Source organism: Diaminobutyricimonas sp. LJ205 (assembly GCF_009755725.1).
GTDB lineage: Bacteria > Actinomycetota > Actinomycetes > Actinomycetales > Microbacteriaceae > Ruicaihuangia.
In genome coordinates, this window is sequence record NZ_CP046619.1 from 1,086,215 (window position 1) to 1,141,702 (window position 55,488).

The window sequence follows — 55,488 nt, forward strand, 5'->3', positions numbered from 1 at the left end:
TGCTGATGGACTGCATCCCGTCCGGCCCGCAGTCGGACATGCCTGCCGCGTTCGAGCCGTTCTACGGGTCGGTGACGCCCGAGCAGATCGCCGCCGGCGAAGCTCAGATGTCGGATGCCGTCGCCGAATGGATGTCGCCGTCCCGCGGCGATCGCCACGACCTGCTGATCACCCATAACTTCGTCATCGCCTGGTTCGTGCGCGAGGCGCTCGGCGCCCCGGCCTGGCGCTGGATGGGGCTCAATCAAGCCCACTGCGGGCTCACGATCATCCGGGTGCGCAGCGCGAAGCCGCCCGTGCTGGTCACCTACAACGACCTCGGGCACCTGCCAGCCGAACTGCGCACCGGACTGCCCGAGAGCCAGCCCTTCTAGCCACACCGCTGGTCGAGCCACACTGCTGGTCGAGCCACACTGCTCAGTCCAGCTGGTCGAGGTACCGCAGGATGACACCCTCCCGCATCGCCCAGGGCGACACCTCGAGAGCATCCACATCGAACGCGCGCATCATCTCGTCCAGCACGATCCCGCCGGCGACGATCTGGAAGGCCCGGTCCTCGGTGACGCCGGGCAGCGCCGGCCGGGCATCCGCGGGCAGCTTCGCGAGCCGGGGCACCCAGTCGGCGAGCTCCTTGCGGCGCAGGATGCTGCGGTCGCCGGCCCCGAATCCGGGCTGCGTCGATCCGGCCAGCCGGGCCAGCGAGCGGATGGTCTTCGACGAGCCGATCACATGGTCGACGGGCGGCATCGAGTCGAATTGGGGCAGCACCTCTCGAATCACCATTCGGGCATGCGTGCGCAGGGCGTCGAGCTGATCAGCGGTCGGTGGGTCGCTGCGGAGGAAACCCACGGTGGTGCGACCGGCTCCGAGCGGCAGTGACAGCGCGACATCCGGGATTTCATCCGAGCCGACGCTGACCTCGAACGATCCGCCACCGATGTCGAACAGCAGGATTCGCCCAGACGACCAGCCGTACCAGCGACGCACGGCCAGGAAGGTGAGCCGTGCCTCGTCTTCGCCGGAGAGCACGCGAAGCTCGACTCCGGTCTCCCGGGTGATGCGATCGAGCACCTCAGGGCCGTTGCGGGCTTCCCGTACGGCGGAGGTCGCCATCGGCAGGAACTCGTCGACCTTGGCCTTTTTCGCGAGTTCGGCCGAGGTGCCGACCGCGGTGATGATCGCCTGCACTCCCTCCTCACGGATCGAGCCGTCCGGGGCGAGGTACCGCATCAGCCGCAGCACCGACTTCTTCGAACTCTCCGGGATCGGGCGGGCGCCCGGGTGGGCGTCGACAACGAGCAGGTGGACAGTGTTCGAGCCGACGTCCAGCACTCCGAGGCGCACGTCAAAGCCTCTTCAAGTACCAGTTGGTGGCGTTGGGATTGTTGTTGTAGGGCGGCGTCTCGTCATACCCGCTCGACCGGTACAACCCGCCGGCAGCCTCCAGGCTGGCGTTGGTGTCGAGCACCACTTCGACGGCGCCCAGGGCGCGCGCCCGCTGTTCCAGTTCGGCCAGCAGCAGGCGGCCGATGCCGAGGCCACGCGTATGCGGCTGCAGGAACAGGTGCTTGATCTCGAAGCGGGCCGGGTCACCGGGTGCTGACGCGAGCTTCCGGATGCCGCCACAGCCGACGTCGGCGGCTTCACCAGCGAGGTCTTCACCCTCGACGATCAGAAACACCCCGTGCGGCACGCGAAACTGCTCAGGGTCCGGAAAGTGGACCTCGTAGTGCCCCATCTCCTTCGGGAAACTCTGTTCCCGACCTTCGAAGTATTCGGTGAGCAACGCCTGCGCGGCAGGCTCCATCACGTCGATCTCACGAAAACTCACCATGGAGCAAGGCTAGCTAGCATTGCAGGCATGACGGAAAAGGTCGCCGTGGTCGGCGCAACGGGCAGAATGGGCACCCTCGCAAGCCGGATCATCGACGACACCGACGGTTTCGAGCTCGTCGCGCAGCTCGGCAGTTCTGATGACCTCGATGGCATCCTCGGCGCCGACATCGTCATCGACTTCACCGTGCCGCACGTCTCGCCACGCGTCGTCGAGCACGCGGTCAGCAACAACATCCCGGCCGTGGTGGGCACGAGCGGTTGGTCAGCCGAGCGGATCGCCGACCTCGAGCGCACCGTCGCGGCCCACCCGGAGCTGGGCGTCATCATCGTCCCCAACTTCTCGTTGGGCTCGGTGCTCGCCACCGCGTTCGCCGCCAAGGCGGCACGCTTCTATGAGTCGATTGAGATCATCGAAGCCCACCACGAGTCCAAGATCGACTCACCGTCCGGCACCGCGGTGCGCACCGCGGAGCTGATCGGCCAGGCCCGCGCCGACGCCGGACCGGTGATCGCGCCACACGCCGACCAACGCGCCCGTGGCCAGCAGGTCTCCAGCGTGCCGATCCACAGCCTGCGCATGCAGGGCGTCGTCGCCAAGCAGCAGGTGCTGCTCGGAGGCACCGGCGAACTGCTCACCATCACCCACGACACCCTCTCGCAGTCGGCCTACGAGGCCGGCATCAAGCTCGCCCTGGCTCGGGTGAAGGACCTCCGCGGCGTCGTTGTCGGCCTTGACGCACTGATGGATCTCGACGCGTGAACCGCATCGGAGTGGTCGTGATGGCCGCCCTGCTGGTGCTGTACCTGGCCTTCACCGTGCAGTACGCGATCATCCTGATCACGGACGGCCAGCCCGTCACCGTCGCGCTGGGCGTGGCCCTGGTCCTGTTGCCGTTGCTCGGCGCCTGGGGTCTGGTGGTCGAGATCCTGTTCATGCTGCGCGCCCAGCGGCTCGCGAAACGGCTGGAGGCCGAGGGCGGGCTCCCCGCCGAGGAAGTGGCCCTGCTGCCAAGCGGCCGCCCCGACCGGGAAGCGGCCGACGCGTTGTTCCCCGCCTACCAGGCCGAGGTGGAAGCAGATCCCGACTCCTGGCAGGCCTGGTTCCGACTCGGCATCGCCTACGACGCCAGCGGCGACCGCAAACGGGCCAGGTGGGCGACGCGCAAGGCGATCGAACTCTCGCGCGGCTGACTCAGCGAAACGCCGCGGCGATCGCATCCTCGACACGCGGATGACGGAACTCGAAGCCGTCCTCCTGCAACCGCACCGGCACCGCCTTCTGGCTGACCAGCAGCAGTTCCCGCGCCGCCTCACCCATCAGGGCGCTGACCAAACCTTCCGGCAGGGCGAGCTTGTGCCAGCGGTGCATGGCCCGGGCAAGCTCCGTGGTGATCCGGTGGCTGGTCGCCGGCGTCGGGCCGACCAGGTTCACCGGGCCGCGAATCTCTGACGTGAGCAGGTGCCGGATCGCCGCGGCCTCGTCGTACAGGCTGATCCATGGCCAGTGCTGACCGCCGGTGCCGAAGCGGGCGCCGAGCCCGAAGCGCGTCGTCAGCATCAGCGGGGCGAGCGCACCGCCGCCGCGGCCGATGACGATGCCGCTGCGGGTGTTGACGACGCGGGTCTTCTCCGGAGCGAGGGCCGCCGCCTGTTCCCAATCGTTTACGAGGTCGGCGAAGAACCCGACACCCTTCGACGAGTTCTCGGTAAGCCGTTCACCGGGTCGGTTGCCGTAGTAGCCGACGGCGGATGCCGAGATGAACACCCGGGGCGGAGTCGACGCCATGTTCATCGCCTCGGCCAGGGCCCGCGTGGATTGCACGCGGGACTCCCGCAGCTGCTTCTTGTAGCCACGGGTCCACGGGATCCGGCCGGTGGACGCCCCGGACAGGTTCACCACGGCGTCGACATTGTCGAGCACCCGGAAATCGATGACCTTCGCCGCGGGCGCCCAGTTGATCTCGGTGGCGTCGCGCGGCTGGCGGCGCACCAACTTGAGCACGTCGTGGTTTTCGCGCGCCAGTTGTCGCTGCAGTTCGGCGCCGATGAAGCCGCTGGCGCCGGAGATCAGTATTCGCAAATTGCGACCGCCGCTAAGCGAGGCTCGCTTCGATGGTGATCGGCACGCCCTTCAGCGCCTGCGAGACGGGGCAGTTGGTCTTGGCTTCCTCGGCGAGGCGCTCGAAGTCCTCGTCGCTCAGCCCGGCGATCTTCGCGCTCACCAGCAGGTGGCTGCCGGTGATGCCCTCGCCCGGCTGGAAGGTGACCGCAGCGGTGACCTGCAGGCTCTCCGGCGGCGTGCCGTTCTTGGCGAGAATCCCCGAGAACGCCATCGAGTAGCACGCGCTGTGCGCGGCGCCGATGAGCTCCTCGGGGTTCGTCATGCCGGTGACGCCCTCCGAGCGTGCCGCCCAGGTGACTGGGAATTCCGCCGCATCCGAGGTGTCAAGCGAAGTGGTGCCCTTGCCGCTTGTCAGATCGCCGAACCACAGGGTCGTTGCTTCACTGGTCACTGCCATGGTGTCCTCCTTCGTTGGGACTCCCAGCCTATGGGTGTTGCGCGGCGAAGCGGCATGCACGCGATCCGCAGCCCTCGCCGGTTAGGGTGAGATTGTGGCCGCTGACTCCGATGCTCTGACCCCGATCCGCACCCCGTACGAGGACCTGCTCCGCGACGTGCTCGAGAACGGCACCCACAAGTCGGATCGCACCGGTACCGGCACTCGCAGCGTATTCGGCCGGCAGATCCGGTTCGATCTCGCCGAGGGTTTCCCGCTGATCACCACCAAGCGCGTGCACTTCAAGTCGATCGCGTATGAACTGCTCTGGTTCCTGCGGGGCGACAGCAACGTGGGCTGGTTGCGCGAGAACGGCGTCACCATCTGGGACGAATGGGCGGACGCCGAAGGCGAACTCGGCCCGGTCTACGGCGTGCAGTGGCGGTCGTGGCCGACCCCGAGCGGGGAGCAGATCGACCAGATCTCCGACGTGATCGAGGCCATCAAGACCACTCCGGATTCGCGGCGCCTGATCGTGTCGGCGTGGAACCCTGCCGACATCCCCAACATGGCCCTGGCGCCCTGCCACGCGCTGTTCCAGTTCTACGTCGCCGACGGCAAATTGTCGTGCCAGCTGTACCAGCGCAGCGCCGACATGTTCCTCGGAGTGCCGTTCAACATCGCCAGCTACGCGCTGCTGACTCATCTCGTAGCCGACCAGGTCGGCCTCGAGGTCGGCGAGTTCGTCTGGACCGGCGGCGACTGCCACATCTACGACAACCACCTCGACCAGGTCACCGAGCAGCTCAGCCGGGACCCGTTCCCGTACCCGCAGCTGCAAGTCACACATCGCGACAGCATCTTCGACTACGAATACGCCGACCTCGCCATCGAGAACTACCAGCACCACCCGTCGATCCGCGCCGCCGTCGCGGTCTGAGCGGGCATGAGCACCGGCGACACGAACCCAAACGACGTGAGCGACACCACCGCCCCCCGCATCGGGCTGATCTGGGCGCAAGCCCGGGGTGGCGTCATCGGCAAGGACGGGCAGATGCCCTGGCACCTGCCCGAGGACCTCGCACACTTCAAGGCGATCACGATCGGCAGCACCGTGATCATGGGCAGGCGCACCTGGGATTCCCTGCCACCGCGGTTCCGTCCGCTCAGTGACCGGCGCAACGTGGTCGTCACCCGGCAGGACGACTGGCAGGCGGATGGCGCGGAGGTCATGCACTCGGTTGCTGCGGCGCTTCAGACGGCGACTCCGGGAGCGGACGGGTTCATCTGGGTGATCGGCGGCGGCCAGATCTTCGATGAGGTGATCGGCGACGCTGACCGGCTCGAAGTCACCGAGATCGACGCCGACGTCGACGGGGATGTCACCGCACCCGCCATCGATGACAACTGGACGGCTGTCGCGGTCGACCCGAACGCCGACTGGCTCGTATCGCGCACCGGGCTGCGCTACAGGTTCCTGAGCTACGTGCCGGGTCGGCGCTAGCTGTACTGACCGGGGAGGCTGATTGGGTGACTCACTCGCCCCGACCATGCACCGGTCTGGCGTTCGCTGGGGGTTCTCCGACCTCGTGCATGGTATGGCCGCCGCAAGCCGTCTTGGTGACGCTGGCTCGCTCGATGCGCGACACGGTGAACCATCGGATTGCGTTGCGCAGTCGGCACCACCCAACTAGGTACCACTGGCCGTTCGTGGAGGCGAACAGCACGGGTTCGACGTCGCGGGTGGTCGTGGTCCCATCTCTCGATGTGTAGCGAATGCGGACTACTCGCTGCTCGGCCATCGCCTCCTCTAATGCCGACCTGATTGTGCGCGAAGAGGAGGAGGGAATCGGGTTGACCCAGACGCGGCCGGCCAGCTCGTCGGCTCTTGCTCGGGTTCTGGGATCGAGGACGTCCAGGATCTTCTGGATCCCGGCTGCTGCCAGATCGGCGTAGGGGGCATCGGGTGCAGCGGACACGGCCGCCATGAGCGCCACGGCCTGCGCTGGGGACAGGCTGACAGGCGGCAGGGACGCGCCTACCGCCAATCCGTAGCCACCGCCCGGACCTGGGCGCGACCATACGGGCGCGCCGCTGTTCTCGAGCGCAGCGAGGTCTCTCTTGACTGTGCGCACGGACACGTCGAACTCTCTCGCCAGCCGCTCGGCGGAGCAACCCCGTGATCCGTTCCGGCGCAGCATCTCGGACAGGGCATGAAGTCGTTCTGCTCGCTTCACCGTTCAGCCCGCATCAAATTCATGACACAAATAGTGACATACACCTGCCCGTAGCGCCTACGAAGCTAGTGACATGACAACTACTACGAGCAGTCCGACCATCATTCTCATCGCCGGCCACTGGCTGGGCGCTTGGGCGTGGGATGAAGTCCTTGAACACCTGAAAACCGACCACTCTCGCGCAATCGCGATGACGCTGCCTGGTCTCGATGGGGACGATCCTGAGCGTGCGGCGAAGACTCTCGACGATCAAGCCGCAGCGGTCCTGGACGTCGTCGCTCGACTCGGGGTCTCCGAGGACCAGCCCGCGACTATCGTCGCCCACAGTGGGGCGAACGCCCCCGTCAGCCTGGTCCTTGACCGGCACCCTGAGCTTGTTCATCGGGTGGTGTGGGTCGACTCCGGCCCTGTGGCGCCGGGAAGCGTCTTCGCCCCAGACCTCCCGGAGGGGGTGGAGGAGCTTCCGCTGCCGTCCTTCGACGTCCTCGCACAGCAGGCGAGCCTCGAGGGCCTGAGCGCAGAGGTCCTCGAGCGTTTTCGGGCCCGGGCCGTCCCTGAGCCCGGCCCCGTGCTTCGTCAGCCCGTCGAGCTCACGAACGATGCCCGCCGCAAGGTCCGGACCACCCTGGTGTGCTGCTCGATCCCGAGCGCACAGGTGCTGGAGCTGACCCGCGCAGGCCATGCCATGTTCGCCGAAGTCGCGAACCTCGAGCACCTCGACGTCATTGACCTCCCGACGGGGCATTGGCCTATGTGGAGCCGTCCCCGCGACCTCGCCGAGGCCATTCAGTCAGCGGCTTCTCGAACCAACTGAACTGCACGTACAACCTGAAGGGGTCAGCCGGATCCGGCTGACCCCTTTCCGTCTCCGAGGGGATTCATGACCTGCTCGCCGCCGATTCGGACCCGGTTTTCAGCCGAGTTCCTCTAGCATCGTCCGGGTATGAATTCCGTAAACGCCGCCTCCGTCGACCTTGACAACCTGTCGGGCCTGGTTGGCATTGCCGCCCGCGTCATCGACGCCCTCGGCGAGATCGGCGTCGGACTGCTCAGCCTGATCGAGACACTGTTCCCGCCGATCCCGAGCGAGATCGTCCTGCCGCTGGCCGGATTCCTCGCCCAACTGGGCGCGATGAACGTCTGGCTCGTGCTTGCCGCAGCAACCCTCGGCGCCTACCTCGGCGCGGTGATCTTCTACTACCTGGGCTATTGGGTGGGCGAGGAACGCACCATCCGGGTGCTGTCCAGGCTGCCGCTGGTCGACCGTGACGACTTCGAGAAGGCCGCCGGCTGGTTCCACAAGCACGGCGCTGGCGCGATCTTCTTCGGCCGGTTCATCCCCGCGGTGCGCAGCCTGATCTCGCTGCCTGCCGGGGCGGCGCGCATGCATTTCGGCACCTTCACCGTGTACACCCTGGCGGGCAGCTTCCTGTGGAATGCGGCGCTGGTCGGCGGCGGCTACGCCCTCGGCACCCAGTACGAGCTGATCGACGAGTACGCGAAGTACCTCGACTACGCCGTGTATGCGGTCGTCGCCGGCATCCTGATCTGGCTGGTGGCGCGCGCAATCCTGCGTCAGCGACGCGCCAGGCGGCTGCTCGCGCACGCCGATGATCTCGAGCAGGACGAGGCGCGCAGCGCCCATCACCTCTCCCGCTGACCGCGAGCGGTGCTCGCGCGCGGGTGCGAGCACCTGATCGTGACCGATACCCTGTAACTCGTGGCTACTCCAGATAATCCCTTCGGCCAGGTGCTCGTCGCACTTGTCACTCCGTTCACAGCAGACGGTGAAGTCGACTGGCCAGGCGTGGAGAAGCACATCGACGACGTCATCCGCGGCGGCGCCGACGGCATCGTCGTCACCGGCACAACGGGGGAGACCTCGACCCTGACCGACCCGGAGAAGATCCGCCTGGTCGAGGTCGGCAAGGATGTCGCGGCCGGCCGAGCCAAGATCATCACCGGCGGCGGCTCGAACGAGACCGCGCACGCCATTCAACTGGCCAAGAAGAGCGAGAAGGCCGGCGCCGACGGCAACATGATCGTCACGCCGTACTACAACAAGCCCACCCAGGCGGGCGTGCTCACCCACTTCCGTATGATCGCGGATGCCACCGACCTGCCGGTCCTGCTGTATGACATCCCAGGCCGCACCGGCATCCCGATCATGTACGAGACGATCCTGCGTGCCGCCAAGCATCCGAACATCCTGGCCGTCAAGGACGCCAAGGGCGACCTCAGCGAGGTCAGCCGGGTGCTGAACCAGACCAACCTGCTGTACTTTGCGGGTGACGACGCCAACGCGCTGCCGACGCTCGCAATCGGCGGCACCGGACTGGTCGGCGTGACCGCGAACATCGCCCCCACGCCCTACCGGCACATGGTCGACGCCGTCAATGCGGGGGACCTGCCGACCGCGACCGCCGCGCACAAAGCACTCGAACCGCTCGTGCGGGCGACGATGACCCACGTGCCCGGCACGGTCGCGACCAAGTACATCCTGCACGGCCTCGGTCGCATCCAGACGCCGCGCGTGCGGCTGCCGCTGGTTGGTCCCGAGGAATCAGAGGCAGCCCTCATCGAGGACGAGATCGCCCTCGTCAGAGACATCCCCGGAGTGGACTTCAGCAACTTCCGCCCCGACCGTAATGCCGCTGCCGGCGGCGCCCTTCCCAAGGTGGCCGGCACCACCCGATAGCTTCGACAGGGGGCTTGCGGCCCCACCCACTAGTGACACCAGGTGCACATGCCAGTTACAGTTTTCGATCCACCACCACTTGAGCAGGGCACCCTCCGGGTGATCCCGGTCGGCGGTCTCGGCGAGATCGGTCGCAACATGACCGTCTACGAGATGGACGGCAAAATCCTCATCGTCGACGCCGGCGTGCTGTTCCCCGAGGAACACCAGCCCGGCGTCGACCTGATCCTGCCCGATCTCAGCCCCATCCGGGACCGGCTCGATCAGGTCGTCGGCATCGTGCTCACCCACGGTCACGAGGACCACATCGGCGCCGTGCCGTACATCCTGCGGATCAAGAACGACATTCCGCTGATCGGCTCGACGCTGACCCTCGCGCTCGTGGAGGCGAAGCTCAAGGAACACCGGATCAAGCCGTTCACCCTGACCGTCGAAGAGGACCAGCGCGAACAGCTCGGCCCGTTCGACCTCGAATTCATCGCGGTCAACCACTCCATCCCGGATGCGCTGGCGGTCGCCATCCGCACCAGCGCCGGCCTCGTGCTGCACACCGGCGACTTCAAGATGGACCAGCTGCCGCTGGATGACCGGATCACCGACCTGCGCGCCTTCGCCCGGCTCGGTGAAGAGGGCGTCGACCTGTTCCTGCCGGACTCCACGAACGCCGACGTGCCCGGCTTCACGCCGGCCGAGCGCGACATCGGGGCGGTGCTCGAGAACGTCATCGCCCGCGCCCCGCGCCGGGTGATCGTCGCCAGCTTCTCCAGCCACGTGCACCGGGTGCAGCAGGTGCTCGACGCGGCCGCGGCGAACGGCCGCAAGGTCGCGCTGATGGGCCGCTCGATGGTGCGCAACATGGGCATCGCCGCCGACCTCGGCTACCTTGACGTTCCCGAGGGTGTGCTCATCGACTACAAGAAGTCGACGAACCTGCCCGATGACCAGCTCGTCTACATGAGCACCGGATCACAGGGCGAGCCGATGGCTGTGCTCGCGCGCATGGCCAACCTGGAGCACCAGATCGAGGTCGGCGAGGGCGACACCGTCATCCTCGCGTCGAGCCTGATCCCAGGCAACGAGAACGCCGTCTACCGGGTGATCAACGGGCTGATGAAGCTGGGCGCCAACGTCGTGCACAAGGGCAACGCCAAGGTGCACGTCTCCGGCCACGCCGCCGCCGGCGAGCTGCTCTACTGCTACAACATCCTGCAGCCGCGCTACGTGCTGCCGGTGCACGGTGAGGAACGCCACCTGCGCGCAAGCGCCGCGCTGGCGATCGACACCGGTGTGCCGAAGGAGAACACCATCATCGGCGAGGACGGCACGGTCGTCGACCTCAAGGATGGCGTCGCCCGGGTGGTCGGCCAGCTCGACCTCGGCTACGTGTACGTCGACGGCTCCAGTGTCGGCGAGATCACCGACGCCGACCTCAAGGACCGCCGCATCCTCGCCGAAGAGGGCTTCATCTCCATCTTCATTGCCGTCGACCCGCAGACCGGCCGGGCGATCGTCGGCCCGGAGATCCAGTCCCGCGGCTTCGCCGAGGACGAGTCGGTGTTCGACACGGTCAAGCCGCAGATCATCAAGGCGCTTGCGGATGCCGCCGCCAACGGCACCCGCGACCAGCACCAGTTCCAGCAGGTGGTCCGGCGCACCGTCGGCCGCTGGGTGAACACCCAGCACCGTCGTCGCCCGATGATCGTCCCGGTCGTGATCGAGGCGTAGTACCCGTCTCGTTTGAACCGCGGCGCTAGTGTTTCGGCCGCGCGCTGGCGGAGTTTCGCTAGCGCCAAGCCGATCGGCTAGCGCCGCTGTTGCGCCGCGGCGAACTCCTTGGATTGAGTGCTGACGGAGCGCAGCGACGCCACGCTCAATGTCATCCCTCCGACTGATAGCCGAAAATGTCTCGCTCCCGATAGTGTGCTCGAAGACAACGGCTAGGGGGATCGTGTGAGTGTTGCGCGCAGGTGGGTATTTCCGATCATCTGGATGGTGATCTTCGCGGTGATCGCGGTCGCCCTGGTGAAGGTGGCGTTCTTCGCTGATCCCGCCGCGGCGACCAGGGATTCCATACTTCCGACCGGGTCGATCGAGGAACCTCAGGTTCCGGTCGTCACCGACACGATCCGCAACGACGTGACACTCACCGGCACGGTGAACGCTGACGATGCCGTCCTGGTCAAGGCGACCCTTGCTGGCGAGGTGCGCAAGGTCAGCGGAAGCGTCGGGCAGTGGGTTGACGCGGGCGCGGAACTGTTCACCATCCGCTCCGAAACCCCCGGCGACATGCTTCCGGATGGCACCATGGGCAAGCCCAAGGTGAAGACCGAGACCGTGAAGGCGCCCATCTCGGGAACGCTGACGAGTCTCACGGTGATTGTCGGTCAGGCCGTCAGCGTCGGTGAAGAAGCGGGCAAGGTCGCCCCGGCGAGCTTCAACGTCACCGCGTCGATGCCGCCCGAGCAGCAGTACCGTCTGCTGAACAAGCCGACCGAGGCGACCGTGACCATCACCGGCGGACCGGCGCCGTTCACGTGCACCGGCCTGTCGATCACGACCGCTCTCGCCGGGCAGGGGGAGGGTGAGGGTGCGACATCCGGCACCACCGTCCGCTGTGCCGTGCCCGCCGAGGTCACCGTGTTCGCCGGCCTCGCCGCGCAGCTCACCATCGCCGGCGGGCTGGCCGAGAACGTGCTGGTCATACCGACCACCGCGGTCGAGGGCGGGGCGCAGACCGGGGTTGTGCATCTCATCGGCGCAGACGGTGCCACCGAGGAGCGCCCGGTCACGCTGGGCCTCAACGACGGCGTGTCAGTAGAGGTCATCGAGGGCCTCGCCGAGGGCGATATGGTGCTCCAGTTCGTGCCCGGTGCGCCCGCTGTGGAGATGGTGCCGGAAGGTTGTTCCACGGATCAGTTCGGCAACACCATCTGCATGGGCGGCTGATCATGAGCATGCTCCGGCTCGAAGCGGTCACCCGATCGGTGACGCTTCCGGATGAGTCGATCCTCGACATCCTGAAGGGCATCGACCTCGAGGTCGAGGTCGGCGACCACATCAGCATCGTCGGCCGATCCGGCAGCGGAAAATCCACGCTGCTCAATCTGCTCGGACTGCTCGACGAACCCACTTCGGGCGCGCTGTACTTCGACGAGGTGCCGGTCGGACGTCTCAGCTCCGCCGCACGCGATCGCCGCCGCGGCCGTGATGTGGGATTCATCTTCCAGCAGTTCAACCTGCTGCCCGGGCGCACCGCCCTGGAGAACGCCATGATGCCGCTGATGTACGCGAAGGGCCGGCAGTTCTGGCGACGCGAGCGGATCGCCACCGAGATGCTCGAACGAGTCGGGCTCGGGCATCGCCTCGACTCGAAGCCCGACCGGCTGTCCGGCGGTGAGCAGCAGCGCGTCGCGATCGCCCGCGCCCTGGTGCGTGGGCCGCGGCTGATCCTCGCCGACGAACCAACCGGTGCACTCGATGTCGAGACCGGCGCCACGGTCATGGCCCTGCTCGATGACATTGCCGAGCAGTCCGGAGCGGCGCTCATCACGATCACGCACGATGTCAACGTCGCCGCCCTGGCGCGGCGACACTACCGGCTCGATCAGGGCGTCCTCGTCCGGATTGACGACCTGGCCCGAACCCCTGACGACCTGATCCGAACCGCTGGTCCGGCCTCGCCTTACCGCCCGATATCCGCGGCTCCGCAGAGCCCGGTCGGCGCGGAACCGTCGCCCACCTACGGCACGGCGGAGGTGACCGCGTGAGCGGCTTGGTCAGCTCAATCCTCGAGGCATGGTCCGAGCTCAAGATCAACCGCACACGAGTGCTGCTGAGCCTGATCGGCGTAGCCGTCGCGGTCGCCGCGCTCACCTCGGTCACCGGGGTCGGCGGTATGGCCAGACAGGCGATGGTGGAGCAGTACGAGCGCGGATCCGGCAGGCCGGCGATGCTCATGGTCAGCGCCTGGAGCGACCAAGGCAATCCGATCGACAGCACGCAGGTCGAAGAGGCTTTTCTGGCTGCCGTTGACCGGTACAACGTGGAGTATCACTCCCGCATGTTCTGGGGTTCGACCAACGTGCAGTTCTCGGATGGCACCCGCATGGTTCAATCGATCGCCGTGGACGCTGACTACGGCGTGATGCACCGCATGGAGGTGGCCGACGGACGTTGGCTCGCTGACACGGATGTCGGCAAGCTCGCCCCGTCGATCGTCGTCAACGAGCGGTTCCACGAGAGTCTCGGCTCGCCGGATCTGGGGACCCATCCAACGGTGATGCTCCGCGGGCAGGACGAACTGGTGACCGCCGTTGTTGTCGGCATCACGCCTTCGCAGCAGTGGGAGACCGAGCCGATGATGCACCTGCTCGTCGACGATTACGAGCGGTTCGCGAACCCGGTCGACCTGGCCATGGGACCGCCACAGTATGAGATGTGGGTTCCGCCGGAACTCGGTGACCAGTTGCAGCAGCTGGTCGAGCGCGACATCGCGGCGGCCCTCGGCGAAGATGCGCAGGCCAGTGTCTCGCGCAACGACTACCTCGTCTGGGGCGGCGGTTCCGACCCGCTGCTGCCATTCACGCTGACCATCGGCGGGGTCGCCGTGCTCGTGTTGCTGCTCGGCGCGCTCGGGCTCGTGAACATCACCATGGTGACCGTGAAGTACCGCATTCGTGAGATCGGCATCCGCCGCAGTTTCGGAGCCAGCGCCGGCCGGGTGTTCTTCTCCGTGATGATGGAAAGCGTTGTCGCCACAGCAGTCGCAGGATTCATCGGAGTACTGATTGCCGTGGCCGTCGTGTCGAACCCATCGATCCAGCAACTCGTAGCCAATGGGATCGAGGACCTGCCTTCATTCCCGATGGATGCCGCGATCACCGGCATGCTGGTCTCCGTCGTCGTCGGCGCCATCGCCGGCCTGCTGCCCGCGATCGTCGCCGTCCGAGTGAAGGTGATCGACGCCATCCGCTACTAAAGTCCAGCCTGCCGAGACCCCCGCACGGGGACACACTCGCCCCTGCTACCGGCCAGTGACGGATGCTGCCAGTACCGTTGAATCCATGGCTAGCAACTCCCGGTCGACACCGCCGCGCGCGCGCACGACGTCGACCCGTGGCGGCGGCAAGCAGACCAGCACCACCCGCACCCAGGCCACCAAGAAGCTGCCCGTGCAGCCCACCCAGCAGCCGGGTCTGCTGACCCGCGCCTGGATGGGCCTCGCGCACCTGGCAGGCGGGGCGTTCCGCGTGTTCGGCAACGAGAGCCTCGCCAAGGAAGAACGGCGCGACGGCGTCCCGTTCCTGATCCTCGTGCTCGCGGTGGTCGGTGTCGTCGTCGAGTGGTTCAACCCGACCGACTCGGTCGCGCTCGCGCTCGACGCCTACACCTTCGGTGGCCTGTTCGGCCGGGTCGCGTTCGCGCTGCCGGTGATCATGCTGCTGTTCGCGGCGTGGCTGTTCCGGCATCCGGCCAGCGTCCACGACAACACCCGGATCGGCATCGGCCTTGGGCTGCTGCTTATTTCGGTGAGCGCCATCTGCCACGTCTTCGGCGGACAGCCGCAGCCCGCCGACGGCATGCTGACTCTCGCCACGGCCGGTGGCCTGTTCGGCTGGGTGCTGGCCGCGCCGCTGCTCTTCGTTGGTACGGCCTGGCTCGCGGTCCCCGTCGTGATCATCATCGCGGTGCTCTCGATCTTCATCATCACCAAGACGCCACCGAACCGGGTCGGCGACCGGCTGCGCGAGCTTTACAACTACCTGTTCGGCGCAGAGCTCGCCACCGGCGAGGAACGTGCCGCGCAGAAGGCGGCAACGGGCACCGTCGAGTTCGGATCGCTCGAGGATCTCGGTATCGAGGACGAGGCGCAACTGCCATGGTGGCGCCGCAACAAGTCGCGCCGCGAAGAGGAACCCGCCTTCGACAGCCCGGTGGTCACGAACCAGACCGAGGTGATTGAAAAGACCCCTGTCGAGGAGCCGTTCGGCATCGAACTGCTTGAGGACCTGGCCAAGGCCGAAGACGCCGTGCAGCGGTTCACCGGCGAGATCGACAGCGGCGCCACCGGCATCCGCGACGACGGCGCACAGGAAGCCGCCGCGCACGAAACCAGCGCAGGGCTGCTGCCCGGATTCGCTGACACTGCGAGCGACAAGGGCGCGGCGGGGGAGTTCGACCCCGCAACCGACGAGCCCGAGGCATCCGTCACCGAACCCAGCCAACCGCAGTCGACCACGCCCTACCGGCTGCCCCCGGCGTCAGCGCTGTCGGCAGGCACACCGCCGAAGGCGCGCAGTGCGGCGAACGACACCGTGATCGCAGCGCTCACCGAGGTGCTCACCCAGTTCAACGTCGACGCCAAGGTAACCGGTTTCAGCCGCGGTCCCTCCATCACGCGCTACGAACTCGAGCTCGGCCCCGGCGTCAAGGTCGAACGCGTCACCGCCCTGACCAAGAACATCGCCTACGCGGTGGCCAGCAATGAGGTCAACATCCTCTCGCCGATCCCCGGCAAGAGCGCGATCGGTGTGGAGATCCCGAACACCGACCGCGAGATCGTCTCGCTCGGTGACGTGCTGCGCTCGAACGCTGCAGCGAAGAGCACCCACCCGATGACGATCGGCATGGGCAAGGACGTCGAGGGCGGCTTCGTGGTCGCGAACCTCGCCAAGATGCCGCACCTGCTGGTGGCCGGTTCCACCGGCTCCGGTAAGTCGAGCTTCGTCAACTCGATGATCACGTCGCTGCTGATGCGGGCGAAGCCCTCCGAGGTGCGGATGGTGCTGGTCGACCCGAAGCGCGTCGAACTGTCGATCTACGCCGGTGTTCCGCACCTGATCACGCCCATCATCACGAACCCGAAGAAGGCCGCCGAGGCGCTGCAGTGGGTCGTCAAAGAGATGGACATGCGCTACGACGACCTGGCGAGCTTCGGCTTCCGCCACATCGACGACTTCAACCGCGCTGTGGTGAACAACGAGATCGTGCTCCCGGTCGGCAGCGAACGAGTGCTCAAGCCGTACCCGTACCTGCTGGTCGTGGTCGACGAGCTCGCCGACCTGATGATGGTCGCCCCTCGCGACGTTGAGGACTCCATCGTCCGCATCACCCAGCTCGCCCGTGCCTCCGGCATCCACCTGGTGCTGGCCACGCAGCGACCCTCGGTCGACGTGGTCACCGGTCTGATCAAGGCCAACGTGCCCTCCCGGCTGGCCTTCGCGGTGTCGAGCATGACCGACTCTCGGGTCATCCTCGACCAGCCCGGCGCCGACAAGCTGATCGGCCAGGGAGACGGGCTGTTCCTGCCGATGGGGGCGTCCAAGGCGATCCGTGTGCAGGGCGCCTGGGTGCAGGAAAGCGAGATCACCGCAGTCGTGCAACACGTCACGGCGCAGGCGCGGCCTGAATACCGCAAGGATGTCGCGGCCACCGTCGAGAAGAAGCAGATCGACGCCGACATCGGAGACGACCTCGAGCTGCTGCTCGCCGCCGCCGAGCTGGTGGTCAGCACGCAGTTCGGCTCGACCTCGATGCTGCAGCGCAAGCTCCGGGTGGGCTTCGCCAAAGCCGGCCGGCTCATGGACCTGCTCGAGTCCCGTGAGATCGTTGGGCCGTCCGAGGGCTCCAAGGCACGCGATGTGCTGGTCACCGTCGAGCAGCTGCCCGGCGTGCTTGCCAGGCTTCGCGGCGAGGAGCCCGACGAGCCGCAGGCAACAGCTCCGGCAGCACCGGCATCCGCAGCCCAGCCGTCAACAGCGCCGGCATCCGCTGATGCCTCGGCCGACCGCTACGGCGCCGACCCGGTGGCTGCCATGACGGAGGGTTACCCTGAGGAGGACGTCTCCGAGAGCGAGGACGCCTGGCACCTCACGGGCAGGGATTGACACGAGTGACTGACAGCACGGCGGTACGACCCAGCAACTGGAACGTACCGAACGCGATCACGGTCGTACGGATCCTGCTCACGCCGGTCTTCATCTGGCTGCTACTCACTGCCGACCCGGATGGTGCCGCGCGCTGGGCCGCCGGCGTGTTCTTCATCCTCGCGATTGCCACCGATGGGATCGACGGCTGGATCGCGCGCCGCTGGAATCTCGTCACCGACCTGGGCAAGATCCTCGACCCGATCGCCGACAAGGGACTCACCGGCAGTGCGCTGGTCTGCCTCGCGATCCTGGGGGAGTTGCCCTGGTGGGTGGTCGTGCTGATTCTCGTTCGCGAGATCGGCATCACCATCTGGCGCCTGTTCGAGCTGCGCCTCGGCCGCGTGGTCCCCGCCTCGCGGGGCGGGAAGCTGAAGACCATCGCCCAGTCGGTCGCGATCTCGCTCGCCCTGCTGCCGCTGTGGACGGTGTTCGGAGACTGGATGCACTGGCTGAATGGTGTCACTATGACCATCGCGGTCGTACTCACCGTGATCACAGGACTCGACTACCTCGTGCAGGGCCGTCGGACGAATCGCAAGGAGGTTTGAATGCCCATCGCCGCCGTCCCCGGGAAGCCGGATGTTCCCGAGCCCTCCGTTTCGGCGCTGATCGCCGACCTGTCCGCGCGCGGACTCACCCTGGCGATCGCTGAGTCGCTGACCGGAGGGCTGCTCACCGCCGACTTCGTTCGGCCGGCCGGCGCCTCATCCGTCGTGGTCGGCGGTGTCGTGGCGTACGACACGGCGATCAAAGCCAGTGTGCTCGGCGTGGACGCCGATCTGCTCGAGCGCGAAGGCCCGGTTCATCCCGAGGTGGCGCGGCAGATGGCCGACCGGGTGCGGAACGCGCTCGCAGTCGATGGTCGCCCGGCCGACCTTGGACTGTCCACGACCGGGGTCGCCGGACCGGACCCGCAAGAGGATGCGGAGGTCGGCACCGTCTTCGTCGGAATCGCCACCCGCGCCAGCGTCGATGTCGTCGCCCTGAACCTCGAGGGCACCCGCGATCAGATCCGGGCGCGAACTGTCAGCGAGGCGATCGCGGCCCTCGCCGAGAGGGTGTGACAAGGTGGGAATGCGGGCGGTTTCAATCGCGTTACACCTCATGAATTCACAAGCGTCACACAGTCGTCGCTGGTTAGAGTTTGATCCAATTCGGTTGTAGGGTTATCTACCCACAGTTCAGAGGAAGAGGAGGAGGATCCCATGGTTCTGGTACGACAGGAAATTGGTGACGTACTTCGGGACTTCCGCCTGCAAAAGGGGCGCACGCTGCGTCAGGTTGCCAGCAAGGCGAGCGTCGCCTTGGGCTACCTGAGCGAAGTTGAGCGTGGCCAGAAGGAAGCAAGCTCAGAGATCCTGGCCTCGGTGGCCGGTGCTCTGGACACCCCGATTTCCGTCATCATGCGCGAGGTCGGTGACCGGCTCGCGGTCATCGAAGGCATCGCCCCCATTCCCGACAGCATTCCCGACGACCTCGTTGCCGAGTTCGACCCGGGTCTTGCCGTTCGGTAGACGGACTGCGAAGGCTTCGGCCCCGGGCTTGTGCCCGGGGCCGCTCTCATTCACCTCGCGTTACGGTTGCACGATGCGCCTCTCCCAGTTCTGGACCGCGATCACCGACGAGTTCGGTGAGTACGGCCGCGTCCTCACCCGCGACCTGGCCCTGCCGGAGTTCGGCGGGCTGACCGCAGAGGAAGCGATCGCCGCAGGTCACCAGCCGAAGGCGGTCTGGCTCGCGCTCGCGAAGGCAGCGGATGTCCCCGAGAGCCGCTGGCACGGGGTGGGGCAGCGCGAACCCAAGAAATAACGGCGAGAAACAGCCGGCGACACGCCAGTCGCCTCTCGAACAATTGTTCGAATCGAAGTAGTCTCCTCAACAGCGGCAGTCGAAAACGAATTGTGCACTCGTCGCCGATGCTCCGACGCAATGTCGGTGGCTCGGCGTAGATTCACACTCGGAAGCGACGGTGTTCAGAGAACTGACGCCGCACCAGCCTTGTCGGGAGGCTGAGGGCCTTGCACCACCGGCCAGCAGCGGATCGACAGTCTATGGGCAGCAACCACGACTCACGAGGAGACAGCAATGGCATCAGCAGCAGACCGCGAGAAAGCCCTCGAAACGGCACTCGCCCAGATCGACCGGCAGTTCGGCAAGGGCAGCGTGATGCGCCTGGGCAGCGATGAGCGTGCCCCCGTTGCCACCATCCCCACCGGCTCCATCGCGCTTGACGTCGCGCTCGGCATTGGCGGGCTCCCGCGTGGCCGCATCGTCGAGATCTACGGTCCGGAGTCGTCGGGTAAGACCACCCTCACGCTGCACGCCATTGCCAACGCGCAGCGCGCGGGCGGCATCGCTGCCTTCATTGACGCCGAGCACGCGCTCGACCCCGAGTACGCCAAGAAGCTCGGCGTCGACATCGACTCGCTGCTTGTCTCGCAGCCCGATACCGGTGAGCAGGCGCTCGAGATTGCCGACATGCTCGTGCGGTCAGGCTCCATCGACCTGATCGTGATCGACTCCGTCGCCGCACTGGTGCCGCGCGCCGAGATCGAAGGCGAGATGGGTGACTCGCACGTCGGCCTGCAGGCGCGCCTGATGTCGCAGGCGCTGCGCAAGCTGACCGGTGGGTTGAACACCACGAACACCACCATGATCTTCATCAACCAGCTGCGCGAGAAGATCGGCGTGTTCTTCGGCAGTCCCGAGACCACCGCCGGTGGTAAGGCGCTGAAGTTCTACGCGTCGGTCCGCCTCGACATCCGCCGGATCGAGACCCTCAAGGATGGCACCGACGCCGTCGGTAACCGCACCCGGGTCAAGGTCGTGAAGAACAAGATGGCTCCGCCGTTCAAGCAGGCCGAGTTCGACATCCTCTATGGCGTCGGCATTTCCCGCGAGGGAAGCCTGATCGACTTCGGTGTCGACCACGGCATCGTGCGCAAGTCCGGTGCCTGGTACACCTACGACGGTGACCAGCTCGGGCAGGGTAAAGAGAACTCGCGCAACTTCCTCATTCAGAACCCGACAATCGCCGCAGAGATCGAGACCAAGATTCTCGCGAAGCTCGGCATCGGAGCCGAAGGCAAGGCTGCTGCGGCTGCTGAAGCGGCCGGGGCCGTCGGAGCGGCCGGGGCTGCCGAGGCGCCGGTCAAGCCGATCCAATCGAAGGTCGCCGCCCGCAAGGGCGCGTAACGTGACGGGCCGAGACGGCCTCGCCCGGGTGACCTGGTTGCCCGGGGCGAGGCCGGCGGACGAGGTTCCGGCGGATGAGGTACCTGCGGTTGCCGGTGCTGACGTCTCCGAGGACGGCGCCTGGAACGAACCCGAGTTCGATCAGGCGAGCATCGAACGCATCAGCATGCAGGCGCTCACCCGGCGAGGCGTCTCTTCCCGTGAGATGCACAAGCTGCTCGTCGCACGTGGCGTCGACTCCGACGCCGCCAGCGACGAAGTCGCCCGGCTCGAGCGGGTCGCGCTGCTCGATGATGCGGCTCTCGCCGAGACCCTGGTGCGCACCCTCACCGAGCGAAAGGGCCTCGGCCGCAGCGCCCTCTCCGCGGAACTGTCGAGGCGACTGCTCGACCCGGTCGCGGTGGAGTCCGCCCTCGCCGCGCTCGACGGCGGTGACGAGGCCGCCCGCGCCCGCGCACTGGCGCTGAAACGTGCTCCGCAGTTGCGTTCGCTCGACCACGAGGTGGCCGTCCGCCGGCTGTCAGCATTCCTCATGCGCAAGGGCTACTCGGGGGCCATCGTCCGCGGCGCCGTGGACGCCGCGCTCGGCGGCCGCGGCGGTCGAAGCGGCCCCGGTGGACGCACCGGCGTCCGCTTCGAGTAGCGGCTCTCGCGCCGCCGTAAACTGGGCTGCATCATGTCCGAGACCCTCCAGACGCCCCGCACCTACGAGGTGCGCACCTTCGGCTGTCAGATGAACGTGCACGACTCCGAACGGTTGAGCGGATCGCTCGAGGCTGCCGGCTACGTGCCCGCGACCAACGGCGACGCCGACGTGGTCGTGATCAACACCTGCGCCGTCCGCGAGAACGCCGACAACAAGCTGTACGGCAACCTCGGTCACCTCGCGAGCGTCAAGCGAAAGCACGAGGGCATGCAGATCGCGGTCGGCGGCTGCCTCGCCCAGAAGGACAAGTCGGTCATCCTCGAGAAGGCGCCTTGGGTGGACGTCGTCTTCGGTACCCACAACATGGGATCGCTGCCGGCGCTGCTGGAACGGGCACGACACAACGACGAAGCTCAGCTGGAGATCCTCGAATCCCTCGAGGTGTTCCCGTCCACGCTGCCCACCAAGCGTGACTCCACCTACAGCGGCTGGGTGTCGATCTCGGTCGGCTGCAACAACACCTGCACCTTCTGCATCGTGCCCGCGCTGCGCGGCAAGGAGAAGGATCGCCGCCCCGGCGACGTGCTCTCCGAGATTCAGGCGGTCGTCGACGACGGCGCGATCGAGGTCACCCTGCTCGGTCAGAACGTGAACTCCTACGGCGTCGAATTCGGCGACCGGCAGGCATTCGGCAAGCTGCTCCGCGCGGCAGGCGCGATCGACGGGCTCGAGCGCATCCGCTTCACCAGCCCGCACCCGGCCGCCTTCACCGACGACGTCATCGACGCGATGGCCGAGACCCCGGCCGTCATGCCGCAACTGCACATGCCGTTGCAGTCCGGCTCCGACCGGATGCTGCGGGCCATGCGACGCAGTTACCGGTCCGAGAAGTTCCTCGGCATCCTCGACCGAGTGCGCGCGAAGATGCCGGACGCCGCGATCTCGACCGACATCATCGTCGGCTTCCCCGGCGAGACCGAGGAGGACTTCCAGGACACCCTGCGGGTCGTCGAACAGGCCCGGTTCGCCACCGCATTCACCTTCCAGTACTCGATCCGCCCCGGCACGCCGGCGGCCACCATGGACGACCAGGTGCCGAAGGAGGTCGTCCAGGAACGCTATGAACGGCTTACCGCCCTGCAGGAGCGGATCAGCTGGGAAGAGAACCAGAAGGTCATCGGCCGAACCGTGGAAGTTCTGGTTGCCACCGGTGAGGGCAAGAAGGATGCCGACACCCACCGGCTCTCCGGACGAGCCGAGGACAGCCGACTGGTGCACTTCGAGGTACCGGCGGGCAGCAGCCTTCCCCGTCCCGGCGATGTCGTCAGCGTGCAGGTAACCCACGCGGCACCGTTCCATCTCATCGCCGACTCCGTCGACGGCAGCCCGTTGAAGGTTCGCCGCACTCGGGCGGGGGACGCGTGGGATCGCGCCCAGGCTGATTCCTGCGCGGTACCGACCCCCGCGGCATCCGGAACCCGTCCAACCGCCGTGTCGCTCGGACTGCCGACGCTGCGTGTGGCGACCACCCCGATCTACGACCTCGGCGACGGGCAGCGGTAGCGATGCTGATCGCCGTCGTCGGCGCCACCGGCACCGGCAAGTCGGCGCTCGCGCTCGATCTGGCCGAAGCCCTCGCGGCCGACGGCCGGCCTGCCGAGATCGTCAATGCGGACGCCATGCAGCTGTACCGCGGCATGGATATCGGCACCGCGAAACTGCCGCTGGCTGAACGCCGAGGCATCCCGCACCATCTGCTCGACGTTCTCGAGGTGACCGACGAGGCCACCGTTGCGCGCTACCAGATCGAGGCACGTGCCGCCGTCGAGGAGATCCAGGACCGCGGCGTCGTGCCGATCCTGGTCGGCGGCAGCGGGCTGTACGTGTCCTCGGTGCTGTTCGACTTCCGCTTCCCGGGCACCGATCCCGTCATCCGGCGGCGACTCGAGACCGAGTTGGAACAGTCCGGGCCGGGCGAACTCTACCGGCGGTTGCGCGACCTGGACCCGATCTCGGCGGCGTCGATCGGCGCCTCGAACGGGAGGCGCATCGTGCGAGCGCTCGAAGTGATTCAGCTGACCGGGGAACCGTTCAGCGCCGGGCTGCCCGACGAGCCGCACTACTGGCGGCCGACGACCCTGCTGGGGCTGACCGCGCCGCGCGACGAACTGATCGCCCGCCTCGACGCGCGGGTGCAGCAGATGTGGGCGGACGGCCTGGTCGACGAAGTCGAGAGGCTGCTGCCCCTGGGCATCGAGCAAGGGGTCACCGCCAGCCGCGCGATCGGGTATGCGCAGGCCATCGGGCAACTCCGCGGAACCCTGGACGAGCCGGGCGCGATCGAGCAGACCGCGTCGCTCACCCGGCGCTACGCCCGCAGGCAGGTGAGCTGGTTCAAGCGATACGCGCACACCACCTGGCTCGACTACGACGATTCAAACCGACTCGAGCGTGCCCTCACTGCGGTGGGGCGCAACTAACGCAACTAACATTGACTCGATGACGTCGCTGAACTTCACCAAGGGACACGGAACCGGCAACGATTTCGTGCTGATCGCCGACCCGGACGGCCAGCTGGACCTGTCGCCCGCGCAGATCGCCGCGATCGCCGATCGCCACTTCGGTGTCGGCGGTGACGGCGTGATTCGTGTTGTGCGGTCCAGGCACCTGCCCGACGGTGCCGAGGCGTTGGCCGAGGACGAGTCAGCGGAGTGGTTCATGGACTACTACAACGCCGACGGCAGTGTCGCCGAGATGTGCGGCAACGGCATCCGCGTCTTCGCCCGGTTCCTGCTGGAGACCGGACTCGCCGAACTCGAAGACGGCGACACCATGGCCATCGGCACCAGGGCCGGCGTGAAAGACCTGCAACGGAACCTCACCGGGTTCCAGGTCGACCTCGGGCGGTGGTCGCTGGACGGCGGTGAACCGCTCGTCAGAACCCGCAACCTCCAGGTGGCCAGGCCGGGCCTTGGGATCAGTGTCGGCAACCCGCACGTGGTGGTCGCCCTCGCGAGCGACGACGAACTGCAGGCAGCCGACCTCGGCTACATCCCGATCATCGACCCGGTACCCGAGCACGGCGCCAACGTCGAACTCGTGGTCCCGCAAGATCCGCTGGTCAGAGACGGCATCGGCTGGATCCGGATGCGGGTGCACGAGCGCGGTGTGGGGGAGACCCTGAGCTGCGGGACGGGCGCTGCCGCCGCGGCCCTGGCCACCCGGCATTGGGCAGGCGCCGGGGCTCCGAACCAGTGGCGCGTGGACGTGCCCGGTGGAACGGTCGGAGTTCGGATGTTCCCGACCGAAGACGGCGAGCACGTCGCCCTGAGCGGACCGGCGGAGCTGGTCTACGAGGGAACGCTCACCGTGTGATCAGCGTTTCTTGCCCCGGAGCACCCGGAAACCCTTGCTGGTCGCGGCACGGGTGAAACTGAACTCATCGGGGAACGTCGTCTGAAGCCAACGATGCAGGGAATCAGAACCAAGGTTGCGTGCAACGACGAGCCAGGCGTCCGTGCCATGGTCCAGTCGGGGCAGCCAGCGTTCCAGCAGGCTGTGCAACTCGTTCTTACCGACCCGGATCGGTGGGTTCGACCAGATCGTCATGAAGACCACATCGTCGGGCACCTCATCGGGTGTGACCGCCTTGATGTTGCTCACGCCGGCAATCTCGGCGTTCCGGCGCACCAGGTCGAGAGCCCGCTCGTTGACATCCACGGCCCACACGGTCGCGTGTGGCGACTCCAGGGCCAGGGTGAGCGCGATCGGACCCCAGCCACAACCAAGGTCGAGCAGGTTGCCACCCGGCGGTGGCGCGGGCGTGTTCGAGAGCAGCACCTGGGTGCCGACGTCGACGTGGTCAGGGCTGAACACCCCACCCGCGGTCGTCAGTTGAAAGTCACGCCCGGCGAGCCGCGCATGAATCTGGCGCAGGTTGGCCTCGCTCGAGGGCATTGATGAGAAGTAATGCTCCGCGGCCATGCAGAGAAACTTACCGAAAAGCGAAGGAACTAGTGTGACTGATATGACAGAGCGCGAAGACAAGCGCGGCGCCGACGAGGGCGCGGTCGACCGTGTGCTGGCCGCCGAGCAGTCCCGATCGGTTGGCTACGCCCGCTTCGGAGGGCGAGCGGAGGCGCTTCAGGACGCCGATCACTACAGCGACCAGCGCGACGGTGAACAGTTCGAGCGTGAGGACCGTGCGGCGCTCCGCCGCGTTCGCGGACTGTCGACTGAGCTCGAGGACGTCACCGAGGTTGAGTACCGGCAACTGAGGCTCGAGAACGTGGTGCTCATCGGCGTGTACTCCGGTGGCTCCCTCGAAGACGCCGAGAACTCGCTGCGCGAACTCGCAGCACTTGCCGAGACCGCCGGTGCGGCTGTGCTCGACGGGCTGCTTCAGCGCCGCCCGAATCCCGATCCCAGCACGTACCTCGGCCGCGGCAAGGCGCAGGAGTTGGCCGACATCGTCAGGGCAGTCGGCGCCGACACCGTGGTCGCCGACACCGAGCTCGCACCCAGCCAGCGCCGTGCGCTGGAGGATGTCGTGAAGGTCAAGGTAATCGACCGCACCGCGGTGATCCTCGACATCTTCAGCCAGCACGCCAAGAGCCGTGAGGGCAAGGCGCAGGTCGAACTCGCGCAGCTCGAGTACCTGCTGCCGCGCCTGCGCGGCTGGGGTGAGTCGATGAGCCGCCAGGCCGGTGGCCAGGTCGGATCCGCCGGCGCCGGCATGGGAAGCCGCGGACCAGGTGAAACCAAGATCGAACTCGACCGGCGCCGCATCCACACCCGGATGGCCAAGCTGCGCAAGCAGATCAAGGGCTTCGCGCCCGCCCGTGAGGCGAAGCGCGCCAACCGCAGCCGGTACGAGGTGCCGAGCGTTGCGATCGCCGGATACACCAACGCCGGCAAGTCGAGCCTGCTCAACCGGATCACCCAGGCCGGCGTGCTCGTCGAGAACGCGTTGTTCGCAACCCTGGACGCGACGGTCCGCCGCACGCACACCCCGGACGGGCGGCTGTACACGCTGGCCGACACGGTCGGGTTCGTGCGGAACCTGCCTCACCAGCTGGTCGAGGCGTTCCGGTCAACACTTGAGGAAGTCAAGGATTCCGAGGTCATCGTGCACGTCGTCGACGGCGCGCACTCCGACCCGGCCAGCCAGATCACAACCGTGCGAGATGTCATCGGCGAGATCGACGCGCGCGACATCCCCGAGATCGTCGTGTTCAACAAGGCCGACCTCCTGGACGCCGACCAGCGGTTGCTGCTGCGCGGACTGGAACCGGACGCCGTGTTCGTGTCGGCACGAACCGGCGAGGGCGTCGAGGAGCTGCAGCAACGGATCGCCGACCTGCTGCCCGCCCCCGAGGTGGAAATGACGTTGCTGGTGCCCTACGACCGGGGCGAAGTCATCTCTCGCCTGCACGTGCAGGGGCGAGTCCTGAAGACGGAGTACCTCGAGAAGGGCACCCGCGTGAAGGCGCTCGTGCACCCGTCGCGAGTGGATGGCCTGAGCGACTTCGTCGAGCAGCACGCCCGCTGATCACCTGGCAACAGCGCAAACCGTTGGTCGAGCTTGCCGAGATCCGGTCTCGGCAAGCTCGACTAGCGGACTTCTGGCGTCGTCTGGGCGCCTAGTCGGCCGAGACCGGGCTCGTGGCCGACGGCGCGGACGCAGGCGACGCGGGCGAGGCGACCGACGGCGCCGACAGCACCGACGGTGCGCTGATCGGCGAGGCGGCGCTGGGTGCTGAAACGGGGCTGGCCGGGGTGGCAACGCTCGGGGTCGAGTCGACGACGGACGCGGCCTGGTCGGACATCGACACCGGTGCCGTCTGCTCGCTGGTCGGGGCGCTCGGGATGCCGAATGCCGCCCCGCTGGTCTGGGTGACGGGGCGCGTGTCAACCGCCGCACCGCTGACGTCGTTCACGCCCGTGGCGTGGGCCGCGGCCACCGCGCCGCCGCCGATCAGGCCCAGGCCGAGAACCGATGCCGCTCCGATGGCGGTCCACTTGGTCTTGTTCTGCATAGTCATCTCCTGCTCGTCGAGACCCGACTCCATGCCGCGGGCTTGATGACTACCAGCCTCGTCGGGCTCCATGAGATGCCGAGGAGACCTAGGTGAGGGCATTCTCATCTTCTGTTCGGTCGTCGATGCGGCCATCCCGTGACCGCCAGGTACCCACGGGTCGGCAGAACAGGAGCGCCACGATCGCGATCCCAGCGAGCGCCGCATCAGGCAGCCACGTGCCCAGGACGATGACGTGCGAGATGAGGAACAGCGGCAGCGTCCAGAGCGCCAACCAGCCCGCCGGCTGTCGGATGAGCCCGATTGCCACGATCAGCCCCAGCACAGCGAAGGCAAGGCCGAACGACGCAATCAGTACCTGAGCATCGAACGGGAAGGGGTCGTCTACGAACAGCGTGGACAGGGCGATGACACCGCTCAACGCGAACAGCACGCAGAGCAGCACCTGGCCGACACGGAAGAGAAGAGACACGTGCACCTCCTAGTGTGAGATGGGCTCACACTAGAGGCGGTCTCACGCCTCGCGCAATGGGTGCCGGCGGTCAGATCGTGCGCAGGACCGCCACGACCTTGCCGAGCACCTCGGCGAAATCACCCAGGATCGGTTCGAAGTTCGAGTTGCGGGGGAGCAGCCAGGTATGCCCGTCACGCTGACGGAACACCTTGACCGTAGCCTCGGAGTCCAGCATCGCAGCGACGATGTCACCGTTCTCCGCGGTCTTCTGCTGTCGAACGACAACCCAGTCGCCGTCGCAGATGGCGGCGTCGATCATCGAGTCGCCAACGACCTTGAGGATGAACAGGTCGCCCTTGCCGACCAGCTGCCGAGGCAGCGGGAAGACCTCTTCGATCTGCTGCTCGGCGGTGATCGGGATGCCAGCGGCAATACGTCCGACCATCGGAACCATCGCCGCGTCGCCCACCGGTGCGGATGTCTCGGACGAATCCTCGATCGCGGGGAGGTCGATCAGGATCTCGAGCGCCCGGGGGCGGTTCGGGTCGCGCCGCAGGTATCCGCTGAGCTCAAGCTGGTTCAGCTGATGCGTGACGCTCGACAACGAGGACAGGCCAACTGCGTCACCGATCTCGCGCATGCTCGGCGGATAGCCGCGCTGGGAGACCGAGCGCTGGATCACATCAAGGATCGCGAGCTGCTTCTCGCTCAGGTTCTTCCGGCGCCGTGTGCGGCGCTCGGGCTCAGCCTTCTCGTCCATCGGTCTCCCCTCCGCACGGCCATCGACCTGCAATGTCGGTGGTCCCTGATTGTCTGTCTCCAGACACTCGAAACTGTATCCACAAACACCGTGGAAACAAACATGCATTCGAGAGTGTCGTGGCATTAGGGGCAGATTGTCCCTTGACGCCGCGATTCTTTCGAATGTATGTTCGGAACACAGCTTCGCATCCGGTGGCTCCCGGCCGAGCACCGGATGCGAAACCCTCAAGGAGGTAATACTCATGAGCACCATCACCCTGGCCCCTGCTCCCGTCCGCACCCGGCTGCGCCTCACCCGCCGCGGCCGCATCGTGATCACCGGTCTCGTCTCCCTGCCGCTCGTGCTCGGCGTGCTCTTCACCTCGCTCAACGGCGGGGGAGCAACCGCAACCTCGGACCGCAGCGCCGCGTCCTTCGAGTACGTCACCATCCAGGCCGGCGAATCGCTGTGGGGCCTCGCCGAGTCGATCGCGCCCGACGCCGACCCGCGGGACGTCATCTCCGACATCCTCTCGCTCAACCAGGTGAGCACCGCCGACGTGCACCCGGGGCTGCGCCTCGCGCTGCCGTCCGCCTACAGTCACTGACGACACCCGTAACCGCGCTCAGGAGCACGCCTCTAAAATAGGTTGGTGACTTCTCTTGCTGACCTGCCCATTCGTGATGACCTGCGCGGACAGTCGCCCTACGGCGCTCCGCAGAAGAGCGTGTCAATTCGGCTGAACGTCAACGAGAACACCCATCCGATGCCCGACGACGTGGCAGAGGAGATCGTCGCGCGGATCACCGCGGTCGTCCGTGGGCTGAACCGCTACCCGGACCGTGAATTCACCGACCTGCGCGACAGCCTCGCCGGGTACCTCGGACACGGCCTCGACCGCTCGAACATCTGGGCGGCGAACGGATCGAACGAGGTCCTGCAACAGATCCTCCAGGCCTTCGGTGGTCCCGGACGAAGCGTCCTTGGCTTCCCACCCACCTACTCGATGCACTCGATCCTGGCTGCGGGCACCGGAACACGCTGGGTCGCCGGGCCGCGCGACGCCGACTTCGAACTGTCGGCAGCGACCGCGGTGGCTGCGGTCGAGGCCGAGCGGCCGGACCTGGTCTTCTTCTGTTCCCCGAACAACCCGACGGGCACTCCGGTCTCACTCGACACCATCGCCGCCGCCTATGACGCGACGGACGGCATTGTCGTCGTCGACGAGGCCTACGCCGAGTTCGCGCCCGCCGACCAGCCGACCGCCCTCACACTGCTGCCGGGCCGGCCACGCCTGATCGTGTCCCGCACGATGAGCAAGGCGTTCGCCTTCGCCGGCGCCCGAGTCGGCTACCTGGCCGCGGATCCCGCCATCGCCGACGCGCTGCGGCTGGTGCGCCTGCCCTACCACCTGTCCGCGCTCACCCAGGCCGCTGCGATCGCCGCGCTCGCGCACGCCGACGAGATGCTCGCGATGGTCGAGGACATCAAGGCCCAGCGCGACCGGATCATCACCGAGCTTCGGCGGCTCGGCTATAAGACGTACCGCAGCTGGTCGAACTTCGTGCTGTTCGGCGGGGTCGCCAACCCCAACGAACTCTTCGAGACCCTGCTTGCGCAGGACATCATCATCCGTGACCTCGGCATCGACGGCCACCTCCGGGTCAGCGCCGGCACCGAAGCCGAGACGACGGCGTTCCTCGAGGCGATGGCTAGGATCGAAGCATGAGTGCACAGCCCCGCGTCTCGCGGATCACACGCGAGACCAGTGAGTCGAGCATCGAACTGGACTTGAACCTCGACGGAACCGGGGTCAGTGCCATCAGCACGACGGTCCCGTTCTTCGACCACATGCTCACCGCCTTCGCGAAGCACTCCCTCGTCGATTTGACCATCAAGGCCAAGGGCGACATTGAAATCGACGTGCACCACACGGTCGAGGACATTGGCATCTCGCTCGGCAAGGCGATCAAGGAAGCTGTCGGCGACAAGGCCGGGATTTCCCGCTACGGCGATGCCCACGTGCCGCTCGATGACGCCCTCGCTCGCGCCGTCGTCGACATCTCCGGACGGCCGTACCTCGTGCACACCGGTGAACCCGCCGGCTTCGAACACCACCTGATCGGCGGTCACTTCACCGGTTCGATGGTTCGGCACGTGTTCGAGGCCATCGCCCTCAACGCCGGCCTGACCGTGCACCTCACGGTGCTCGCCGGTCGTGACCCCCACCACATCGCCGAAGCCGAGTTCAAGGCGTTCGCACGCGCCTTCCGGCAGGCTGTGGCCTCCGATGCCCGCGTCAGCGGGATCCCGTCAACCAAGGGTGCTCTGTAACCAAGTGACCACACCATCCGTCGTCGTCCTTGACTACGGCTCGGGCAACATCCATTCCGCGGCGAAGGCCCTGGAAGCAGCAGGCGCCCGCGTCGACGTGACCGCCGACCGGCAGAAGGTCGCCGAGGCCGACGGTCTGCTCGTCCCCGGCGTCGGCGCGTTCGCCGCCGTCATGCAGCAGCTGCGGGCCGTGCGCGGCGACGAGCTCATCGATCGCCGGCTGGCCGGCGGTCGCCCGGTGCTCGGCATCTGCGTCGGCATGCAGGTGCTCTTCGAACGCGGCGTCGAACGCGGAACCGACACTGAGGGTCTCGGCGAGTGGCCGGGAACGGTCACCCAGCTCCAATCCGAGGTGCTGCCACACATGGGTTGGAACACGGTCGAGGCCGCGGAGGACTCCGTGCTCTTCGACGGTATCCAGAATGAGCGTTTCTACTTCGTCCACTCGTATGGCACACCGGAGTGGACCCTCGAGATCGAACCGCCGTTTCCGCAGGCGAAACTCACCTGGGCGGAACACGGCAGCCGGTTCCTGGCCGCCGTCGAGAATGGGCCGCTGTCGGCCACCCAGTTCCACCCGGAGAAGTCCGGCGAGCCCGGCATCCGGCTCCTGAGCAACTGGCTGCGCAGCCTGTAAGCCTCTTCCGCGTACTGGAGTACGATTCTGTATTTGTGCCCGAAGGCACAACCTCCTGAGATCAAGGACATCATGAGCGAGTTCAACACGACCCCGGCCCTTACCTTGCTGCCGGCGGTCGATGTGGCAGATGGAAAAGCGGTCCGCCTCACCCAGGGCGCGGCCGGCAGTGAAACCAACTACGGAGAGCCGGCGGATGCCGCCGAAGAATGGGTCGCCCAGGGCGCCGAGTGGATCCACCTCGTCGACCTCGACGCCGCCTTCGGCCGTGGCAACAACCGCAATGTCATCAAGCGGGTGATCAAGAGCATCCCGAAGCACGTGAACATTGAACTGTCCGGCGGGATCCGCGACGACGCCAGCCTTGAGGCCGCGCTCGCCACCGGCGCCAAGCGCATCAACCTCGGCACCGCGGCGCTCGAGAACCCGGAGTGGGCAGCCCACGTCATCTCCGAGTACGGCGAGGCAATCGCCGTCGGCCTGGACGTGCGCGGCACCACGCTCGCCGCTCGCGGCTGGACGAAGGAAGGCGGCGACATCTGGCATGTCATGGACCGCCTCGAGCTCGCCGGCTGCAGCCGTTACGTCGTCACCGACGTCACCAAGGACGGCACCCTTCAGGGACCAAACATCGAGCTGCTGCAGCAGGTGCTCGACCGCACTGACAAGCCGGTGATCGCCTCAGGCGGCATCTCCAGCCTCGATGACATTGCCGCGCTGCGCGAACTTGTGCCGCACGGACTCGAGGGAGCCATCGTCGGCAAGGCGCTCTACGCCAAGGAGTTCACCCTGGCCGAGGCGCTCGACGTCGCCGGCAGCTGAGGCTGATGGCTCTCGCCGACTCAGCGGGCGTTCCCTGGGAAGGGCGGCACTTCGAGCAGAACGTGCACGCCGCCGATGATGGTTCCGCGCCCCCGGCGCTGATCGAGGCGCTCCGCCGGTTCCACGAGGGCAGCGCCGACGCCTCCGTCGTCGTTGATGCCTTCCGCGACTCGCGGCTGCTCATCCCGCTCGTCGCCCACCTCGGTGAGGCCGGCGAGAACGAGCACGGACACCTGATCGACAAGAGCCAGGAACTCTCGATCGTGACCGTCGCCGGACCGGACGGCCGCAATGTGCTCCCGGTGTTCTCATCGGTGACGGCAATGAGCAGATGGAATCCGGATGCCCGGCCGGTGCCAGCCGACGGGATGCGCGTCGCTCTTGCCGCAGCGCACGAGCAAACCGACCTGGTCGTGCTCGACCCGCTGTCGGACACCGAGTTCGTGCTGCGCAGGCCGGCGCTGTGGGCCATCGCGCAGTCGCAGCCGTGGCTGCCGAGCCACCTGAACCCCGAGGTGGTCGCCGCGATGCGCGCCAGCGTCAGCGAGGAACCGGCGGTCACCGACATCCAGCTCGCCTCCGGCGATCCGGCGGGAACCCTGGCCGGCCCGGAGCTCACCGTGCGCCTTGCCCTGATTGACGGGCTGGCGAAGCCCGCGCTCGACGCCACCCTGTCACGCCTTGCCTCACGCTGGGCGGCAGACGAGGTCATCGCGACCAAGGTGGATTCCCTGGCACTGCAGTTGGTGGCATCCGCGCACGATTGACACCCCTTCGGGGGCGGGAGGACAATCGGAGCCAGCATGCCCGACGTGTGCAGAATGCAGGTGCTCCCATGCGTGAAACGACGGTCGATGAAGCCGCTTCAGGCGGCGAACTGAGCCACTGGCAATACGGGCCACTTCTCGAGAGCACGGCCGAGCGCGCCAAACGCTGGCTGGACGGCGTGCCGGATCGGCCGGTTCCACCGCACTCCGGGATCGAGGAAGCCAAGAACGCGCTGGGCAGGAGCCTTCCCGACAACGGGCATGACGCCGCACGCGTGATCGAGAAACTGGTAGCGGGCGTTGAGCCGGGCCTGATGGCCATCCAGTCGCCGCGGTTCTACGGCTGGGTCATGGGCGGAACGCACCCGGTGGCGCTCGCGGCCGACTGGCTCGTCAGTTCCTGGGACCAGAACGCGGGTATGCGCTCGGTCACCCCGGGAGTAGTCGCCGCCGAAGAGATCGCGGGGGAGTGGGTCCTCGAGGTGTTGGGGCTGCCAGCTGGTTGCGCGGTCGGCTTCGTCACCGGCGCAACCGTAGCCAGCTTCGTCGGACTGTCCGCGGCCAGGCACCACGTGCTGGCGAACGCGGGGTGGGACGTCAACCGTGACGGCCTCTTCGGGGCTCCCCACATCAACTTCGTCGTCGGGCAGGAACGCCACAGTGCTGTCGACCTGGCCGGGCGCTACCTCGGCCTCGGCGCCCCGATGGTGATCCCGTCCGATGCGCAGGGCAGGATCCGGGTCGACCTGCTTGCCGATCACCTGGCCGACGTCGACGGGCCGACGATCGTGTGCCTGCAGGCCGGCAACGTGCACTCCGGGTCGTTCGACGACTTCCTCGGCGGCATTGAGATCGCCCACCAACGGCAGGCGTGGGCGCATATCGATGGTGCCTTCGGGCTCTGGGCGGCCGCCTCACCCCGGTTCGATTCACTGGTGGACGGGTTCCGGCGTGCCGACTCGTGGGCGACCGACGCGCACAAGACTCTCAACGTGCCCTACGACTGCGGAGTGGCAATCGTTGCCCACCCGGAGGCGCTGGCCGCGGCGTTCGGCGTCGAAGCCAGCTACTTGGCCACTGCGGAAGATGGCGCCAATCCGTACGACCTGGTCCCGGAGCTCTCCCGGCGTGCCCGTGGCGTGCCGGTGTGGGCGGCACTGCGCTGGCTCGGACGTTCTGGGGTGACCAAGCTGGTCGAGCGCCTCGCCGACGGTGCTGCAGGGCTCGCCGAGGGATTCCGTACTCTGCCGGGAGCGAAGGTCCTGAACGAGGTCGTCTTCACCCAGGTTTGCCTTGCCCTGCGCGACGACGCCACGACGATCGGCGTTGGCCAGTTGTTGCGCGACGAGGGCCTGGTCTTTGCCTCGCCGTCGAGATGGCACGATCGGGCGATCCTGCGTTTCTCGGTCAGCAATTGGGCGACGGATGCCCAGCAGGTCGAGTTGACCGTCGACGCCGTACGGCGCGCACTCGCGAAGTGGGAAGGCTAGCCCGCTAGTTGACCGGCCCGGTGTACTTCTCACCGGGTCCCTTGCCGGGCTCGTCCGGGAACGGCGACGCCTCACGGAACGCCAACTGCACCGTGCGCAGCCCGTCGCGGAGCGCCAGCGCGTGGTGGTCGCCGAGGAACGGCGCGGAGGCCGTGACCAGCCCAGCGAGAGCGGTGATCAGCTTGCGAGCCTCATCCAGATCCGTGGCAGCGTCGCCCTCCTCGGCCAGGCCGCACTTCACCGCTGCGGCGCTGAGCAGGTGGATGCTGACGGTGTTGATGACCTCGACGGCTGGTACTTCGGCAATGTCGCGGATCTCGTCAGGCTCGCTCATTCTTCATTCCTCTGCTAGTCTTGTGCGGGCTCCGGGGCTTCTCCCCGGTACGAAAGTGGAGATTCTCCCACCCGCGCTTGACCGCTACATAAGGTTACCGGGTAGTTACACCCCGCCGGTCCGCACCGAAAGGAGCAGGCAGGCAGCTAAAGGGTGTGAGCGCCGCTGTGCGCGTGTATCTTTCCTCTCGTGGTTTCCGGCACCCGTCGGATTCCGGCTCGGTGTTTTCGTAGAACGAGGAGATACGTATTAGCGATCCCAGAACGAACGACCGTATCCGCGTCCCCGAGGTCCGCCTCGTAGGACCGGCTGGCGAACAGGTCGGCGTGGTCAAGATCGAGGTAGCCCTGCGCCTGGCGCAGGAGGCCGACCTTGACCTGGTGGAAGTTGCCCCCAACTCCAAGCCGCCGGTTGCCAAGATCATGGATTACGGCAAGTTCAAGTACGAGGCTGCGCAGAAGGCGAAGGATGCCCGGCGCAACCAGGCGAACACCATCCTCAAGGAGGTTCGGTTCCGCCTCAAGATCGACAAGCACGACTACGAAACAAAGCGCAAGCGCGCAGAGGGATTCCTCAAGGGCGGCGACAAGGTCAAAGCCATGATCCTCTTCCGCGGGCGCGAGCAGTCCCGCCCCGACCAGGGTGTGCGCTTGCTCCAGAAATTTGCCGAAGATGTCGCGGAGTTCGGAACGGTTGAATCGAACCCCACCATTGACGGTCGAAACATGGTCATGGTCATTGGCCCGCTGAAGAACAAGGCGGACGCAAAGGCGGAGGCTAACGCGAAGCGTGCCAGTGATAAGGCACACGACACAGAGACAGCAGAGGAAGAGAATGCCTAAGCAGAAGACGCACTCCGGCGCCAAGAAGCGCTTCAAGTTGACCGGATCCGGCAAGATCATGAAGCAGCAGGCCGGCATGCGCCACAACCTGGAGGTCAAGTCGACCGACCGCAAGCGTCGTTTGAACGCGGACCAGGTCATCGCTCCGGCCGACGTCAAGTCGATCAAGAAGCTTCTCGGCAAGTAAGGGATTAAAGACAAATGGCAAGAGTAAAGAGGGCGGTCAACGCCGCCAAGAAGCGTCGCGTTATTCTTGAGCGGGCCGAGGGCTACCGCGGTCAGCGGTCGCGCCTGTACCGCAAGGCCAAGGAGCAGGTCACTCACTCGCTGGTTTACAGCTACCGTGACCGCCGGGCCAAGAAGGGCGAGTTCCGTCGCCTCTGGATCCAGCGCATCAACGCCGCGGCGCGTGCGAACGGTATGACTTACAACCGTCTCATCCAGGGCCTGAGCCTGGCTGGTGTCGAGGTCGACCGTCGCATCCTCGCCGACCTCGCGGTCAACAACCCCGAGACCTTCGCGGCTCTGGTGCAGACTGCGAAGAAGGCGCTTCCGGCCGACACGTCGGCTCCGAAGGCTGACGCTGCAGCGTAAGCACTCTTCAAGAAGACCCCCTGTCGCTCCGGCGGTAGGGGGTCTTCTCGTTACTAGACTGAGCCCATGATCGATAACCCCCGCTCGCCGCGCGTGCGAGGGGTGGCAAAACTAGCCAAGCGCGACGCGCGCTCGAAGACCGGGCTGTTCCTGCTGGAAGGGCCCCAGGCCGTCGCCGAGGCGCTCGCCTATCACTACGAGTTGCTCGTCGAGTTGTACGCCACCGAGGCCGCGATCGAGCGGTACACCGACATCGCACAAGCAGCCGTTGACGGCGGCGTCGACGTCGAGATCGTCTCGGAGCAGGTGCTCGCCACGATGGCCGACACCGTCACTCCGCAAGGCATCGTCGCGGTCTGTCGGCAGTTCCCGACATCCGTTCGCGACATCTTCAAGAGCGGCCCGAAGCTCATCGCAATCCTCGAAGAGGTGCGGGATCCGGGCAACGCAGGCACGATCATCAGGGCAGCGGATGCTGCCGGCGCGGATGGCGTGATCTTCACCGGCCGCACGGTTGACGTGTACAACCCCAAGGTGGTGCGGTCGACGACCGGGTCCTTGTTCCACATGCCCGTCGCCATCAGCCCCGACCTCGAGTCCGTTCTCGAGCGTGCCCGGCAGGCCGGAATCCAGATCCTCGCCGCCGATATCAAGGGCGACGACCTCCTGGCCGCAAGGACCGCAGGCGTACTTGACCAGCCCACCGCCTGGTTGTTCGGCAACGAGGCGCGTGGGCTTTCCGACGAGCACTTCGCTTTGGCAGACCGGGCAATCAGCGTGCCGATCTACGGCAAGGCCGAGTCGATGAACCTCGCCACCGCCGCCTCGGTATGCCTCTACGAGAGCGCCTTCGCGCAGCGCACGCAGGCTGAGTAGCCGGTTCCGCTGCCGCTGGTCGAGCCTGCTCTCCGCTGGTCGAGCTTGTCGAGACCTCGGTCTCGACAAGCTCGACCAACGAATCGGGTCAGCTCATCGAGACGAGGATCTTCACCTCGTTGTCCTTGTTGGTGATCAGGCGCTGGAAGCCCTGTTCGATGATGTCGTCGACCGTGATCTTCGACGTGATGAACGGCGCCAGGTTGACCTTGCCGCTCTGCACCAGCTCGATCGCCTCAGCGTGGTCGTTCGCGTAGCCGATGGAGCTGCCGAGTTCGCGGTCGCCGAAGGTGAGTTCGCCGGCGATGTTGATCTCGACGGGCTTCGTGTGGATGGCGACGACCTCGAGACGACCGCCGGCGCCCAGCACCTCGAGCAGTTGGTGCACGACGACGCCGACACCGGCAGCGTCGAACGCCAGGTCAGCGCCCGCGCCGCCGCTCTGCTCGGCGACGATGGCCTTGAGGTCCTCGGTCGAGGGATCGACCACGACATCCGCGACGCCGGCCGACGCGGCCTTCTCGCGGCGTGCCTTCGAAACCTCGCTGACGATCGTCTTCACGCCCTTGGCCTTGAGCACGGCAGCCACGAGCAGGCCGATCGGTCCGGCACCGCCAACCACGGCGACCTGGCCCGCGGTTGCGCCCGCGTGCTTCACCGCGTGCAGCGCCACCGAAAGCGGCTCAATCATCGCAGCCTGGTCGAGCGGCATATCGCCGACCGGGTGCACCCAGCGCTGCTCGACGACGATGTGCTCGCTGAGACCGCCGCCGAGACCGGAGATGCCGATGAAGCCCATCTGCTCGCAGAGGTTGTACTTGCCTGCCTTGCAGGCGGCACAGGTGCCGTCGACCATGAGCGGCTCGACAACAACCGAGTCGCCGACATTGATGCCCTCGACGCCCTCGCCGATCTCCTCGACGACACCGGAGAACTCGTGACCGAGCACCACGGGCAGTGTCTCGCCTGACAGCGGATGCGGGGAGTCGAGCGTAGGCGCCGGAGGCATCGGTCCCTCGTGGAAGAGGTGCAGGTCGCTGCCGCAGATGCCGTTGAAAGCTGGGGCGATCTTCACCGTCCCAGGTCGCAGCGTGGGCTCTTCCACCTCCTCGACTCGGATGTCTTCCTTGCCGTAGTACATGGCGGCCTTCATTACGTACTTCCTTTCCTGCGGGTACCTTGTGGGTGCCTCAACCGTAGGTCGCGGTTCTGAAGATTCCTTCAACGACGCCGTTCGGCCACTCACTACCAGTACTCTCAACAGCAGGGCAGCGACGGAGCTGCAACCGAGGACGACTCGCAAGTTAAGGATTTGTTACGAAGCGCGCCACGGTTTGACCCATATCAGCCGAACATGGGAATGTAATCAGCATGGAACCACTCGTCGTCATCGACAGCGTCAACAAGCATTACGGCGAACTACATGTTCTGAAGAACATCACAACGACCGTCAACAAGGGCGAAGTCGTCGTCGTGATCGGCCCAAGTGGCTCCGGCAAATCCACCCTCTGCCGCGCGATCAACCGGCTCGAGACCATCGACTCGGGAACGATCACGATCGACGGCAAGAAGCTGCCCGCCGAGGGCTCCGGTCTCGCCAAGTTGCGTGCCGATGTCGGGATGGTCTTCCAGTCGTTCAACCTGTTCGCGCACAAGACCGTGCTCGAGAACATCACCCTCGGCCCGCGCCGGGTGCGGAACATGTCCAAGGCCGATGCCGACAAGCGGGCGATGGAACTGCTTGACCGGGTCGGCGTCGCCAACCAGGCGAAGAAGATGCCGTCGCAACTCTCCGGTGGTCAGCAGCAGCGCGTCGCCATTGCCCGATCGCTGGCGATGGACCCCAAGCTCATCCTGCTTGACGAGCCGACTTCGGCGCTCGACCCGGAGATGATCAACGAGGTGCTCGAGGTCATGATCGGCCTTGCCCACGAGGGCATGACCATGGTGGTCGTCACGCACGAGATGGGCTTCGCCCGCAAGGCCGCGAACCGCGTGCTGTTCATGGCAGACGGCGAGATCGTGGAAGAAGCAACCCCTGAAACCTTCTTCACCAACCCTCAGTCTCCGAGAGCGAAGGACTTCCTCTCGAAAATCCTCACCCACTAACCGGTGGGTGATCACCACAGCACCAAGGAGGGAACCATGCGACTCAAAAAGGGTCTCGTGATTTCAGCAATCGCCGCGGCCAGCATGCTGACGCTTGCCGCTTGTACCGACTCGGGCGCGCCCAGCGCCGAGCCTGAGGTCGAAGACGTCGAGTTCGAAGCGGGCACCACGATGGCCGAGCTCAATGAGGCGGGCTCGATCACCATCGGCACCAAGTTCGACCAGCCGTTGTTCGGCCTGGTTGGCCCGGACGGTACCCCGGTCGGTTTCGACGTCGAAATCGGCAAGATCATTGCCGCGGAGCTGGGCATCGCCGCCGACGACATCGAGTGGGTCGAGACCGTGTCCGCGAACCGCGAGCCGTTCATCCAGAACGGCCAGGTCGACATCGTTGTCGCGACGTACACGATCAACGACACCCGCAAGGAAGTCATCGACTTCGCAGGCCCCTACTACGAAGCCGGTCAGGACCTGCTCGTGCTCGAGGGCAATGCCGAAGGCATCGAGGGCCCGGAGTTCTTCACCGAGAACCCCGACAAGAAGGTCTGCACCGTCACCGGTTCCACCTCGGCCACCAACATCGCCGAACACGCGACCGCTGAGGGCCAGATCCTCACCGCCGAAACCTACTCGGCGTGCCTCGAGCCGCTGCGCAACGGTGAGGTCGTCGCCGTCACCACCGACAACGTGATCTTGGCGGGTCTCGCCGACCAGAACCCTGGCGAGTTCGAGGTCGTGGGTGCCCCGTTCACCGCTGAGCCCTACGGCATCGGCCTTGAAAAGGGCGACGACGCGTTCCGCAACTTCATCAACGACACCCTCGAGGCTGCCTACGAAGACGGCCGTTGGGAATCCGCGTGGGAAGCCACCGCGGGCAAGGTGCTCGACCTGCCGGAACCGCCGGCAGTCGACCGCTACTAAGTAATCAACACTGAACGGATGGCCCGCTCGCAACACCCGGGCGGGCCATCCGCCAGCACGCAACACCACGCACTCAACAACAGAAGAGGAGGTGCCGATGGACGCGGTCATTGAATATCTGCCGGAGTTCGGCCAGGCATTCCTAGTCACGCTCAGCCTCCTCGTGTACTCGGGACTCGGCGCTCTCGTCATCGGAGTGATCATTGCGGCGTTGCGGATCTCACCGGTGGCGTCGTTGCGGGTGTTCGCGACGGCGTACACCGAGCTGTTTCGCAACATCCCGCTCACCCTCATCCTGTTCTTCTGCGCGTTCGTCCTTCCTTACCTTGAAGTCGACCTCGCGTACTACAACCTCGCTCTCATCGGCCTCACGGCGTACACCTCGCCCTTCGTGGCTGAGGCGATTCGTTCCGGCGTGAACGGCGTGCCAGTCGGCCAGGCGGAGGCTGCGCGAAGTATCGGTCTCGGCTTCGGCCAGGTGCTCAGCCTCATTGTCATGCCGCAGGCGATCCGTATGGTCATTCCACCGCTCATCAACGTGTTCATCGCGCTGACCAAGAACACGTCGGTCGCTGGCGCATTCTTCGTCGTCGAAATCTTCAACGTCGCCCGCACCGCGTCCAACGACCGCGGCGACGAGGTCGTGCCGATCCTTCTGGCTGCGGCGCTGCTGTATCTCGTGATCACTGTTCCGCTCGGCCTCATCGCCGGTCGCATCGAGAAGAAGGTGGCGGTGCTGCGATGACCTCCGTGCTCTATGACGCCCCCGGGCCCCGCGCCAAGCGGCGGTCGGTGCTCATTTCGATCGTCGGTGCCGTGCTCATCGTCGGCGGCTTGGTCTGGCTTATCTTCACGCTCGGCCAGCCGCGCGTTTCCGCGAACGGCTCCGTCCAACCTGGAATGTGGGATCCCAGCCGCTGGGACATCTTCCTCGACGTGCAGGTCTGGCGGTTCCTGGGAGAGGGTGTGCTCGCGACCCTGCGGATGTTCGCAGTCGCGGCGGTCTTCGCGATCATCATCGGCATCCTGTTCTCCTTCGGACGCGCTGCCGCACGTCAATGGATTCGCGTGCCGGTCACCGTGATCCTCGAATTCTTCCGCGGCATGCCGGTGCTGCTGATGATGCTGTTCATCCTGCTGGTGTTCGCTACCGGTGCCTACTGGGCCGGCGTCTGGGCGCTCGCGGTCTACAACGGCGCGATCATCGGTGAGGCCCTGCGCGCCGGAATCCAGTCGCTGCCCAAGGGACAGCGCGAGGCAGGGCTGTCGATCGGACTCACCCCGCTTGAGACCCGATTCCGGATCGAGTTCCCGCAGGCGTTCAGGCAGATGCTGCCGATCATCCTCGCGCAGCTGGTCGTGCTGCTGAAGGACACCGCGCTCGCCTACATCGTCGGCTACCCCGAGTTGCTGCGGAACGCGACCCAGTTCCTCGCGAACTTCTACGGCAACCGCTACTTCTTCTCGCTGTTCTTCGTCGCCTTGGGCATCTACCTGATCATGAACCTCACCCTGTCGTGGTTTGCTCGGTTCGTGGCCAAACGCACCGGGCCGAAGCTCGGCAAGGCGGCCGGACCGGGACCTCGCGTCGCGGGTGTTGAAGGCACGCAAGCGATCACGATGCCCAGCGCGACCGGTGAGGCGCAGCCCGGTCTCTGAGCCCCGACTAAACTTGGGCCTCGTGCCAGAACCGACTCCAATCTCTGACCAGGCCGTCTCAGCGGCCGTCGAGTCCGCCTTAGCCGCGATCGCCGCAGCAACGGACTCTGCCGCCCTCAAGGACGTGCGTTCAGCGCACCTCGGTGACTCGTCGCCGCTGGTGCGCTTCAACGCCCAGCTCCGCGACGTGCCGAACGACCAGAAGGCCGCACTCGGCAAGCTGGTCGGGCAGGCACGCGGTCGGGTGAACCAGGCCTTCGCCACCCGCGAGGCCGAGATCACTGCCCAGGAGGAGACCGCCAGGCTGGCCGCCGAAGCGGTGGATGTCACGGCTCTCGCCTCCCGCTGGACGCCAGGCGCGCGGCATCCGCTCACCCTGCTCATGGAAGAGATGGCGGACGTCTTCGTCGGCATGGGCTGGGAGGTCGCCGAGGGCCCCGAGCTTGAGAACGAGTGGTTCAACTTCGACGCGCTGAACTTCGACGAGGATCACCCGGCGCGCGCCACCCAGGACACCTTCTTCGTCGACCCGGTCGAGAAGCACCTGCTGATGCGCACGCACACCTCGCCCGTGCAGGTTCGCTCGCTGCTCGGCCGCGAGCTGCCGGTTTACATCGTTGCGCCGGGCCGCGTGTACCGCAGCGACGAGCTGGATGCCACGCACACCCCGGTGTTCAACCAGATCGAGGGCATCGCCATCGACAAGGGCCTCACCATGGCGCACCTGCGCGGCACGCTCGAGCACCTCGCCCGGTCGATGTTCGGCGAGGACGCCAAGATCCGCCTGCGCCCGAACTACTTCCCGTTCACCGAGCCGAGCGCCGAGATGGATGTCTGGCAGCCGAACGCCAAGGGTGGCGCCCGGTGGGTCGAGTGGGGCGGCTGCGGCATGGTCAACCGGAACGTGCTGCGCGCGGCCGGCATCGACCCGGACGAATACCAGGGCTTCGCCTTCGGAATGGGCATCGAGCGCACGCTGCAGTTCCGCAACGACATGAACGATATGCGCGACATGGTCGAGGGCGACATCCGCTTCTCGCAGCAGTTCGGAATGGTGGTCTGATGCGCGTCCCAGTCTCGTGGCTTCGTGAGGTTGTCGACATCCCCGCGGACGCGACCGCCGAGGACATCCAGGCCGCGCTCGTGCGCGTCGGCCTCGAAGAGGAAGCGGTGCATCGCAGCGAACTGAGCGGCCCGATCGTGGTCGGCGAGGTTCTCGAGTTCGTCGACGAACCGCAGTCGAACGGCAAGACCATCCGCTGGGTCCAGTTGAACGTCGGCGAAGCGAACGGTGGTGTCCGCAGCGTCGTCTGCGGCGCGCACAACTTCCTCGTCGGCGACAAGGTCGTGGTCACCCTGCCCGGCGCAGTGCTGCCGGGGCCCTTCCCGATCGCCGCCCGCAAGACCTACGGCCACGTGAGCGACGGCATGATCGCATCGGCCCGTGAGCTCGGCCTCGGCGAGGAACACACCGGCATCCTGCGCCTGACCGAACTCGGCCTCGACCCTGAGCCCGGCACCGACGCGCTGCCGTTGCTCGGCCTCGACGACTACGCGTTCGAGGTGAACGTCACCCCCGACCGCGGCTACGCGCTGTCGATCCGCGGCATCGGCCGCGAGTACGCGAACTCCACAGGCGCGGCCTTCCGCGACCCGGCGGCCACCCCGGCGATCCGCGAACTCTGCGAGGCGCCGATGACCCGGTCCTTCCCGGTCACGGTCGCCGACCAGGCGCCGATCCGCGACCGGATCGGCTGCCAGGTGTTCGTCACCCGTGTCGTGACCGGCATCGACGCCACCCGCCGCACCCCGGCGTGGATGGTGTCACGGCTGAAGCTGGCCGGCATCCGGTCCCTGTCGCTGCCGATCGACGTGACCAACTACGTGATGCTCGAACTCGGCCAGCCGATCCACGGCTACGACCTCGACAAGCTCACCGGCGGCATCACCGTGCGGCGGGCGAACCCGGGGGAGAAGCTCACCACGCTGGATGCTCAGACCCGCACGCTGAGCACCGAGGACCTGCTGATCACCGACGACTCCGGCCCGATCGGACTGGCCGGGGTCATGGGCGGGGCGACCACAGAGATGTCGGATGCCACCACCAACGTGCTGATTGAGGCGGCCAACTTCGACCCGGTGTCGATCGCCCGCACCGCCCGCAGGCACAAGCTGCCGAGCGAGGCCTCCAAGCGCTTCGAGCGTGGCGCCGACCCACTGGTCGCCGAGGCCGCCGCCGCCCGCGTGGTCGAACTGCTGGTCGAGCTGGCCGGTGGCACGGCCGAGCCGACCGGCTCGGTGCTGCACACCGCCGCGAAGCCGCAGCCGATCCTGCTGCGTGACGGCTTCGTCGACCGCATCATGGGTGCTTCCTACACCGACGATGAGATCAAGAGCTCGCTCGAGGCGATCGGCACCACCGTCGTGCCCGTCGACGGCGGACTGTCAGTCACACCGCCGAGCTGGCGGCCCGACCTCTCCGACGAGCCCACCCTCGCCGAGGAAGTCGCCCGCATCGTCGGGTACGACCGGGTGCCGTCGGTGCTGCCGGTCGCACCTCCCGGGCGTGGGCACACCCGCGCCCAGAAGCTGCGCCGGGCTGCGGCGCAGATGCTCGCCGCCAACGGTCTCACCGAGGTACAGGTGTACCCGTTCCTGTCCGAGACCGCGCACCGCCGGTTCTCGGGGGATGCCCCCGCAGTGAAGCTCGCCAACCCGCTGGACGCCGAGGTGCCGTACCTGCGTCGCACCCTCTTGCCCGGCCTGGTCGATACCGCGCGCCGAAATCTGTCCCGCGGCCTCACCGACCTGGCGCTGTTCGAGATCGGCACCGTGTTCCTGCCCGAGGCCGGCCGTGAGTACGGCAGCGGGCCCCTGCCGGTCGGCAACGCGCACCCGGGGGAAGCCCGGCTCGCCGAGCTGAACGACAGTATCCCGCCGCAGCGTTGGAGCGTCGGCGCATTGCTGCTCGGCGACCAGATCGTCAAGCAGCCCGGCATCCGTCCGGTCGGCACCGGCATCGCCGACGCCGTCACGGTCGCCCAGCAGCTCGCGGCCGCCCTCGGCGTGACGATCCGGATCGAGCAGGGCAACCACCCGGCGATGCACCCGGGTCGCACCGCAGAGATCTTCGCGGGCGACACCGTCGTGGGCGTGGCGGGAGAGCTGTTGCCGGCGCTGGCCGAGGAACTCGACCTGCCGCGCGTGGTCGCCGTGCTCGAACTCAACCTCGATGCGCTGATCGAGGCCGGGGCGACCGAGGTGCAGACCTCCGTGATCTCCGGCTTCCCGGCAGCGACCCAAGACCTCTCGTTGGTCGTCTCGCGTTCGGTTCCCGCCGGTGAGGTGCTCGACGCGGTCGCCGAGGGAGCCGGCGGGCTGCTCGAGGACATCCGGCTGGTGGACGACTACCGCGGCACCGGGGTCACCGATGACAGCAAGTCGTTGACGTTCGCGCTGCGGTTCCGGGCATCCGATCGCACCCTGACGGCGGCCGAGGCCAGCGAGGCGAAGCTCGCGGGCGCGGCTCTGGCGGGGGAGCGGTTCGGCGCCACCATTCGCGAGTGAGCCGAGGCATGAATTTTTCCGGAGCGGATGTCGGGCGATAGTGTTTCCGGGTGGACAACTCCCGCGAAGCCGAACTCCGACGCCTCCGCCGTCGTGTTCTTCGCGTACGCCGACTCTCGGCGACGTCGCACCGCTGATTCGTCAGCCGGATTGCCGCGTCGCCGCCTCCGGTCGACCGTCCGCTTGTGATCCTTAAGGTTGAGACATGCCTCTTTCCGTTGCCGTTGCCGGTGCCAGCGGCTATGCGGGGGGCGAGCTGCTGCGGCTGCTCGCCGACCACCCCGATGTGACCGTCACCACTGTCACCGCACACTCCAACGCCGGCCAGCCGCTGATTCAGGTGCAACCGCACCTGCGTTCGCTGGCCCATCTCACGCTCGTCGAGACCACCCCCGAGAACCTGTCCGGGCATGATGTCGTCTTCGTCGCCCTGCCGCACGGCATGTCGGGGGAACTCACCGAGCACCTCGGCGACGACAGTCTCGTCATCGACTGCGGCGCCGACCACCGGCTGACGAACGAAGCCGACTGGGCGAAGTTCTACGGTGGCGAGTTCTACGGCGCCTGGACTTACGGGCTGCCCGAACTGCTGCTTCAGAATGGTGGTCAGCAGCGTGAGCGGCTCGCCGGTGCGAAGCGCATCGCCGTGCCCGGCTGCAACGTCACCGCGATCACCCTGGGGCTTGCCCCCGGGATCGCCGCCGGCGTGATCGAGCCCGACGACCTCGTCGCGGTACTCGCGGTCGGCACCTCCGGCGCCGGCAAGAGCCTGAAGACGCACCTGCTGGCCAGCGAGATCCACGGATCGGCGTCCCCGTACGCGGTCGGTGGCACCCACCGGCACAACCCCGAGATCCGGCAGAACCTCACCGCAGCCGGGGGAGCGGACGTGAGCATCTCGTTCACTCCGGTGCTCGTGCCGATGAGTCGCGGCATCCTTGCCACCTCGACGGCGAAGCTGCGCGACGGCGTCTCCGCCTCCGACGTGCGGGCCGCATGGGAGAGCGCCTACGCGAACGAGGCGTTCGTGCATGTGCTGCCCGAGGGCCAGTTCCCGAAGACCGCCGATGTGCTCGGCGCCAACACCGTGCTGGTCGGCATCGCCGTCGATGAGGCGGCAGGGCGAGTCGTCGTGGTCAGCGCGATCGACAATCTGGTCAAGGGCACAGCGGGCGCCGCCATCCAGTCCATGAATCTCGCCCTCGGCCTGCCCGAGGCGACCGGCCTGCCTCTGAATGGAGTCGCCCCGTGACCATCACAACCCCGAAGGGGTTCCGTGCCGCGGGCGTCACCGCCGGCCTCAAGTTGAGCGGCGGACGCGACCTCGCGCTCATCGTCAATGACGGGCCGAGCAAGGCCGCGGCGGCGGTGTTCACGAGCAACCGTGCCCAGGCGAACCCGATCCTGTGGTCCAAGCAGGCGATCAGCGACGGTGTGGTCGAAGCGATCGTGCTGAACTCCGGCGGCGCGAACTGCTTCACCGGGGCGCAGGGTTTCCAGACCACGCACGCCACCGCCGAGGGCGTCGCCGAGCGGCTCGGCGTCTCCGCTGGCGACGTGCTGGTCTGCTCCACCGGTTTGATCGGCGAGCAGCTCGACCTCGACAAAATCCTCGGAGGGGTGCGCTTCGCGGTTGCCAGCCTGTCGCCCAAGGGCGGCGAGGACGCCGCGAAAGCCATCATGACCACCGACACCGTGCCGAAGACCGCTGTCGTCGAACGCGAGGGCTGGTCGATCGGCGGGATCGCCAAGGGCGCCGGGATGCTCGCGCCCGCGCTGGCCACGATGCTGGTCGTGATCACGACCGACGCCGACCTCGACTCGGTGGCCCTCGACACCGCTCTGCGGCAGGCGACCCGGATGAGCTTCGACCGTCTCGACTCCGACGGCTGCACCTCGACCAACGACCAGGTGACGCTGCTTGCGTCCGGGGCATCCGGAATCGCGCCAGACGCCGCCGCCTTCCAGGCTGCGCTCACCGAACTCTGCCTTGACCTCGCGACGCAGCTGATGGCCGACGCCGAAGGGGCGAGTCACGACATCCTGATCGAGGTTGTGAACGCCGCCAGCGAAGACGACGCCGTTGAGGTGGGCCGCTCGGTCGCCCGGAACAACCTGTTCAAGACCGCGGTCTTCGGCAACGATCCGAACTGGGGCCGGGTGCTCGCCGCGATCGGCACCACCCAGGCGGAGTTCGATCCGTATCAGGTGGATGTCTCGATGAACGGCGTGCGAGTCTGCCACGCGGGCGCGCCCGACCAGCCTCGCGACCAGGTCGACCTGAGTGGTCGCACCGTGCACGTGCACATCGACCTCAAGGCGGGCACCGAGACCGCGACGATTCTCACCAACGATCTCACTCACGAGTACGTGCACGAGAACAGCGCGTACAGCTCATGACCGAGTCGGATGCCGCGGCCAAAGCCGCAACCCTGATCGAGAGCCTGCCGTGGCTGAAACGCTTCCACGGCGAGACCATCGTGGTGAAGTTCGGCGGCAACGCCATGGTCGACGAAGATCTCAAGCGCGCGTTTGCCGAAGACATGGTCTACCTGCGCTACGCCGGCATCAAGCCGGTCGTCGTGCACGGCGGCGGCCCGCAGATCTCGTCGATGCTTGACCGTCTCGGCATCCCGAGCGAGTTCAAGGGCGGCTACCGGGTGACCTCGCCTGAGGCGATGGATGTGGTGCGGATGGTGCTCACCGGCCAGGTCAGCCGCGAGATCGTCGGCCTGATCAACGAGCACGGCCCGCTCGCCTCCGGCATCGCCGGAGAAGACGCCGGACTGTTCCAGGGCCGCAAGCGCGGTGCGCTCATTGACGGCGAACTCGTTGACATCGGCCAGGTCGGCGACGTCGTCGAGGTGAATCCCGAGGGCGTGCTGGCGGAACTGGACGCTGGCCGGATCCCGGTCGTCTCGACGATCGCTCCCGACATCGACCAACCCGGAAGCTCGCTCAACGTCAACGCCGACGCGGCCGCTGCGGCCCTGGCGGCCGCGATCGGTGCAGCCAAACTCGTGATCCTGACGGATGTCGCCGGGCTCTACCGCGACTGGCCGAACCGCGACTCGCTGATCTCGGTGATCGACACCGACGAATTGCGTGAGCTGCTGCCCTCGCTTGAGTCCGGAATGATCCCCAAGATGACCGCCTGCCTGGACGCCGTCGAGCAGGGCGTGCCCAAGGCCGCCATCATCGACGGACGGCAGCCGCACTCCATCCTGCTCGAAGTGTTCACCACCAGTGGTATCGGAACCGAGGTAGTACCCGTATGACCCAGTACCAGGATCGGTTCGCCGACGTCATGATGAAGTCGGCACCGCGGCCGCTCCGTCAACTCGTGCGCGGCCAGGGCTGCTACGTGTGGGACACCGACCACATGATGTACCTCGACTTCCTCGCCGGGATCGCGGTCAACTCGCTCGGTCACAGCCATCCGGTGCTGGTGGACACCATCACGGCTCAGGCTTCGAACCTCATCCACGTCTCCAACTATTTCGCCACCGAGCCGCAGATCGCGCTTGCCGAGCGGCTGCGGCGGATCACCGGCGCGGGCGAGAGGGGCCGGGTGTACTTCGGCAACTCTGGAGCAGAAGCGAACGAGGCGGCGATCAAGCTGGCCCGCCGGAAGAACCAGAGCGGTCGCATCCTGGCACTTCACAACGGGTTCCACGGACGCACCATGGGATCCCTCGCGCTGACCGCGAAGCCGCAGCTTCGGGAACCGTTCGAACCGATGCTGCCCGGCGTCGAGCACATCGAGGCGACCGTGCAGGCGCTTGAGACCGCGTTCGCTGACACGCGCCCGATCGCCGCGCTGGTGGTCGAACTGATCCAGGGTGAGGCAGGCGTCGTAGAACTGCCCGCCGACTTCATCCGCCGTGCCCGGGAGATCACCCACGAACACGACGCCCTGCTGATCGTCGACGAAATTCAAACCGGAGCCGGCCGCACCGGCACCTGGTTCGCCTACCAGGCGCATGACATCGTGCCCGACGCGATCACCGTCGCGAAAGGGATCGGCGGCGGCGTCCCGATCGGCGCGCTGGTCACCTTCGGTGCCGCGTCCGACCTGTTCAGCCTGGGCCAGCACGGCAGCACCTTCGGCGGCAACCCGCTGGCGACCGCCGCCGCGAACGCGGTGCTCGGCGAGATCGAGGACGCCGGACTGGTTGAGAACGCCGCGCGCCGAGGGCAGCAGTTGCGCGAAGCGATCCTCGGCATCGGCCACCCGCTGATCCATGAGGTTCGCGGCCGAGGTTTGCTGCTTGGGGTCGGGCTTACCCGCCCCGTCGCCCACGCCACCGTGGACAAGGCGCTGGAGCTCGGACTGATCGTGAACGCTGCCAACGAGTCCAGCGTGCGCATCGCGCCGCCCCTGATCATCGGCGACGCCGAGATCGAAATCTTCACCGACATCTTCACCCGAGCCCTGGAGGCAGCCGAATGACCCGTCACCTATTGCGCGACGACGACCTGACCCCAGCCGAGCAGACCGCGATCCTTGATCTGGCGCTCGAACTGAAGGCCGATCGATACTCCCGCAAGCCGCTCGACGGCCCGCAGACGGTGGCGGTGATCTTCGACAAGTCGTCGACGCGTACACGGGTGAGCTTCGCCGTCGGCATCGCCGACCTCGGCGGCAGCCCGCTGATCATCAGCACCGAGTCCAGCCAGTTGGGCGGGAAAGAGACCCCGTCCGACACCGCGCGGGTGCTCGAGCGGATGGTGTCTGCCATTGTCTGGCGAACCTACGGCCAGGCCGGCCTCGAGGAGATGGCCGCGAACACCACGGTGCCGGTGATCAACGCGCTGAGCGATGACTTCCACCCCTGCCAGTTGCTCTCCGACCTGCTCACCATCCGGGAGCACAAGGGCACGCTGCAGGGGCTGACCGTCGCGTTCCTCGGCGACGGCGCCTCCAACATGGCGCAGTCCTACCTGCTCGCGGGCGCCACCGCGGGCATGCACGTGCGCGTCGCAGCTCCCACGGAATACGCTCCGGCGGCCACGGTGGTGGCTGACGCGACGGCGATCGCGGCGTCGACCGGTGGCTCGGTGAGCGTCCTCACCGACCCGCAGCAGGCCGCGGCCGGCGCGGATGTGATTGTCACCGACACCTGGGTGTCGATGGGCAAGGAAAGCGAGAAGGCCGAGCGACTCGAGACCTTCGGCGGCTACCGTGTCGACGCCGACCTGATGGCCCTCGCCACGACCGACGCACTGTTCATGCACTGCCTGCCCGCCGACCGCGGCTTCGAAGTCACCGCCGACGTGATCGACGGCGAGCAGAGCGTCATCTGGGACGAGGCCGAGAACCGGTTGCATGCCCAGAAGGCGCTGATGGTCTGGCTGCTCGAGCAGAACGGCGCGAAGACCAATGGCTAGCACCAACGAGGGCTCGCTCTGGGGTGGACGATTCGCGTCCGGCCCGTCGGCTGAGCTCGCTGCGCTGAGCCGGTCGACGCACTTCGACTGGCAGCTCTACCCGTACGACATCGCCGGGTCCCGGGCCCACGCCAAGGCGCTCGCCGCGGCCGGCTACCTCACCACTGAGGAACTCGAGCGGATGCTCAGCGGGCTCGACGAGCTCGAGGCATCCGTGGCATCCGGCGCGATCACGGCGCGCGAGTCCGACGAGGACGTTCATGGCGCGCTGGAAGCGGCGCTGATCGGCATCGTCGGTGCCGACCTCGGCGGCAAGCTCCGAGCGGGACGCAGCCGCAACGACCAGATCGCCACGCTCGTGCGGATGTACCTGCTCGACCACGGCGCCGTCATCCGCCACCGTGTCATCGACCTGATCGATGCCATCGCCGCGCAGGCCGAAGCTGCCGGGACCGCTGCGATGCCGGGCCGCACCCACCTGCAGCATGCCCAGCCGGTGCTGCTGGGCCCACCACCTGCTCGCGCACGCGTGGCCGCTGGTCCGCAACCTGGAGCGCCTGCGCGACTGGGCGGCACGGGCCTCGCTGTCGCCGTACGGTTCCGGTGCCCTGGCTGGCAGCTCGCTGGGCCTTGACCCCGAACTTGTCGCCCGGGAACTGGGCCTGGCCGGGGTCACCGAGAACTCCATCGATGCCACCGCCAGTCGCGACGTCGTCGCCGAGTTCGCATTCGTGGCCGCGCAGCTGGGCATCGACCTGTCCCGGTTCGCCGAGGAGATCATTCTCTGGAACACCAAGGAATTCGGATTCGTCCGGCTGGATGATGCCTACTCCACCGGGTCGAGCATCATGCCGCAGAAGAAGAACCCCGACATCGCCGAGCTCGCCCGCGGCAAGTCGGGTCGGCTGATCGGCAACCTGACCGGGTTGCTGGCCACGCTCAAGGGGCTGCCGCTCGCCTACAACCGCGACCTGCAGGAAGACAAGGAGCCGGTCTTCGACTCGGTCGAAACCCTCGAGGTGCTGCTGCCCGCCTTCACCGGCATGGTCGCCACCCTCAAGTTCGACACCGAACGGATGGCCGAGCTCGCGCCGCAGGGCTTCTCACTGGCGACCGACGTCGCCGAGTGGCTGGTCAAGCAGCATGTGCCGTTCCGTGAGGCGCACGAGATCTCCGGTGCGCTGGTGCGCTTCTGCGAGGAACGCGGACTTGAGCTGCACGAACCGAGCGACGCCGAGTACGCCGCCATCGACGCGCGACTCACCGGTTCGGTGCGTGAGGTACTCAGCGTCGACGGCGCCATCGCCAGCCGCGCCGGCAGCGGAGGCACCGCCCCGGTACGGGTTGCCGAGCAGCTGGCAGCGCTGACTGCGCGAGTGCGCTCGCTCGCCTGATCGCCGGTGGTTGAGGAGCGCCGCGAGCGAAGCGAGTGACGCGTCTCGAAACCATCCAGTGCACAGGGTTTGATCGAGTAGGCGGATTACCCTCGTGGGTGGAACCTCGAGGGAAGGTTCGCGGACGAGGGAGCAGTACCCGCAGCACGACAAGACTGACTCAGAAGGGTTTGTCGTGGCTTGGCTGGTATTGATCGCCTCGGGTGTGCTCGAGGCAGTGTGGGCGTCCGCGTTGTCGGCGTCGAAGGGGTTCCGTCGGCCGGGACCATCCGTGCTGTTCGTAGTCGCCATGGTCGCGAGCATGGCCGGGCTGGCCTTCGCCATGACCGAGCTTCCGACCGGTACCGCATACGCCGTGTGGGTCGGGATCGGCGCGACACTCACGGTGGTTTGGGCGATGATCACCGGCAAAGAGCGAGCGTCGATCGCCCGGATCCTGCTGCTTCTGCTGCTGGTCGCCTGTGTCGTCGGCCTGAAGGTGGTGAGCTAGATGGCTTGGTTCATCCTGCTGCTCAGCGCCGTCTTCGAGGCAGTCTGGGCGACCGCGCTCGGGTACTCGAACGGGTTCACTGAGCTCGTGCCGACGATTGTCTTCGCCATCGCCCTGACCGCGAGCATGTTCGGCCTCGGCTGGGCGATGAAGCAGATCCCGATCGGCACCGCCTACGCGGTCTGGGTGGGAGTCGGCGCGGCACTCACGGTCAGCTACGCGATGCTCGCCGGCGATGAGGCGTTCTCGATCTGGAAGGCGCTCTTCATCGGCGGCATCATCGTCGCGGTGATCGGACTCAAGCTTGCCCGCCCGCCCAAGCGCGCCGACTCGCTCGACGAGGAGACTCGCGGGAACGAGGTCGCGGGGAGCGTCGAGTCGCGTCGGTAGCCTGAGCACGTGTTCGACCGGTCACTGCTCAGCCGACCCGCCCTCGAGGTGGCGCCGCTGCTGCTCGGCGCGGTGCTCCGCAAAGGCCCGGTCGCGGTGCGGATCACCGAGGTCGAGGCGTATCTCGGCGCGGTCGATCCGGGGTCGCATGCCTTCCGCGGCAAGAGCCGCCGCAACGCCGTTATGTTCGGCGAACCCGGTCACCTGTATACGTACTTCACCTACGGCATGCACACGTGCGCCAACGTCGTCTGTTCGCCTGAGGGCGAGGCATCCGGATGCCTGATCCGCGCGGGCGAGGTCGTCGATGGGATCGACCTGGCCCGGGAACGGCGCCACACCAGCAAGGGCGACGCAGACCTGGCGAGGGGGCCGGCGCGGCTGGCGGTCGCGCTCGGAATCACGCTTGCCGACGGCGGTTGCGACCTCGAATCCGGCCCGGTCACGCTGCGGATGACGGGCGCCCCGGCTGCTCAGTACGAGACCGGCCCGCGCACCGGAGTCTCCGGGCACGGCGGCACGGCGGAATTCCCGTGGCGGTTCTGGATCCCCGGCAACCCGACCGTATCGCCGTACAAGGCGCACGTCCCCAAGAAGCGCTGACGACGAGCGCTGACGCCAGACCGCTACAGTCCGACGAACACCAGCGTCCCGCAGATCGCTGCCCAGGTCAGACTGGCCAGCGTGCCGATGATGAACCGTTCGCGCACCTCGGGTTCGCGCAGTTCTGAGTAGCGGCCGACACCCTTGATGGCAACGATCACCGCGAGTGCCTCGGGGTAGCCCACGGCGATCGCGGCGACGAGACCGAGCCGTTCGAGAAAGCCGATCGTCGCCCCGCCGCGCAGCACCTCTTGCGGGTTGTGCTCGCGCAGCACCATGATTCCGCCGTGGCTGCCGGGCGTGGAGCCGGTCGCCAGGCGCAGCACGAGCGCCGCGATCGGCCCACCGGCGACGACCCCGATCAGCGCGTAGGCGAGATCGATGAGACCGGGCAGAACGGGCACGGGAGAGGGGGCGAGTCCGCCGAACCAGACCAGCAGCACACCGAGCCCGACCGGCACGATCGGAAGCGCCGCCAGCCGGCGGAACCGAGTGCGGGTAGCCAGCACCGCGAGCACAGCTCCGGCGGTCGCCAGCACCGCGACCACGATCCAGGTGATGAGCAGAAGCATCCGGTTGTCCCCCTAGCCGACGGAATCGTGGTGCGCCTGCATGAGCCTACCGAGGGCCACTGTCGCTGCCTGCTCGGCGCGCAACTGAGCCACCTGAGCCCGCTTGCTCGCAGCCTGAGGTGTGATCCCAAGCCGCTCGGCCGCCTGCGCCTGCGTCAGGCCGGTGGTCGTCAGGTCATACAGCTCCCACCCCTCGGCGCTGCGCCGCTCGCGCAGCAGCATGACCAGATCGAGCACCGCCTCGAGGTCGGCGCCGGCGGGACTGGTGGGGGAGTCCGGGTCGCTCACAAGCGCGACGCGGGTGGGACGTTTCTTCGCCCGATCGATGGCAACGCGGGCCGCGATGAATGCGGCGCCGGATGCCTCGCGGGTCGACTGCGGCAGCGGCAACTCGACCGGGCCGACACCGCAGCCAACACTCCACCAGCCGGATCGTGTGAGCTCGAGCACAACGGACAAGGCGGTGTCCGCATCTCCCGTCGCCAGCTGCAGTTCGTCACCTGCCGTCCGTTCGGCGGCAAGCGTCAGCGCAAAGCGCGTGTTGATTCGCTCGAGCGCTGCGCGCACGCGGTCCACCGAATCGCGGCTGCCCACCTGATCTGCGGTGATGACGAACACGGATGCCTCCCAGTCAGGCCTATAGCATTGATCTCGTTCTAATCAACCCTACAAGCATGATCACATCCAGATCAACCGTGCAGGCTAGATGGCCCTAACGAGGCTCAGGTGGCCCGATCGGAGCGAGCCCGCTGCTAGCGTTATTGCCGTGCCAGCAGCATCAGGACTCCAGGACCAGCGGAATGATCCGACCTTCGACGATGTCTGGGATGAGATCGTCTGGCGGGGACTCGTTCACGTGTCGACCGACCGGGCCGAACTGAAGGAGCTGCTGGCGGGGGATCCGATCACCTACTACTGCGGCTTCGATCCCACCGCGCCCAGCCTGCACCTCGGCAACCTGGTGCAGATCCTGCTGCTGCGTCGGCTGCAACTGGCCGGCCACAAGCCCCTTGGACTGGTCGGCGGATCCACCGGCCTCATCGGCGACCCGCGGCCGACCGCCGAGCGCACGCTCAACACCCCGGACACGGTAGGCGAGTGGGTCGGCTACCTCCGTGGCCAGATCGAGCGCTTCCTCAGCTTCGAGGGCGACAACGCGGCGCGCATGGTGAACAACCTCGACTGGACCGCGCCGATGTCGGCGATCGACTTCCTGCGCGAGGTCGGCAAGTACTTCCGTGTCGGAACCATGCTGAAGAAGGATGCCGTCGCGGCCCGGCTCAACAGCGAGGCCGGCATCAGCTACACCGAGTTCAGCTACCAGATCCTGCAGGGCATGGACTTCCTCGAGCTCTACCGTGCTCATGGCTGCGTGCTGCAGACCGGCGGCAGCGACCAGTGGGGCAACCTCACCAGCGGCACCG

General features: G+C 66.9%; 62 protein-coding genes, 1 pseudogene and 1 riboswitch (2 of these 64 only partly in view). Of the genes and pseudogenes, 50 read left to right on the forward strand and 13 right to left on the reverse strand.

What is annotated here, in order from left to right:
• Window positions 1–374, forward strand: the 3' portion of a protein-coding gene (locus GO591_RS05150; protein WP_157155832.1) for a histidine phosphatase family protein. It extends 229 nt beyond the left edge of the window; only the last 374 of its 603 coding nucleotides appear in the window; the start codon falls outside the window, past its left edge; the stop codon is at window positions 372–374.
• Between the two features lie 43 nt (window positions 375–417).
• Here GO591_RS05150 and GO591_RS05155 read toward each other — a convergent pair whose 3' ends face one another.
• Together GO591_RS05155 and GO591_RS05160 are read right to left on the reverse strand one after the other, a co-directional pair.
• Complete coding sequence (locus tag GO591_RS05155) at window positions 418–1,344, reverse strand: Ppx/GppA family phosphatase (protein ID WP_157155833.1); 927 nt, start codon at window positions 1,342–1,344, stop codon at window positions 418–420.
• 1 nt (window position 1,345) lies between these two features.
• Complete coding sequence (locus tag GO591_RS05160) at window positions 1,346–1,834, reverse strand: GNAT family N-acetyltransferase (protein WP_157155834.1); 489 nt, start codon at window positions 1,832–1,834, stop codon at window positions 1,346–1,348.
• 27 nt (window positions 1,835–1,861) lie between these two features.
• Here GO591_RS05160 and dapB point away from each other — a divergent pair, with 27 nt between their 5' ends.
• Together dapB and GO591_RS05170 are read left to right on the forward strand one after the other, a co-directional pair.
• Window positions 1,862–2,596, forward strand: coding sequence for a 4-hydroxy-tetrahydrodipicolinate reductase (gene dapB / locus GO591_RS05165; protein WP_157155835.1), 735 nt, complete (start codon window positions 1,862–1,864; stop codon window positions 2,594–2,596).
• Window positions 2,597–2,616: 20 nt separating this feature from the next.
• A complete protein-coding gene (locus GO591_RS05170; protein WP_157157785.1) occupies window positions 2,617–3,027 on the forward strand; it encodes a hypothetical protein in 411 nt (136 codons plus the stop codon).
• A 1-nt stretch (window position 3,028) separates the two neighbouring features.
• Here the strand turns inward: GO591_RS05170 and GO591_RS05175 are convergent, their stop codons facing one another.
• Together GO591_RS05175 and GO591_RS05180 are read right to left on the reverse strand one after the other, a co-directional pair.
• Window positions 3,029–3,916 carry a TIGR01777 family oxidoreductase gene (locus tag GO591_RS05175; RefSeq protein WP_157155836.1) on the reverse strand — a complete coding sequence of 296 codons (888 nt, stop codon included), beginning with the start codon at window positions 3,914–3,916 and terminating at the stop codon, window positions 3,029–3,031.
• A gap of 13 nt (window positions 3,917–3,929) precedes the next feature.
• Entirely contained in the window at window positions 3,930–4,355 is a 426-nt protein-coding gene (locus tag GO591_RS05180; RefSeq protein ID WP_157155837.1) for an OsmC family peroxiredoxin, read from the reverse strand.
• 115 nt (window positions 4,356–4,470) lie between these two features.
• Between GO591_RS05180 and GO591_RS05185 the strand changes: the two genes are divergently transcribed.
• A complete protein-coding gene (locus GO591_RS05185; protein WP_157157786.1) occupies window positions 4,471–5,274 on the forward strand; it encodes a thymidylate synthase in 804 nt (267 codons plus the stop codon).
• Between the two features lie 6 nt (window positions 5,275–5,280).
• Window positions 5,281–5,838: a dihydrofolate reductase gene (locus tag GO591_RS05190; protein ID WP_157155838.1), complete on the forward strand. Its 558-nt coding sequence runs from the start codon at window positions 5,281–5,283 to the stop codon at window positions 5,836–5,838.
• Window positions 5,839–5,869: 31 nt separating this feature from the next.
• On the opposite strand, the gene GO591_RS05195 is transcribed toward GO591_RS05190, so the two are convergent.
• Window positions 5,870–6,571 carry a helix-turn-helix transcriptional regulator gene (locus tag GO591_RS05195; RefSeq protein WP_157155839.1) on the reverse strand — a complete coding sequence of 234 codons (702 nt, stop codon included), beginning with the start codon at window positions 6,569–6,571 and terminating at the stop codon, window positions 5,870–5,872.
• A gap of 73 nt (window positions 6,572–6,644) precedes the next feature.
• Between GO591_RS05195 and GO591_RS05200 the strand changes: the two genes are divergently transcribed.
• The 17 genes from GO591_RS05200 to dapF all read left to right on the forward strand — a co-directional run bounded on the left by GO591_RS05200 (window position 6,645) and on the right by dapF (window position 24,413).
• Window positions 6,645–7,385 carry an alpha/beta fold hydrolase gene (locus tag GO591_RS05200; protein WP_157155840.1) on the forward strand — a complete coding sequence of 247 codons (741 nt, stop codon included), beginning with the start codon at window positions 6,645–6,647 and terminating at the stop codon, window positions 7,383–7,385.
• A gap of 129 nt (window positions 7,386–7,514) precedes the next feature.
• Window positions 7,515–8,231 carry a DedA family protein gene (locus GO591_RS05205; protein WP_157155841.1) on the forward strand — a complete coding sequence of 239 codons (717 nt, stop codon included), beginning with the start codon at window positions 7,515–7,517 and terminating at the stop codon, window positions 8,229–8,231.
• Between the two features lie 60 nt (window positions 8,232–8,291).
• Window positions 8,292–9,269, forward strand: a complete 978-nt coding sequence (dapA, locus tag GO591_RS05210) for a 4-hydroxy-tetrahydrodipicolinate synthase (protein WP_157155842.1) — start codon at window positions 8,292–8,294, stop codon at window positions 9,267–9,269.
• A gap of 48 nt (window positions 9,270–9,317) precedes the next feature.
• On the forward strand, window positions 9,318–10,994 hold the full coding sequence (locus tag GO591_RS05215; protein WP_157155843.1) for a ribonuclease J: 1,677 nt from the start codon (window positions 9,318–9,320) through the stop codon (window positions 10,992–10,994).
• A 225-nt stretch (window positions 10,995–11,219) separates the two neighbouring features.
• Window positions 11,220–12,215: an efflux RND transporter periplasmic adaptor subunit gene (locus GO591_RS05220; protein WP_157155844.1), complete on the forward strand. Its 996-nt coding sequence runs from the start codon at window positions 11,220–11,222 to the stop codon at window positions 12,213–12,215.
• Between the two features lie 2 nt (window positions 12,216–12,217).
• The gene (locus GO591_RS05225; RefSeq protein ID WP_157155845.1) at window positions 12,218–13,036 is read left to right on the forward strand and encodes an ABC transporter ATP-binding protein; all 819 of its coding nucleotides are present in this window, start codon (window positions 12,218–12,220) and stop codon (window positions 13,034–13,036) included.
• Complete coding sequence (locus tag GO591_RS05230) at window positions 13,033–14,247, forward strand: ABC transporter permease (RefSeq protein WP_157155846.1); 1,215 nt, start codon at window positions 13,033–13,035, stop codon at window positions 14,245–14,247. The genes GO591_RS05225 and GO591_RS05230 overlap by 4 nt, the downstream gene beginning before the upstream one ends.
• Window positions 14,248–14,332: 85 nt before the next feature.
• A complete protein-coding gene (locus GO591_RS05235; protein ID WP_157155847.1) occupies window positions 14,333–17,155 on the forward strand; it encodes a DNA translocase FtsK in 2,823 nt (940 codons plus the stop codon).
• A gap of 5 nt (window positions 17,156–17,160) precedes the next feature.
• Window positions 17,161–17,745: a CDP-diacylglycerol--glycerol-3-phosphate 3-phosphatidyltransferase gene (pgsA, locus tag GO591_RS05240; protein ID WP_157155848.1), complete on the forward strand. Its 585-nt coding sequence runs from the start codon at window positions 17,161–17,163 to the stop codon at window positions 17,743–17,745.
• Window positions 17,746–18,261, forward strand: a complete 516-nt coding sequence (locus GO591_RS05245; protein ID WP_157155849.1) for a CinA family protein — start codon at window positions 17,746–17,748, stop codon at window positions 18,259–18,261. It begins immediately after the preceding gene.
• A gap of 141 nt (window positions 18,262–18,402) precedes the next feature.
• Window positions 18,403–18,711 carry a helix-turn-helix domain-containing protein gene (locus tag GO591_RS05250; protein WP_157155850.1) on the forward strand — a complete coding sequence of 103 codons (309 nt, stop codon included), beginning with the start codon at window positions 18,403–18,405 and terminating at the stop codon, window positions 18,709–18,711.
• 73 nt (window positions 18,712–18,784) lie between these two features.
• On the forward strand, window positions 18,785–19,006 hold the full coding sequence (locus GO591_RS05255) for a DUF3046 domain-containing protein (RefSeq protein WP_157155851.1): 222 nt from the start codon (window positions 18,785–18,787) through the stop codon (window positions 19,004–19,006).
• 276 nt (window positions 19,007–19,282) lie between these two features.
• The gene (recA, locus tag GO591_RS05260) at window positions 19,283–20,392 is read left to right on the forward strand and encodes a recombinase RecA (RefSeq protein ID WP_157155852.1); all 1,110 of its coding nucleotides are present in this window, start codon (window positions 19,283–19,285) and stop codon (window positions 20,390–20,392) included.
• Between the two features lies 1 nt (window position 20,393).
• Window positions 20,394–21,035 (forward strand): regulatory protein RecX, encoded by a 642-nt coding sequence (locus tag GO591_RS05265; RefSeq protein WP_157155853.1) that lies wholly within the window; start codon window positions 20,394–20,396, stop codon window positions 21,033–21,035.
• Between the two features lie 33 nt (window positions 21,036–21,068).
• Entirely contained in the window at window positions 21,069–22,601 is a 1,533-nt protein-coding gene (gene miaB / locus GO591_RS05270; RefSeq protein ID WP_157155854.1) for a tRNA (N6-isopentenyl adenosine(37)-C2)-methylthiotransferase MiaB, read from the forward strand.
• A gap of 2 nt (window positions 22,602–22,603) precedes the next feature.
• Window positions 22,604–23,518 carry a tRNA (adenosine(37)-N6)-dimethylallyltransferase MiaA gene (miaA, locus tag GO591_RS05275; RefSeq protein WP_157155855.1) on the forward strand — a complete coding sequence of 305 codons (915 nt, stop codon included), beginning with the start codon at window positions 22,604–22,606 and terminating at the stop codon, window positions 23,516–23,518.
• A 19-nt stretch (window positions 23,519–23,537) separates the two neighbouring features.
• Entirely contained in the window at window positions 23,538–24,413 is an 876-nt protein-coding gene (gene dapF, locus GO591_RS05280; protein ID WP_157155856.1) for a diaminopimelate epimerase, read from the forward strand.
• On the opposite strand, the gene GO591_RS05285 is transcribed toward dapF, so the two are convergent.
• On the reverse strand, window positions 24,414–25,022 hold the full coding sequence (locus GO591_RS05285; protein ID WP_157155857.1) for a class I SAM-dependent methyltransferase: 609 nt from the start codon (window positions 25,020–25,022) through the stop codon (window positions 24,414–24,416).
• Window positions 25,023–25,065: 43 nt separating this feature from the next.
• On the opposite strand from GO591_RS05285, the gene hflX reads away from it, so the two are divergent.
• Window positions 25,066–26,589 carry a GTPase HflX gene (hflX, locus tag GO591_RS05290; protein ID WP_157157787.1) on the forward strand — a complete coding sequence of 508 codons (1,524 nt, stop codon included), beginning with the start codon at window positions 25,066–25,068 and terminating at the stop codon, window positions 26,587–26,589.
• A gap of 91 nt (window positions 26,590–26,680) precedes the next feature.
• Here the strand turns inward: hflX and GO591_RS05295 are convergent, their stop codons facing one another.
• The 3 genes from GO591_RS05295 to lexA all read right to left on the reverse strand — a co-directional run bounded on the left by GO591_RS05295 (window position 26,681) and on the right by lexA (window position 28,290).
• Entirely contained in the window at window positions 26,681–27,076 is a 396-nt protein-coding gene (locus GO591_RS05295) for a hypothetical protein (protein WP_157155858.1), read from the reverse strand.
• An 88-nt stretch (window positions 27,077–27,164) separates the two neighbouring features.
• On the reverse strand, window positions 27,165–27,548 hold the full coding sequence (locus GO591_RS05300) for a hypothetical protein (protein WP_157155859.1): 384 nt from the start codon (window positions 27,546–27,548) through the stop codon (window positions 27,165–27,167).
• A 70-nt stretch (window positions 27,549–27,618) separates the two neighbouring features.
• Complete coding sequence (lexA, locus tag GO591_RS05305) at window positions 27,619–28,290, reverse strand: transcriptional repressor LexA (RefSeq protein ID WP_157155860.1); 672 nt, start codon at window positions 28,288–28,290, stop codon at window positions 27,619–27,621.
• Window positions 28,291–28,534: 244 nt separating this feature from the next.
• Between lexA and GO591_RS05310 the strand changes: the two genes are divergently transcribed.
• The 7 genes from GO591_RS05310 to GO591_RS05340 all read left to right on the forward strand — a co-directional run bounded on the left by GO591_RS05310 (window position 28,535) and on the right by GO591_RS05340 (window position 34,322).
• Window positions 28,535–28,879 (forward strand): LysM peptidoglycan-binding domain-containing protein, encoded by a 345-nt coding sequence (locus GO591_RS05310; protein ID WP_157155861.1) that lies wholly within the window; start codon window positions 28,535–28,537, stop codon window positions 28,877–28,879.
• Between the two features lie 45 nt (window positions 28,880–28,924).
• On the forward strand, window positions 28,925–30,001 hold the full coding sequence (locus tag GO591_RS05315) for a histidinol-phosphate transaminase (RefSeq protein ID WP_157155862.1): 1,077 nt from the start codon (window positions 28,925–28,927) through the stop codon (window positions 29,999–30,001).
• Window positions 29,998–30,606 (forward strand): imidazoleglycerol-phosphate dehydratase HisB, encoded by a 609-nt coding sequence (hisB, locus tag GO591_RS05320; RefSeq protein ID WP_157155863.1) that lies wholly within the window; start codon window positions 29,998–30,000, stop codon window positions 30,604–30,606. Before GO591_RS05315 ends, hisB begins: the two co-directional genes overlap by 4 nt.
• Window positions 30,563–31,243 carry an imidazole glycerol phosphate synthase subunit HisH gene (hisH, locus tag GO591_RS05325; RefSeq protein ID WP_157155864.1) on the forward strand — a complete coding sequence of 227 codons (681 nt, stop codon included), beginning with the start codon at window positions 30,563–30,565 and terminating at the stop codon, window positions 31,241–31,243. The genes hisB and hisH overlap by 44 nt, the downstream gene beginning before the upstream one ends.
• Window positions 31,244–31,315: 72 nt before the next feature.
• Window positions 31,316–32,065, forward strand: coding sequence for a bifunctional 1-(5-phosphoribosyl)-5-((5-phosphoribosylamino)methylideneamino)imidazole-4-carboxamide isomerase/phosphoribosylanthranilate isomerase PriA (gene priA, locus GO591_RS05330; protein WP_157155865.1), 750 nt, complete (start codon window positions 31,316–31,318; stop codon window positions 32,063–32,065).
• 5 nt (window positions 32,066–32,070) lie between these two features.
• The gene (locus GO591_RS05335; protein ID WP_157155866.1) at window positions 32,071–32,832 is read left to right on the forward strand and encodes an SseB family protein; all 762 of its coding nucleotides are present in this window, start codon (window positions 32,071–32,073) and stop codon (window positions 32,830–32,832) included.
• A gap of 68 nt (window positions 32,833–32,900) precedes the next feature.
• Window positions 32,901–34,322: a pyridoxal phosphate-dependent decarboxylase family protein gene (locus GO591_RS05340; protein ID WP_157155867.1), complete on the forward strand. Its 1,422-nt coding sequence runs from the start codon at window positions 32,901–32,903 to the stop codon at window positions 34,320–34,322.
• A 4-nt stretch (window positions 34,323–34,326) separates the two neighbouring features.
• On the opposite strand, the gene GO591_RS05345 is transcribed toward GO591_RS05340, so the two are convergent.
• The gene (locus tag GO591_RS05345) at window positions 34,327–34,656 is read right to left on the reverse strand and encodes a DUF1844 domain-containing protein (protein ID WP_157155868.1); all 330 of its coding nucleotides are present in this window, start codon (window positions 34,654–34,656) and stop codon (window positions 34,327–34,329) included.
• 248 nt (window positions 34,657–34,904) lie between these two features.
• Here GO591_RS05345 and infC point away from each other — a divergent pair, with 248 nt between their 5' ends.
• From infC to GO591_RS05365, 4 genes are all read left to right on the forward strand, one after another.
• Window positions 34,905–35,498 carry a translation initiation factor IF-3 gene (infC, locus tag GO591_RS05350; RefSeq protein WP_157157788.1) on the forward strand — a complete coding sequence of 198 codons (594 nt, stop codon included), beginning with the start codon at window positions 34,905–34,907 and terminating at the stop codon, window positions 35,496–35,498.
• Window positions 35,491–35,685 (forward strand): 50S ribosomal protein L35, encoded by a 195-nt coding sequence (rpmI, locus tag GO591_RS05355; RefSeq protein WP_157155869.1) that lies wholly within the window; start codon window positions 35,491–35,493, stop codon window positions 35,683–35,685. Before infC ends, rpmI begins: the two co-directional genes overlap by 8 nt.
• A gap of 14 nt (window positions 35,686–35,699) precedes the next feature.
• A complete protein-coding gene (gene rplT, locus GO591_RS05360) occupies window positions 35,700–36,092 on the forward strand; it encodes a 50S ribosomal protein L20 (RefSeq protein WP_157155870.1) in 393 nt (130 codons plus the stop codon).
• 66 nt (window positions 36,093–36,158) lie between these two features.
• Window positions 36,159–36,968, forward strand: a complete 810-nt coding sequence (locus tag GO591_RS05365) for a TrmH family RNA methyltransferase (RefSeq protein ID WP_157155871.1) — start codon at window positions 36,159–36,161, stop codon at window positions 36,966–36,968.
• Window positions 36,969–37,056: 88 nt separating this feature from the next.
• On the opposite strand, the gene GO591_RS05370 is transcribed toward GO591_RS05365, so the two are convergent.
• On the reverse strand, window positions 37,057–38,121 hold the full coding sequence (locus tag GO591_RS05370) for a 2,3-butanediol dehydrogenase (RefSeq protein ID WP_157155872.1): 1,065 nt from the start codon (window positions 38,119–38,121) through the stop codon (window positions 37,057–37,059).
• A gap of 218 nt (window positions 38,122–38,339) precedes the next feature.
• Here GO591_RS05370 and GO591_RS05375 point away from each other — a divergent pair, with 218 nt between their 5' ends.
• The 15 genes and pseudogenes from GO591_RS05375 (at window position 38,340) to GO591_RS05445 (ending at window position 53,492) form a co-directional block, all read left to right on the forward strand.
• Complete coding sequence (locus GO591_RS05375; protein WP_157155873.1) at window positions 38,340–39,077, forward strand: amino acid ABC transporter ATP-binding protein; 738 nt, start codon at window positions 38,340–38,342, stop codon at window positions 39,075–39,077.
• Between the two features lie 36 nt (window positions 39,078–39,113).
• Window positions 39,114–39,998, forward strand: a complete 885-nt coding sequence (locus tag GO591_RS05380; protein WP_157155874.1) for a glutamate ABC transporter substrate-binding protein — start codon at window positions 39,114–39,116, stop codon at window positions 39,996–39,998.
• A gap of 97 nt (window positions 39,999–40,095) precedes the next feature.
• Entirely contained in the window at window positions 40,096–40,743 is a 648-nt protein-coding gene (locus GO591_RS05385; RefSeq protein ID WP_157155875.1) for an amino acid ABC transporter permease, read from the forward strand.
• Entirely contained in the window at window positions 40,740–41,657 is a 918-nt protein-coding gene (locus GO591_RS05390; RefSeq protein WP_157155876.1) for an amino acid ABC transporter permease, read from the forward strand. The genes GO591_RS05385 and GO591_RS05390 overlap by 4 nt, the downstream gene beginning before the upstream one ends.
• Before the next feature lie 22 nt (window positions 41,658–41,679).
• Entirely contained in the window at window positions 41,680–42,720 is a 1,041-nt protein-coding gene (gene pheS / locus GO591_RS05395; protein WP_157155877.1) for a phenylalanine--tRNA ligase subunit alpha, read from the forward strand.
• Window positions 42,720–45,224: a phenylalanine--tRNA ligase subunit beta gene (gene pheT, locus GO591_RS05400; RefSeq protein ID WP_157155878.1), complete on the forward strand. Its 2,505-nt coding sequence runs from the start codon at window positions 42,720–42,722 to the stop codon at window positions 45,222–45,224. The genes pheS and pheT overlap by 1 nt, the downstream gene beginning before the upstream one ends.
• A gap of 205 nt (window positions 45,225–45,429) precedes the next feature.
• Complete coding sequence (gene argC, locus GO591_RS05405) at window positions 45,430–46,476, forward strand: N-acetyl-gamma-glutamyl-phosphate reductase (protein WP_157155879.1); 1,047 nt, start codon at window positions 45,430–45,432, stop codon at window positions 46,474–46,476.
• Window positions 46,473–47,624, forward strand: coding sequence for a bifunctional glutamate N-acetyltransferase/amino-acid acetyltransferase ArgJ (argJ, locus tag GO591_RS05410; protein WP_157155880.1), 1,152 nt, complete (start codon window positions 46,473–46,475; stop codon window positions 47,622–47,624). Before argC ends, argJ begins: the two co-directional genes overlap by 4 nt.
• Window positions 47,621–48,502, forward strand: coding sequence for an acetylglutamate kinase (argB, locus tag GO591_RS05415; RefSeq protein ID WP_157155881.1), 882 nt, complete (start codon window positions 47,621–47,623; stop codon window positions 48,500–48,502). Before argJ ends, argB begins: the two co-directional genes overlap by 4 nt.
• Complete coding sequence (locus GO591_RS05420; protein WP_157155882.1) at window positions 48,499–49,677, forward strand: acetylornithine transaminase; 1,179 nt, start codon at window positions 48,499–48,501, stop codon at window positions 49,675–49,677. The genes argB and GO591_RS05420 overlap by 4 nt, the downstream gene beginning before the upstream one ends.
• Window positions 49,674–50,615: an ornithine carbamoyltransferase gene (argF, locus tag GO591_RS05425; protein WP_157155883.1), complete on the forward strand. Its 942-nt coding sequence runs from the start codon at window positions 49,674–49,676 to the stop codon at window positions 50,613–50,615. The genes GO591_RS05420 and argF overlap by 4 nt, the downstream gene beginning before the upstream one ends.
• Window positions 50,608–52,009, forward strand: a pseudogene (gene argH, locus GO591_RS05430) (argininosuccinate lyase). Before argF ends, argH begins: the two are co-directional and overlap by 8 nt.
• Window positions 52,010–52,107: 98 nt before the next feature.
• Window positions 52,108–52,174: riboswitch (guanidine-III (ykkC-III) riboswitch) on the forward strand.
• 10 nt (window positions 52,175–52,184) lie between these two features.
• On the forward strand, window positions 52,185–52,499 hold the full coding sequence (locus GO591_RS05435) for a DMT family transporter (protein ID WP_157155884.1): 315 nt from the start codon (window positions 52,185–52,187) through the stop codon (window positions 52,497–52,499).
• Window positions 52,500–52,889 (forward strand): DMT family transporter, encoded by a 390-nt coding sequence (locus GO591_RS05440; RefSeq protein ID WP_157155885.1) that lies wholly within the window; start codon window positions 52,500–52,502, stop codon window positions 52,887–52,889. It abuts the gene before it with no gap.
• 9 nt (window positions 52,890–52,898) lie between these two features.
• Window positions 52,899–53,492 carry a DNA-3-methyladenine glycosylase gene (locus GO591_RS05445; RefSeq protein ID WP_157155886.1) on the forward strand — a complete coding sequence of 198 codons (594 nt, stop codon included), beginning with the start codon at window positions 52,899–52,901 and terminating at the stop codon, window positions 53,490–53,492.
• A gap of 23 nt (window positions 53,493–53,515) precedes the next feature.
• On the opposite strand, the gene GO591_RS05450 is transcribed toward GO591_RS05445, so the two are convergent.
• Both GO591_RS05450 and GO591_RS05455 read right to left on the reverse strand, forming a co-directional pair.
• Complete coding sequence (locus tag GO591_RS05450; protein WP_157155887.1) at window positions 53,516–54,064, reverse strand: hypothetical protein; 549 nt, start codon at window positions 54,062–54,064, stop codon at window positions 53,516–53,518.
• A gap of 12 nt (window positions 54,065–54,076) precedes the next feature.
• Window positions 54,077–54,682, reverse strand: coding sequence for an RNA polymerase sigma factor (locus tag GO591_RS05455; protein WP_157155888.1), 606 nt, complete (start codon window positions 54,680–54,682; stop codon window positions 54,077–54,079).
• 148 nt (window positions 54,683–54,830) lie between these two features.
• On the opposite strand from GO591_RS05455, the gene tyrS reads away from it, so the two are divergent.
• On the forward strand, window positions 54,831–55,488 hold the 5' portion of the coding sequence (tyrS, locus tag GO591_RS05460; RefSeq protein WP_232466282.1) for a tyrosine--tRNA ligase. The gene runs 644 nt beyond the window's last position; the window shows 658 of its 1,302 coding nt (coding positions 1–658); the start codon lies at window positions 54,831–54,833; its stop codon lies off the right edge, out of view.

Bases quoted from the DNA above. Each gene is read 5' to 3' on its own strand.
- GO591_RS05295 (WP_157155858.1), bottom strand. From the start codon at position 27,076: ATGCAGAACAAGACCAAGTGGACCGCCATCGGAGCGGCATCGGTTCTC.
- hisB (WP_157155863.1), top strand. From the start codon at position 29,998: ATGAGTGCACAGCCCCGCGTCTCGCGGATCACACGCGAGACCAGTGAG.
- rplT (WP_157155870.1), top strand. From the start codon at position 35,700: ATGGCAAGAGTAAAGAGGGCGGTCAACGCCGCCAAGAAGCGTCGCGTT.
- GO591_RS05370 (WP_157155872.1), bottom strand. From the start codon at position 38,121: ATGAAGGCCGCCATGTACTACGGCAAGGAAGACATCCGAGTCGAGGAG.
- hflX (WP_157157787.1), top strand. From the start codon at position 25,066: ATGACAGAGCGCGAAGACAAGCGCGGCGCCGACGAGGGCGCGGTCGAC.
- GO591_RS05385 (WP_157155875.1), top strand. From the start codon at position 40,096: ATGGACGCGGTCATTGAATATCTGCCGGAGTTCGGCCAGGCATTCCTA.
- GO591_RS05255 (WP_157155851.1), top strand. From the start codon at position 18,785: ATGCGCCTCTCCCAGTTCTGGACCGCGATCACCGACGAGTTCGGTGAG.
- GO591_RS05170 (WP_157157785.1), top strand. From the start codon at position 2,617: ATGGCCGCCCTGCTGGTGCTGTACCTGGCCTTCACCGTGCAGTACGCG.
- GO591_RS05245 (WP_157155849.1), top strand. From the start codon at position 17,746: ATGCCCATCGCCGCCGTCCCCGGGAAGCCGGATGTTCCCGAGCCCTCC.
- GO591_RS05345 (WP_157155868.1), bottom strand. From the start codon at position 34,656: ATGAGCGAGCCTGACGAGATCCGCGACATTGCCGAAGTACCAGCCGTC.
- GO591_RS05310 (WP_157155861.1), top strand. From the start codon at position 28,535: ATGAGCACCATCACCCTGGCCCCTGCTCCCGTCCGCACCCGGCTGCGC.
- argF (WP_157155883.1), top strand. From the start codon at position 49,674: ATGACCCGTCACCTATTGCGCGACGACGACCTGACCCCAGCCGAGCAG.
- priA (WP_157155865.1), top strand. From the start codon at position 31,316: ATGAGCGAGTTCAACACGACCCCGGCCCTTACCTTGCTGCCGGCGGTC.
- GO591_RS05215 (WP_157155843.1), top strand. From the start codon at position 9,318: ATGCCAGTTACAGTTTTCGATCCACCACCACTTGAGCAGGGCACCCTC.
- GO591_RS05160 (WP_157155834.1), bottom strand. From the start codon at position 1,834: ATGGTGAGTTTTCGTGAGATCGACGTGATGGAGCCTGCCGCGCAGGCG.
- GO591_RS05225 (WP_157155845.1), top strand. From the start codon at position 12,218: ATGAGCATGCTCCGGCTCGAAGCGGTCACCCGATCGGTGACGCTTCCG.
- GO591_RS05390 (WP_157155876.1), top strand. From the start codon at position 40,740: ATGACCTCCGTGCTCTATGACGCCCCCGGGCCCCGCGCCAAGCGGCGG.
- dapF (WP_157155856.1), top strand. From the start codon at position 23,538: ATGACGTCGCTGAACTTCACCAAGGGACACGGAACCGGCAACGATTTC.
- miaA (WP_157155855.1), top strand. From the start codon at position 22,604: ATGCTGATCGCCGTCGTCGGCGCCACCGGCACCGGCAAGTCGGCGCTC.
- GO591_RS05450 (WP_157155887.1), bottom strand. From the start codon at position 54,064: ATGCTTCTGCTCATCACCTGGATCGTGGTCGCGGTGCTGGCGACCGCC.
- miaB (WP_157155854.1), top strand. From the start codon at position 21,069: ATGTCCGAGACCCTCCAGACGCCCCGCACCTACGAGGTGCGCACCTTC.
- lexA (WP_157155860.1), bottom strand. From the start codon at position 28,290: ATGGACGAGAAGGCTGAGCCCGAGCGCCGCACACGGCGCCGGAAGAAC.
- GO591_RS05205 (WP_157155841.1), top strand. From the start codon at position 7,515: ATGAATTCCGTAAACGCCGCCTCCGTCGACCTTGACAACCTGTCGGGC.
- GO591_RS05420 (WP_157155882.1), top strand. From the start codon at position 48,499: ATGACCCAGTACCAGGATCGGTTCGCCGACGTCATGATGAAGTCGGCA.
- GO591_RS05440 (WP_157155885.1), top strand. From the start codon at position 52,500: ATGGCTTGGTTCATCCTGCTGCTCAGCGCCGTCTTCGAGGCAGTCTGG.
- GO591_RS05335 (WP_157155866.1), top strand. From the start codon at position 32,071: ATGGCTCTCGCCGACTCAGCGGGCGTTCCCTGGGAAGGGCGGCACTTC.
- GO591_RS05180 (WP_157155837.1), bottom strand. From the start codon at position 4,355: ATGGCAGTGACCAGTGAAGCAACGACCCTGTGGTTCGGCGATCTGACA.
- GO591_RS05235 (WP_157155847.1), top strand. From the start codon at position 14,333: ATGGCTAGCAACTCCCGGTCGACACCGCCGCGCGCGCGCACGACGTCG.
- GO591_RS05380 (WP_157155874.1), top strand. From the start codon at position 39,114: ATGCGACTCAAAAAGGGTCTCGTGATTTCAGCAATCGCCGCGGCCAGC.
- GO591_RS05190 (WP_157155838.1), top strand. From the start codon at position 5,281: ATGAGCACCGGCGACACGAACCCAAACGACGTGAGCGACACCACCGCC.
- recA (WP_157155852.1), top strand. From the start codon at position 19,283: ATGGCATCAGCAGCAGACCGCGAGAAAGCCCTCGAAACGGCACTCGCC.
- GO591_RS05250 (WP_157155850.1), top strand. From the start codon at position 18,403: ATGGTTCTGGTACGACAGGAAATTGGTGACGTACTTCGGGACTTCCGC.
- GO591_RS05200 (WP_157155840.1), top strand. From the start codon at position 6,645: ATGACAACTACTACGAGCAGTCCGACCATCATTCTCATCGCCGGCCAC.
- argC (WP_157155879.1), top strand. From the start codon at position 45,430: ATGCCTCTTTCCGTTGCCGTTGCCGGTGCCAGCGGCTATGCGGGGGGC.
- argB (WP_157155881.1), top strand. From the start codon at position 47,621: ATGACCGAGTCGGATGCCGCGGCCAAAGCCGCAACCCTGATCGAGAGC.
- hisH (WP_157155864.1), top strand. From the start codon at position 30,563: ATGCCCGCGTCAGCGGGATCCCGTCAACCAAGGGTGCTCTGTAACCAA.
- rpmI (WP_157155869.1), top strand. From the start codon at position 35,491: ATGCCTAAGCAGAAGACGCACTCCGGCGCCAAGAAGCGCTTCAAGTTG.
- pheT (WP_157155878.1), top strand. From the start codon at position 42,720: ATGCGCGTCCCAGTCTCGTGGCTTCGTGAGGTTGTCGACATCCCCGCG.
- GO591_RS05340 (WP_157155867.1), top strand. From the start codon at position 32,901: ATGCGTGAAACGACGGTCGATGAAGCCGCTTCAGGCGGCGAACTGAGC.
- dapB (WP_157155835.1), top strand. From the start codon at position 1,862: ATGACGGAAAAGGTCGCCGTGGTCGGCGCAACGGGCAGAATGGGCACC.
- GO591_RS05365 (WP_157155871.1), top strand. From the start codon at position 36,159: ATGATCGATAACCCCCGCTCGCCGCGCGTGCGAGGGGTGGCAAAACTA.
- GO591_RS05285 (WP_157155857.1), bottom strand. From the start codon at position 25,022: ATGGCCGCGGAGCATTACTTCTCATCAATGCCCTCGAGCGAGGCCAAC.
- GO591_RS05375 (WP_157155873.1), top strand. From the start codon at position 38,340: ATGGAACCACTCGTCGTCATCGACAGCGTCAACAAGCATTACGGCGAA.